Raw genomic sequence first — 57671 nt, 5'->3', positions numbered from 1 at the left:
TTTAGTTGTTCTGGATTATTAAAATCAATATTTTTATCTGAACTATCCCAACCTAGGCTTTTCCAAACCAAACCTATTGCTTGATATACGCAACTTTTAAATATTGCTTGTTCTGGTTTTGGCATAGCTGGCGGAATAGTTAAAATAATAGATCTTAAATTACGTGGCGTTTTAGCATGCTCGAGTTTATTACGCTGAGCAACACTATTCATTTGCATTAATGCATGCATTAATACTTCACATAACATAAAAGTCATCAAAGAACTGCGTGAGTATTTTGGGTGGAAAACTGGCATTTTACGGTCATACTCTTCTTCAATATCATTACTTAAAATATGTAATGCTTCACCGTATTCATTAATTAAGCTTGAAAAAGGTTCAGCTGTAGCAAATGGTTCATGATCACTTTTTACATAATGAGAATTAAAACGCCAACCTTGCTCATATTTATCTTGATCCCATAAATAGCGTTTAGGGCTTGAAAGACCCGTTGCACCTTCATTACCCTCTCGCCGACTTGCAAGCCGACTTGCCTCTTGGCCTACACGGACAATACTTGGCCATCGGAATGTATCTCGTCGACCGCTTTGTAATGAAAAATGTTCTTTACCGAAAAAAGTTTGGGCAAATTCTACTCGGCTTTCAAACGGTTCATTGTAAATATGCTCTGGTTGGGTTAAGTCTCGAATTTCAAGCTCATAACGATGATTTAAACTATCTTTATCTTGGGCATGATCTTCAATTAAAATGCCACAAGTGCGTGAATTACCCACATCTAAAATCATATCAACAGGAATTGATTTAACAACATCATCTTTATTGTTTGACACAATTTTAATTGTTGGCAATTGCAAGGAGTCGGCAAGTAAGTGGATGATATTTAGGTAATGCGCATAATAAGATTTATTTTTAATCTCTTTATTAATATCATCTTTATGTATCTTTAAACGTTCAGGTTGTGGCGCGAGTTCTTGAAAGAGATCAATTAACCAACTGGTTATCCATTTGAGTTCTAAATACCATGAAACGTGATCTGAGCGATGTGCTAAACTAAATACTGCACCAGTCATCACATCGTTTTCGGTTGGCGCAAGATAAGCAACATCTTGTAAGTTAGCAAATACTTTTGTATCAAAAGCAAAAGTGATTCGATGTGTATTACCATCAGGATCTTCACCTTCAGGAATACTAACGATTCGAACTCGGCTCCAGTTATGTGGCCCTTTATCAAAACGATTTGAAGGTATTGAACGTAACATAGGAACTGGTAACCAAATGCCATCGTATAGTTTTAAGGACTGTTCAACACTAATTTCCTGTGTTGGATTAACAGCAAATGTGGGATTATCTGGTGTAAAAAATTGACCACTTTCCACATCTTCAACCAACCTAATTAGCGCACCACTCTCAGAGGGATCAATAAAGCACCCATTAACTTTACTGCGCCATTCATTATCTTTCCAATCGATTTTAAGTGCAAAGTCAAGAAACTGAATACCGCTATTCATAATAAGTGTCACTTCTTGACCATAATTGCGTAATTCTGGAAGCATATACAACCTTTATTGTTTTTTCATTGTTATTGGGAATGAAGTCCCATTATTATAAATTCCCTGACAATTAGCATTATTATTTTTGTCTGGTGTACATTGAATCTTTGGTAATTGATATTTGGTATTGTCACTACAAACAGCCTCAGTGTTACCCGTTATATCTAAATTGGCATTTTTAATGTTTGTACCCACATTACCTGTACATTTGACACCATCACTACGTGTTACAGTGACTTCGCCATTCCCATCATTAAAGTTATAACTTAATTGTAATGGTTTACCAGTGGCTTTATCTTGAATACCACCATTTACAGACCATTGACCATTTAAGAATTTTGTCGATCCTTGTTTAATTGCATCAGCTGGCATAGCTAAATGATTAGTTTGATCAACAGCTGAATTAGAATCTGATTTATTATCTTTATCCGATGGCGAAGATGTCTGCTCAGCACTATCTTTATCTTGTTTATCTTGTTTATCTTGCTCGCTTTGATCATTTTGGATATTTGCATCATCTTTTTTATCAGGATCTAAAGGGGTAGATTTGTCATCTTTATCATCCGTTCTTGCCGCATCTTGCTCGCTTTTATTATCTTTAGCATCAGGATCTGGAATATTATTACTATCATTTCCATTGTCTGTAGGTAAAGAATGATCAACTGAATCACCAGCCACGTTGCTATTGGTAGGAATATTATTTGCATTGTCTAAAATCGTACCATTTGGTATAGCGTTATTGGTGACACCTAATCGATTATCAACGACAACATTTTTTGGCTCTGGATCTTTTCTATCTTGTTTTTCATCTTTTTCTGGTTGGCTAATATTGCTATTATCTAAAGATACATTCGGGTTAATCGATATTTGAGGTTTTAGCCAACAGCCGCGTAATAAAAACAATGCTAACAAAAGTAACAATAAAGGTAATAACCCTAACAACCATACCCACCAACGTTTCCACCATGGTCTATTATTAATTTGTGGAGTAACTACTTCTGTGATTGTTGGCGTTACTTTTTTTGCAGGCTCTAAACAATAGAATGGAGAATTTACTTGAGGCGTTTGTGGATAAACAAACCCCCAAAAAGTAATCACTGGTTTACCATTAACAATATAAACAAATTGATTACTAGGAAAGCGTATTGCCATCAAGTTAGGTTCTAGACTTTGTGAATTGTGTTTTGGATCATAAATAAGGCGGCTGAACAATAGCTGATCGCCTTTAATATTTGGGTTACTAGCTAGTTGCTCACCTAGAGCCACAACTTTTCGCTCAAATTCCTTTAAAAGCTTAAGGGCGGATTCTTGTTCGGATTCACTAGCCGATGTCCAAGGGACTATATCATATTGCCCATCTGGTTGATTTGAATCAAAAGGAATATACCAATCAATAATATTACCTTGGTCATTGCGTTGAGGAATGGCTAAATAATCGGCAAATTGTTTGCCTAATTTAACTCTAAACGTTTCCCGAATTTGAGCTGCGACTAAATAAGCAGCTTTTCCATCATGCCCAAGCATTTTGAAATCTTTAATATCACCACTTCGAAGTAATGTATTTGCCATATATTTCTTTTCATTCCTTTATATCATTTTTATTTCTTATAATTTCTTTTTAAAATTATGACAAGTTTAACAGAAAACGCCATTATTGTAATTGATATCATCATGGATATTCTGAATTTTAAACATATCTTTTAATAGATTATGTCATAAATGGCAGAATTAATACAGATTATAAAAAATTAAATAATCAACTGAATTATAATAACTTTAATCATAATTGCGATACGATTGATGAGCTTAACTTTTATACTAAAACATATACTTTCCTGAAAGTTTTTTACAAAATTATTTTAAGAACTCATCATCTGTTAATACTCGTAATGGTTGCATATCGCTTTCACCTTTTATAACTAACGAAGGATCGGAGCGTAAGCAAGTCCCACCATAATGTCCACCAACAGTAAAAGTACATAACTGTAGATAACGATCTTCGACTTTCGGTAAGCACCATAGTTCTTGATAAATATTTTCTTGTTTAGCAAATCGACCTACTGTTTTATCAAGGATCTGTTCTTGATTATTCACTAATTGAATATCACTACCACGGCGTCCAGCTATTGGTTTTATTGCATAACCTTTTTTAATTAGGCTTTCATTGAGTTCAAATGTAGACTCTAATAGGTAACGATGATTAGGAAATAAAGACCATAATACGGGTAAAATAGCTTTATTACTTGGAATAACCGTCCACAGTGGTTCGAAAACAGAGACTTCCGGTCGCAAAAGCACATCGAGCAATCTAACTGAATTTTCAGGATGCCATGTACGAATTGGTAAACCTGCAATTTGTGCCTCGCTTTCTTCTCGAAGTTGCTCTAATACCGTTTCCCAAGCCCATGTTTTCCAGACACAAGTTACTTGGCGATCTTCATCATCAACAAGTCGACCACGTTTATCCCATCTTAGTCCAGTAAGCCCTCGTAAAATTTTGCTATTAAATCCCGCTTGAGTAAGTGCTGTTTGCATAAATAATGCATGATAATTTTCTTCACTATCATTATCTTGCATAATATGAACAAAAGATTGAGCATCACTATGCTTCCAACAGTTAGCTAAAGAATTAAGCAAACCACTACTAGGATTGGTTCCTATATTCAGTCCAGCTTGAATAGCCCATTTTTGCAAAATATGACCTGCCTCAGTATGGCAAGAAGCAGAATCAGCATTATATTCATAGACTTTAAAGCCTCGTTCATCCATACAAAAATCTAACCGCCCAGTAATCATTTGGTAACGGCGCTGCTGCCATGAAAGTCTTAATCTTGGCCATAATATTTCTGGGATATTAAAATTAAGTAATAAATTATCGTCCTTTAATACTTTATCTGTGGCATGCAAATACATTAAATGTAATTCATTGGTTGCGCGAATAAGCTCTTGTTCGGCACTTTCAGAAATAGTGAAATAGCGATAGTGATCATCATGACTAATAGCATGACCTGTCGCTGAAACATACGCACTTTCTAATGGATCTGATTCATTTAACCAATTTTTATCAAATTGACCTTGGTTTTCAATATGCGCGCTATGAATTTCAAGTAACGGTTTAGGAATTTTAGGTTGCGGTAAACTATATTCAGTCTTGTCAGTTTGAATCATCCACCCTAAGATTTTCGTATCATCAAACGAGTCATGTAGTTGGTAACCGTCACTGGTCACTGTCATTTTAAGTTCACGAGTCCATTGCTGCCCAATTGGTAAACGCTTATGTATGACATTTTGTTCTGCTATCCGTACTTTATCTTTAAATACTTCAGTAATGATAGCCACATGACCTGTACGGTCAAAAAAACCACCATCATCCCAAACAAGTAACGCACCAGCCTCGGGCTTTTTTTTGCTTCCGTTTGCAAAAGCTTGCAAAGGTAAAATCGCTTCATTAACAACTTTCCTTAGAAAACGTAGTGAAAAAATTTCATGCGCCATACCAACATCTGTAAAAACAATACCATAGTTTAAAAATAAAAATCGCCTTGCAAATTCAACGCATTGCCATTTATATCCCATATATTCATAACCAGAATAGCTACGAAAAGATGCATCATTAGGGTATTGTTTTTGATCTAAAGTTTCATAATCAGATGAATAAATGGCAACGCCACCTGGCGCATACCCTAATAATGTACCAAAAGGTTCTTTATTATTGAACTTAGATGACATGTTATTTTAGCCTTATTAGTAAATAGCAAGATACGTTAATTACACTATGTTATAATTTTCTATCATAGATCAAAATATATACTTTAAAAAGCAATGTTTATTATTCGTTACTTGAAGAATAGTAAACTGCCTATATATAGTGTTTATTCTTGGTAGTCGTAACGATACATCGAACCAAATAAACGAGAAAAATAAAATTATGCAAAAAACTAAATTAAATGAGTTATTAGAGTTCCCATGCTCTTTTACCTATAAAGTAATGGGAGAAGCAAAACCAGAGCTTGTAGACAAAGTGGTATCAGTGATTCAACGCCATGCTCCTGGCGATTATACGCCATCAATCAAACCTAGTAGTAAAGGTAATTATCATTCTGTATCAATTACCATTAATGCAACGCATATCGATCAGGTCGAAAATCTTTATAAAGAATTAGGTGAAATCGATATTGTAAGAATGGTTTTATAGTGTTTTACTTTTTGCTAAAAATTGAAAGTTTTATCGGTATAGATAAGGCTTTCTGCTATACAATAAAAAATTCAATAAAATCAATGCCCTACCTGAATGATTTTTAGTGAATATTCATCTTTATTACAACAAAAGAATTAATTAGAAAATATTATAGAATCAATGTATTTTATTAAGATATTCAAATTAGTATTGTATAAGCAGTAACATAAATTCATTCAAGATGATAAAGCGCAAGATAGTGTTAACTGCCTTGCGCTTTTAATAAAAAACAAATTATCCTAAAATTTTCACTAATTCTTTTGTTACTTCAGTTACAGCTTGCGTTCCATCAATACGGAAATATTGTGTCCGCCCTTCTTTGGCTTCATGCTGATAATAACTAATTAGTGGTTTAGTCAAATCGTGATATTCAACAAGGCGTTTACGAACGATTTCTTCGTTATCATCTTTGCGAATAGTAAGTGGTTCACCAGTCACATCATCAACATTTTCAACCTTTGGTGGATTATGGCGAATGTGATAAACACGACCTGAAGGAGCATGAATTCGGCGCCCACTCATACGATCAATAATCACTGCGTCTGGTACATCAAATTCAAGCACATAGTCAACATTTATGCCAGCTGTTTTCATTGCATCTGCTTGTGGAACCGTGCGAGGGAAGCCATCTAGCAAAAAGCCATTAGCACAATCGCTTTGTGCAATACGTTCTTTAACTAATGCAATAACGAGTTCATCGGTAACTAGCTTACCGGCATCCATTAACTCCTTAGCTTGTAAACCAAGTGGACTACCAGCTTTTACTGCTGCTCGCAACATATCACCAGTTGAAATTTGAGGAATACCATATTTTTGCATAATAAATTGTGCTTGTGTTCCCTTTCCAGCTCCTGGTGCTCCTAATAAAATAATTCTCATAAAATAACCTCTTATAGCTTTAATATAAATAAAGCTTCTATTCTGGTAGATAATGAAATATCACCTTACTGCTGGATATTAAACCATCAGTTGGGCAAATATAGTTAACCGCTCCACAACCTTTGATCATTTGAGCTTTTTGCAAACAAGTTGGGCAAATATACTGTTCAAGATAATGTTGCTTACAATGAGGACAATTAAAATTCTGTGGCGAAACAACACTCATTTTATGATGACACTTTGGACAAAGGCCTTCTTTCCCTGAATCATTCATTAATTTTCCTGACATAAATTAGTTTCGCCCTCTTACATGCTTCATTAATCGACGACGTTTACGTTGCTGTGATGCAGTTAAAGTATTTTTTCTACCTTCGAATGGGTTAGCCCCTTCTTTAAACTGAATTCGAATTGGTGATCCCATGATTTTTAGTGATCGTCTAAAATAGTTCATCAAATAACGTTTATAAGAATCTGGTAGATCTTCTACTTGGTTACCATGAATCACAACAATTGGTGGATTATAACCACCAGCATGTGCATATTTCAGTTTAACACGTCGTCCTCGAACTAAAGGCGGCTGATGGTCATCTTGTGCCATTTGCATAATCTTGGTTAATAATGCGGTATTAACACGACGTGTTGCACAATCATATGCTTCTTGAATCGAATCAAATAAGTTACCAACACCACTACCATGCAACGCAGAAATAAAGTGCACACGAGCAAAATCAATAAAATCTAATCTATCATCTAATGTCGTTTTAACTTGCTCTTTGATATCTTGTGATAAACCATCCCATTTATTAACGGCTATTACAAGTGAGCGCCCACTATTAATAATAAAACCAAGTAATGATAAGTCTTGATCGGATACACCTTCTCTGGCATCAATAACTAAAATAACAACATTAGCATCTTCAATTGCTTGTAACGTTTTAATAACTGAAAATTTTTCAACTGTTTCAGTAACTTTTCCTCGTTTACGTACACCAGCCGTATCAATCAAGATATATTCACGTTCATCTCGATTCATTGGTATATAGATACTGTCTCGAGTTGTCCCTGGCATATCATATACAACAACTCGCTCTTCACCTAAAATTCGATTAGTTAGTGTTGACTTACCAACATTTGGTCGGCCAACAATAGCAACTTTGATAGGTTGATTGATTAATGATTCTGTTTCATCAACAAAATCATCACATAATTCAGTTAGATTATCTAATTGTTGATTATCATCCGAGTTATTATCTTCGTTATTATCGAACTGGAAAATAGGATCTAATACAGTTTCAATTAATGAACTTACGCCACGACCATGACTAGCTGCAATTGGGTGAATTTCTCCCAATCCTAAACCATAAAAATCAGAAATCGCAGTATCGGCATCAATACCATCAATTTTATTGGCTACTAAAAAAGTAGCTTTATCGCGAGAACGGAGATGTTTTGCAATAGCATGATCAGCTGGCATTGCACCAGCTCTAGCATCAACCAAGAAAAGAACAATATCAGCTTCTTCTATTGCTTGCAGGGATTGTTCAGCCATAAAGCTTTCAACCCCATCTTCTGTTCCATCAATACCACCAGTATCAATCAAGATATATTCATGGCCCTTGATCTCAGCTCTTCCATATTTACGATCACGAGTTAATCCAGGAAAGTCAGCCACTAAGGCATCTCGAGTTCGTGTTAACCGATTAAATAGAGTCGACTTTCCAACATTTGGACGACCAACAAGCGCTACAACAGGTACCATGTTTCTTCTCTAGATTACTTTAATTCTTTGTAAAGGCGTAAATATCACCATTTTTAGCTTGGACAATTAACTTATTGCTTACAACTAATGGTTTAGATATTAATCCGCTACTACTCACTTGTGTTTTAGCAACAAGTTCACCGTTTTCAGCATTTAACCAATATAGGTAACCTTCAAAATCACCAAACACGACATAATTCTGGTAGATGACAGGATCAGTTAACAAACGATGAGTAAAGTTTGACTGAGTCCAAAGTTCTCCGCCACCACTCTTAGCGATGGCCCGAACATTGTCATCCTGATCAATAACAAACAATCTATCGGTATCAACAGCAAAGCTATGAATAGATCCAAGTACTTTACGCCAAACAGTTTGACCATTACTTAAATCAAGCGCAACAACACTACCATTATAACCAACAGAATAGACTAAATTACCTTCAACTACCGGAGTAGAATCAACATCATTTAATTTTGCTATTTCTGTAGAGCCTGATGGCTGTGAAATGCGCTGTTGCCAAATTAATTGGCCATCATTAATATAGTAAGCATTTACTCGACCATTATCATCACCAACGATTGCTGCACCATGAGCGATAGTGGGTGTAGAGTTACCTCTTATTGATAATGTTGGAACTTCGAAGGAAACATCCCACAAATAATCACCAGTGTCACGATTAATACCTTGAAGAACACCATTAGCAGTATGAATTATTAATTTGTTATCAGAAGATACCGGGCGGGCAAGTACTTCCCCTTTCACTGCTTTTTCCCAAACAACTCTACCATTGAGACGATCTAACGCATAGACAATGGCACGTTCACTACCTACATAGACATATTTATCATCAGCACTTACACCACCTGAAAATAGTGCAGTTTTACTACTGAAAAGTGTACTTTTAGATAAATTGACATCCCATATAGTATTACCACTTGATAAATCAATTGCCTTAACTTGTCCACTACGACTCGCTACATAGATAGCATTATCATAATTAATCGGACCTAATAATGAATAAATATGAGTATTACCAGCAGTACTATTTTTCCATACTTGTTGAATAGAAAATTGATTATCTACTTTCGGTGACGGTGCAATTTGTACAATCTCATCTTCTTTACCGAATAAAGAACACCCAGCTAGTGAAAAAACAAAAACACCAACAAAAAGATATTTTGATAACTTCATTGTATAGACCCTTATAGCAGGATAAATTAATTTTTACTTTCTTCAGATGCAGCTTGCTTCGCTTTAGCTTCTTGCTCTGCTTTTTCTTTGGCTGCTTGAGCCTCTTTTTCTGCCTTTTCTTTAGTAGCTAAAACTTCTTGTTCAACTTCTTGTTTTGCTTTTAAATATTCAGCTTGGTTCAACTTCATTTTAATACTTTCTTCTAAATCTTTAGTTGGTGAAGAAGTCAAAGCAACATTATAAGCACTCACTGCGTCAGCATAACGAGTCATTTTAACAAGCACATCACCTCGGAGATCATTAATTACGGCACCCCAACTTTCATTAGTTACATTACCTAAAGATGTTAGGCTTTCTTGATATTGACCTTGTTGATACTGTAAGCGTGCTATACGAATATTGGTAATCGCTTTAACAGGCTCAGAATCCGCTTTCTTTAATGCATCAACTAACAAGGCTTGTGCCTCAGGATAATCTTTTAATACCTCAACATAAAATTTTGCTGCACGCAAATTAGCAAACACGCTATAAATAGTATCGTTGTTTTTAGCAAAAGATACTAATTCATTAACAGAATCTGGTTTATTATCATCTAATTGAGCAATTAATTGTTCATACTTATCTGATGATGCTATCGCCTTTTCAACTTTATATGATTGCCAATAACGCCAGCCATAAAAGGCCAATAATCCAATCACAATAATGGCAACCATAATTTTCCATGTTTTAGCAAAAAAACCTTTTATCTCTTCAATTTGTTCTTCACTGGATAACTGATGACTCACGTTTTTCTCCTATTTCCTTTACTTAATAGACAAACAAGTTTGGACAATATCTGCTTGTGCCACTTCAACTTGTTCGCCTGTTTGTAAATTTTTAATCATTACTGTCTGATTAGCTAATTCATTTTCACCAATAATAACTGCTATCTTAGCACCTAATTTATCTGCTTTGGTAAATTGTTTCTTAAAATTACTGCTACCATAATTTGTCATGATTCGCCAATCAGGTAGACCATCACGCAATTGCTCTGCAACACTTTGAGCAACTGAAATGGTTTTTTCATCACCAGAGGTGATCATATAAATATCAATCGAATTATCACCATTAAATGATGGATTAACCGCTTGAACTAATAATACTAAACGTTCAACTCCCATTGCAAAACCAACTGCTGGTGTTGGTTTTCCTCCAAGTTGGCCTACAAGACCATCATATCGTCCACCACCGCAAACGGTTCCCTGTGCCCCTAGGCTGTTAGTTACCCATTCAAAAACTGTTCGATTATAGTAATCCAAACCGCGTACTAATCTTTGATTAATATTATATTCTATCCCAGCACTATCCAATAGTCGGCATAAGTTTTCGAAGTGAATTTTGGACTCCTCATCTAAATAATCAAACAATTTTGGAGCTTGATTCAGCAGCTCTTGAACAACTGGATTTTTTGAATCAAGTATGCGCAACGGATTAGTATACATTCTACGTAAACAATCTTCATCCAATTTATCTTTATATTGTTCAAGAAAAGTAACTAATGCATTTCGATAGTTGACCCTAGCCTCAAGCGAACCAATTGAATTAAGTTCAAGAGAAGTATGCTGTTCGATACCAAGTGCTCTCCAAAAACGAGCCGTTAATAAAATCAGCTCGGCGTCAATATTGGGCCCTTCAAGTCCAAAGACTTCAACACCAAATTGATGAAATTGACGATAACGCCCTTTTTGTGGTTTTTCGTAACGAAATGCCGGTCCTAAATACCAAAGGCGTTGTTCTTGATTATAAAAAAGTCCGTGCTCAATTCCTGCACGAACACAACCTGCAGTAATTTCTGGGCGTAAAGTAATGCTTTCATCATTTCGATCATTGAAAGTATACATCTCTTTTTCAACAATATCGGTGATTTCTCCGACCGCTCGCTTAAATAGTGCGGTATCTTCAACAATAGGCGTTCTAATTTCGTTGTAGCCATAACTGTTTAGTACACCTTTAACGATTTTTTCAATCTGTTGCCAACTTGCACTATCTGTTGGGAGTAAATCGTTCATCCCTCGTATAGATTGGATCTTTTTCTCTGTCATTTATTTATTCACTATCTAATAAAATTATAATTCAGTTGCTGCAATTCTGTTTTTCAATATTAATGCTTTAGCACGAATTCTAGCTTCTAACTCATCAATCATTTGTTCATTATCAATACGACCAATACGTACACCATCTTCATAAAAACCACTTTTGTTATGACCGCCAGCAACTCCCATAGTTGAAGCTAATGCCTCCCCAGGACCGTTAACCACACAACCAATAATTGATACATCCATCGGTGTAATAATATCTTCTAATCGCTGTTCTAATGTATTGACTGTATTAATCACATCAAACTCTTGGCGAGAACAGGTTGGACAGGCAATAAAATTAATGCCACGAGACCGTATACGCAGCGATTTTAAAATATCAAATCCAACTTTCACTTCTTCTGTAGGATCAGCAGCTAAGGAAACTCGAAGTGTATCGCCAATGCCTTCTGATAGCAATAATCCCAATCCAATGGCCGATTTAATAGCACCACTTCGAACACCACCTGCTTCAGTTATACCTAGATGCAATGGTTGCTTTATTTGCTTAGCTAACAATCGATAAGCATCAACTGCAGTAAACACATCAGATGCTTTTACACTAACTTTAAACTGATCGAAATTAAGTCTGTTAAGTATATCGACATGGCGCATCGCTGATTCAACTATCGCTTTTGGAGTAGGTTCACCATATTTTTCTTGAATATCTTTTTCAAGAGAACCAGAATTAACGCCGATTCGTATCGGGATATTTTTATCTTTAGCACAATCAACAACAGCTCGAATTCTTGATTCATTACCTATGTTGCCAGGATTGATTCTTAAGCAATCAACGCCATATTCAGCAACTTTTAATGCAATACGATAATCAAAATGAATATCAGCAATGAGTGGAACTTTTGCCTGCTGCTTAATAAATTTAAAAGCTTCAGCTGCATCCATTGTAGGTATAGAAACACGCACAATATCTACACCAACACGTTCAAGTGCTTGAATTTGGGCTACTGTTTTTTCTACATCTGTGGTTCGAGTATTTGTCATTGATTGAACTGCAATCGGAGCTCCACTACCAATAGGAACATTGCCGACATAAATTCGGGTAGATTCTCGTCTAACAATTGGTGAATCTTGATGACTCATACATACTTAACCATTTTACAAAATAACTAGTAATGATCTTAACAAGATTTAAGACAAATGTCTGTATGAGAATAAGAAAATTTGCTAACTATTAACACGAGTAGCTGAGGCTGGAGAAATATAATGACTTACTTCAATAAGATTACTTTTATTATCTTTATTGGCATAATATAAAATTACACCAAGCGCACAAAGCATTATAAATATTCCCCAAAAAATAAAAGGAGCTTTTCTAGTTCTTTTTGTTTTAAATGCTTGCGTTTGAACTTTCTTTTGTTGAGACTTAGATTGTTTAGTTAATTCATCGAAATACGGTTGATAGTGTTCTGATGATAAGCCAACAATTTCGGCATAAGAACGAATATAACCTTTTACAAAAACAAGTGGGACGTGAGGTAATTGGTCATTTTCGATATCAACAATTACTGTCTTTCGCACATGAATTTTATTGGCAATATCATCTTGAGTTAAACCCATTTGTTCTCGTAAATCAACGAGCATCACTCCTAATGAAATATTATCCATCATACCCTCATTTAATACTAATCGTTAGCTAATTTAATCTTTACAAACAGTTACATATTTTTACAATTAATCAATTTTATTTGCATTAAACCATTGTGCTGGTTTTTCAATTTCATTTTGAGCTGCAACTAATTGTAATTCATATTCATCTTGTTTTAAGGTTTCAAGCATAACCGCATACACGGCCGAAGTAGTATGTTCTAAAGCTTCAACCAATGATTTCCCAAGTAAAACATTAGCTAAAAAAAGTCCACTTGTCATATCACCAACACCAACGGGTTGTCTTACACCAAAGTCAACTAGTGGTCGGTCAATATGCCATGCTTCTTCGCTAGTTACAAGCAACATTTCAAAGCGATCAATTTTATATCCAGCTCTGCTTAAATGTTTAACTAAAATCGCTTTAGGCCCTTTTTTACATAACTCTCGACAAGCTAAAATTGCTTCATCAACATTATTAATACGTTGTTTTCCATTAAGCTCTTCAAGTTCCAAAATATTGGGTGCCATCATATCAGCCATAGGCAATGCTGTATTGCATAAAAACTCAGAAACACCTGGTGCAACAAAACATCCTTTTTCAGGATGTCCCATTACAGGATCGCAAAAGTAAATAGCATTAGGATTAACAGCTTTTACTTTTTTAACTATTTCAATAATTGCATTACCTTGTTCAGGTGATCCCATATAACCACTTAATACTGCATCACACCGTTTCAATTCATCAATTTCATTAATTCCATCAGCAATTTCGGTTAAATGCGATGCAGACATTACCGTTCCAGTCCATTGTCGATATTGAGTATGATTAGAAAATTGTACGGTGTTTAAAGGCCAAACATTTACGCCTATTCGACGCATAGGAAATACAGCCGCACTATTCCCTGCATGACCAAATACAACATGTGACTGAATCGATAAAATATTTCTCATGAAATTAACTCCAAATTAACAAACAGTAATATTTTTTACCACGACGAAGTAAAGTATAACGATTATATAGTTTATCGCTATCAGTAAAATGATAATCAGTTGTAGTGTTACGTTCACCATTAACAGAAATAGCATTAGATTCAATCATCGTTCTAGCTTGTCCTCTTGATGGTGCAAATTCCGCATTAACAATTGCTTGTTGTAAATCAACATTTTCCTCAACAGCTAATGTTGGCATACCATCTTGAGCTAATTGTTCAAAGTCAGCTTCAGACAAGTCAGTTAATTTACCAGAGAATAGGCTTTCTGTAATACGTTTTGCTGCGATCAATCCTTCTTCACCATGAACTAAGCGTGTAACTTGCTCAGCAAGTACATATTGAGCTCGTGGTGCAACACCACTATTTTTATCTTCCTCTTCCAATGCATCAATTTCACTTAGAGGCATAAATGTGAAGAATTTTAAGAATCGATAAACATCAGCATCAGCAGTATTTATCCAGAATTGATAGAATTTATAAGGACTTGTCTTCTTAGGGTCTAGCCATACGGCACCACTTTCAGTTTTACCAAATTTGGTCCCATCGGATTTAGTGATTAACGGTACAGTCAAACCATAAACTTGTTTTTGATGTAAACGACGGGTTAAATCAATACCTGCAGTAATATTACCCCACTGATCAGACCCACCAATTTGTAAAACAACATCATGTGATTTATTCAAACAAGCAAAATCATAAGATTGTAACAAGCTATAAGAAAATTCAGTAAATGAAATACCCACCTCATCACGATCTATACGTTGTTTTACTGATTCTTTATTAATCATCGCATTAACTGAAAAATACTTACCAACATCACGTAAAAATGTCAGTACATTCATGCCACTAAACCAATCATAGTTATTAGCCACAATCGCTGAATTTTCACCACAATTAAAATCTAAAAATGGTGACACTTGTTGTTTGATCTTTTCACTCCACTCAATAACTGTTTCCTCAGTATTAAGTTTTCGTTCAACAGCTTTAAAACTTGGATCGCCAATTAATCCAGTTGCTCCCCCTACAAGCGCAACAGGTTTATGACCAGCTAACTGAAAACGTTTTAAACAAAGTAATGGAACTAAATGACCGAGATGCAAACTATCTGCTGTTGGATCAAAACCACAATAAAGCGCAATAGGATTTTGTTCAATTTGTTCTATTAGTGCTTTTTCATCAGTAAGCTGAGCAATCAGCCCACGTTCTTGTAGTTGTTTGATCACATTTTTTGTCATGATATTTTACCTATTAAATTTATTACAGTTATATTCTAGTTTAAATAAAATTTATTCTAATTTATTTTGTTGTGATAACGTTTATACGCTTGTTTAAAATGATCTGCTACTGTTTCGTTTGGTTTTTTATCAAAAAGACTAAAAATAATAATAGCTATAGAAGCAAATAAAAATCCAGGGATAAGCGAATACAAATTAAACCAATTAAAATTAATCCATAGCAACACAGTTATGGCACCGGTTATCATTCCAGCTAGCGCTCCATTACGTGTCATACGTGACCAAAAAACAGAAAATACGATTATAGGACCAAACGCCGCACCAAATCCAGCCCAAGCATGACTCACTAAATCAAGTACACTATTATTTGGATTAATAGCTAATAAAATAGCAATAACTGAAACTAATAGCACCATTATACGACCAACCCAAACCAGTTCCTTCTGTTTTGCTTTTGGTCTAAAAAACGCACGATAAAAATCTTCTGTTAGAGCACTTGAGCAAACTAATAACTGACAACTTAATGTACTCATGACTGCAGCTAAAATAGCTGCCAACAAAATACCAGCAATCCAAGGATTAAAAAGTAATTTCGACAATTCGATAAAAATACGTTCATGTTTACCATCGTTAATCAAGTAAGATAAATCTGGATTATGAGCAAAAAAGGCGATACCAAAAAAACCAACCGTGATTGCGCCAGCTAAACACAAAATCATCCATGTCATACTAATCCGTCGAGCGTTTTTCATTACTTCATGTGAATCAGCAGCCATAAATCTGGCTAAAATATGAGGTTGCCCAAAATATCCAAGCCCCCAACCTAATAATGAAATAATGGCAATAAAATCCATATGAGCAAATAAATTGGTATAATCTGAATTGAGCGATTCAATATATATCAATGCATCAGAAAGCCCACCAGCATTCACCATAACCATAATTGGCGTTAGAATAAGTGCAAACATCATTAAACTAGCTTGAATAGTATCAGTCCAGCTTACTGCTAAAAAACCACCGATAAACGTATAGGCAATTGTTGCACCTGCACCCGCTAACATCGCCCAGCCATAGCTCATACCAAATGTACTCTCGAATAACTTTGCGCCTGCAACTACACCAGAAGCACAATAAATGGTAAAAAATATTAGAATAATGACAGCTGAAATAATGCGTAGAAGTGAGCTTTTATCATCAAATCGACGAGCAAAATAATCGGGTAAAGTTAATGAATTATGATTGATTTCAGTAAAGACTCGTAATCGTCCTGCAATGAGTAGCCAATTTAAATAAGCACCAATAATCAATCCGATTGCAATCCAACTTTGTGAAATACCAAACAAAAAAACAGCACCAGGTAATCCCATTAATAGCCAACCACTCATATCTGATGCGCCAGCTGAAAGCGCAGTCACAACACTACCGATACGACGCCCACCTAAAATATAATCACCAAAATTTTGCGTTGAGCGAAACGCAAAAAAACCTATGGCAATCATGCCTAAAATATATACAGCAAAGGTGACAATCATTGGTAAGGGCATATCTTTAAAAAACCTTATTTGATAAAATTAAGAAATAGTACGCTAGCTTATCATAAAATGACTATGCTAAAAAGTCAGTGAGTATAAATGTGAATAGACAAATAATAAAAAACTAAACAACATTAAAAATAAAAATATCTTACAATTATTAATCAGTATGTTTCATCGTTCCCATCTATATTAAAAAAACTAAAGGCAACTTACAGATAAACAGTAAATAAAAGTATATAATATGCACCTTACTATTTTTTAATAAAATTATTTTGTGAAACAATCTACCCGAATTCAAATTCTAGAAAGATTAAAGGATCATATTAAAGATCCAACAACAGAACTAGTGTATGAAACACCTTTTGAACTATTAATCGCAGTAGTACTTTCTGCTCAAGCGACTGACGTTAGTGTAAACAAAGCCACAAAACCACTGTTTGCTATTGCAAATACGGCTGAACAAATTTTGGCTCTTGGTATTGAGAAATTAAAAAGCTACATCCGCACCATTGGCCTTTATAACAGTAAAGCAGATAACATTATAAAAACATGTCAAATTTTGGTAGATAAATATCAGGGTGAAGTCCCTGAAAGTTTTGATGCACTAATTGAATTACCGGGTGTTGGTCGTAAAACGGCAAATGTTGTGTTAAACACCGCTTTCGGTTGGCCTACCATTGCAGTTGATACACACATATTTAGAGTAAGCAACCGTACAGGTTTTGCACCAGGTAAAACGGTAGAGGTTGTTGAAGAAAAATTACTGAAAGTCGTACCTAAAGAATATAAAATAAATTGTCACCACTGGCTAATATTACATGGCCGTTATACCTGTATTGCTAGAAAGCCTAGATGTGGATCCTGTGTTATAGAAGATTTGTGCGAATTTAAAGAAAAAATTTACCCAGAGTAGAAATCAATGCCAAATAAATTTAATTTAGACCAAGATGATATAAACTTGTTTAAAAATAGTATTGGTAACATCACCAAAAAACTAAAACAAGATACTGTCGTTCATAAACCACAGAAACGTTCACAAAAAGCAATAGAAACCCAAAAACAGCAATATGAAAAAATTAATGCTGAATTTTATTTTTCTGATGATTATCAGCCGCTATTGCAAGAAGACCCAATTCGCTATAGCCGAGAAAATGCAGATCCCTACGAAGTAAAAAAATTGCGCCGTGGATTTTATGAACCAGAATTCTTTTTGGATCTACATGGGTTAACTCAACAAGAGGCTAAAAAAGAAATTGCCGCTCTTATCGCAGCATGTTTACATGAAAGAGCTCATTGTGCTTGTATCATGTATGGACATGGGAAAAACATCTTAAAAAAACAAACACCCATGTGGCTAGCTCAACATCCTCATGTTATCTGTTTTCATCAAGCGCCTAAAGAATTTGGTGGCAACGCAGCACTTCTCATTTTATTTGATATCGAGAACAAACTAATAAATAGTTAGCTTTTGAAAACTTAACTATCTAGATAATCATAAAAATAATTTTTTACTCTTCTTCCGTCAATTTTCATCTAAACCTTTGTGATGACATTAGCATGTAGATAAAAAACAAAAAATAAAATAACGTTAACTAAAGAATAATGTTTAAAAAATAGTTGTTAATAACATAAAACAAAAAAACCAGCTTAGCGATAACGTCAAGCTGGTAAACATTGGAAGCAATGTGAGCAATGTCATACTTTTTCAAAAGCCTCTAAAGCTCTAACAAAGTACGAATTAATGATAATGATTATCATTAACAAAATCAAGCATTTTTTTATTTTTCTAAGCTAAATAAAAATAAACGCTTTATTCACTAATTTCATAATAAGAGGATTGATATTTAACAATATAAAAAATAAGCAGAATATTCCTATTCTGCTTTTTATAAAAAATTATACGCAATGGCTAATTTAGGCGAAATAAAATAGAATATAATACTTATTATTTTTGATAAATAAATTCAACACCTTCTTCATCGCTTTCGTCCCAGTCATCAAAATCATCGTCATCATCAAAAGCCTCATCCATTGCTTGTTGATGGTAATCATCCCACATAAATTCCACTTTTTCAGGTGATGACTCTTCTTGTTCGGCTTCACGTGGATGCGCATTGATATATTCCATTAAGTCCCAACATAAGGCCTTTATACCTTCTTGATTAATGGCTGAAATAATATAATATTTATCTTGCCAATCAAGTGCCCTAGCTATTTCAGCTGCACGTTTAGCGCTCTCTTCAGGACCTAATACATCCATTTTATTAAATACCAACCAACGTGGTTTATTAGCTAATTTTTCACTATATTGTTGAACCTCTTTGATTATTACTTTAGCATTTTCTATCGGATCTGATTCATCTACTGGTGCCATATCGATCAAATGAACTAAAACACGACAACGTTCAAGATGTTTTAAGAAACGAATACCAAGTCCTGCACCGTCTGATGCCCCCTCTATTAAACCAGGAATATCAGCAACAACAAAACTTTGTTCATTATCCATTCTTACTACACCTAAACTAGGCACTAAGGTAGTAAATGGGTAATCTGCAACTTTCGGTTTAGCTGCTGAAACTGAGCGAATAAAAGTTGATTTACCAGCATTAGGCAAGCCCAACATCCCCACATCAGCAAGTAATAATAATTCTAATAATACATCGCGCTTTTCACCTGGAGTACCATCAGTTTTTTGTCTTGGCGCACGATTTACCGATGATTTAAAACGCGCATTTCCAAGCCCATGAAAACCGCCCTTGGCAACCAATACTTTTTGTTGGTGATGCGTTAAATCACCAATAATTTCACCTGTATATTTGTCGGTAATTCGTGTTCCCACAGGCACTTTAACGGTAATATCTCGACCACGCTTACCCGTACAATCAGAACCCTGTCCATTTTGGCCACGCTCAGCGCGGTAATTTTTTTCAAACTGAAAATCAACTAATGTATTTAAATTCTCATCAGCAATAAAAAAGACATCACCACCATCACCACCGTCGCCACCATCAGGACCACCTTTAGGTATATACTTTTCTCGGCGAAAACCGACACAACCATTTCCACCATCTCCAGCTTCAACACGGATTGATGCTTCATCAACAAATTTCATTATTCTTCCCCTTTATTGCGGTTAATTAGCCAGCCTTTCCTTGGATGCCAAATATAATGCCCAATGGTCGCAAACATAGCACCCGCAACAACAGATACTGCACCAATATAACCTAAAATATTTAAATATTGCATAGCAAACTTTTCAGGCCAAATTAAAGCAAACAAATCTGAAAAGATGAGCGAAAATAATGGCGTTAAAGTTGTTATTGCACTCACTTGTGCTGCTTGCCAGCGCTCCATAGCCATCACTAACGCACCATAAGCAATAATAGTATTTAAACCACAAAATATGATAGCAAACAGTTGAGTTGCATCAGCATTTATAATTTTACTTGACGACGTAAAAGGCAACAAAAAAACAGTACAAATAAGGTAAATTAACCAAAGTAACTGTTCTGCACGTAATTTCTGTAATAGTACTTTTTGAGCAAGCGCATAGCAAGCCCATGATACCGAAGCCAGTAAACCAAACCACACACCAATACCATACGAAGACATATTAGAAAACAGATCTACAATATTTTTATTAAAAAATAACGCAAGCCCAACTAATAATACTAAAATACCAATAATTTGAGTCGGCCTGAGTCGCTCTCTAAAAATAAAAGCACTTGAAATCATAAAAATCACAATGCCAGTTTGCCCGACAACCTGAGCGGTTGTAGCTGAAAGATACTGAACTGCACTAGCAAACAGTGCAAAATTACCCAACAACCCAAAACCTGCAATCATCAATAAAACAAAACGACGATGTTTTCTGAACATCATTAAATTAGGAAATTGCTTTTTGTAAGCCAACCAAATAGTAATACCAAGAGCTGAAATAGCCAATCTCGACCAAGCTAATGTCAATGGATCAACAACCACTAGCGCATATTTCATTGCAATTGGCACAATGCCCCACATCACTGCGGTTAACATGGCAAGTGCAAAACCTAATTTAACATTTTGCTGCTTTATCATATCACCATCAATTTTATATTAACTTCAAGAAATGAAAAAAGCCCCACAATAATTGTGAGGCTTCTAAAACTTTTTGAACCGTTTATGAATTAGCTGTTAGCAACTACACTAACATAACGACGATTCTTAGGTCCTTTAACTTCAAACTTTACTTGTCCATCAATTAAAGCAAATAGGGTATGATCACGACCACAACCTACATTAGTGCCTGGGTGGAATTGAGTTCCACGTTGACGAACTAAAATGTTACCAGCAAGAACTTCTTGACTACCATAACGTTTAACACCTAAACGTTTACTTTGGGAATCACGACCATTACGTGATGAACCACCAGCCTTCTTATGTGCCATTGTTCGATACTCCTATTAAGCGATTGCAGTGATCTTCACATCAGTGAACCACTGACGGTGACCTTGTTGTTTACGATAGTGTTTACGACGACGGAATTTAACAATTTTCACTTTATCGCCACGACCGTGTTCAACAATTTCTGCTTTAATTGTTGCACCTTCAACAAACGGAGCACCAACTTTGATGTCTTCACCATTTGCTACCATTAAAACTTTATCGAAAACAACTTCTGCACCTGTTTCGACTTCAATTTTTTCCAAGCGAACGACTTGTCCTTCGCTAACTCGGTGTTGTTTACCACCACTTTGGAAAACTGCGTACATACTTAACTCCGCAATAAAAAGCAGACGATTACTTGATTAAACATATATGTCTGCGTGATTAATCTTATAGGGCGTGAATTTTACGCAAATTTTATTCTTGTTGCAAGCGCTGTTTAACAAAAGATCGCAAAAAGTTACAAAAAAGATCAGATAGATACTATTTTCAAGCTACAATAACCATAAATTACTATTTAGCTAAAATAAAATTACAAAATAATATTGAGTGTTTATATGTCGAAAATAAAAATTCGCCCCACCGAATCAATTATTAATCGTTTAACACTATTACTGTTCTGTTTAGGTGCTATTGCTTTAATCGCTTTATCGTTTTCAATCCAGGTAGCCAATGATACAAAAGGTGGGGCATATATGGTTAATCAATTAGGCTTACTAAGAATGAAGAACTACCAAATACTAACAATGGTTCCACTCAATAAGAAAGATTATGATAATTTAAATATTTTTATTAATATTTCTTCATCACAAAAACATTTAACGCTTTTAAAACGCTACAATTTAATTAATGAATTTAATCAGTTAGAAACTGATTGGAATACTCGACTTATTACTAAAATACAGCAAGCACAAAAAATCGATGAAATAAGAATTGATATTGAAAGCTATGTTGCTCGTATCAACCATTTGGTAGATAAGATTGATCAAAAAACCGAAAACAAAATTTATTATATTTCTCAAGTACAACAATTATTTATTGTTATTATCGTAATTTTTTTAGCTGTTCAAATTTATTACTTACGTTACTACCTTCTTGCACCATGGCAAAAATTAGTTAGTATGGCTGAAGCAATTTCTAGCCACAATTTTAAATCGCGTTTTAATATTAAAAGCAGAAAGAATGAATTTGATCTTTTAGGGCTAGCTTTTAACAAAATGTCCGAGCAAATTGAATCACAATATTTATTGTTAGAAAAACAAGTTGCAGAAAAAACAGCTAAATTACAACAAACCAATAAAATTGTTTCATTTCAATATCAAACAATTAAGCAACTACATACTTCAGAGCCATTGTGTGAACGTTTTCTAAAAATACTACACAAATTAGAAGATTTAGTACCATTAACTCAATTTAAAATCCGTTTTTATGAATCAAATGATCCTGAGCATTATCAACAAATCAGTTACGATAATGAGCAAAAATTACCTTATTGCCAAAATTCTAAATGCAAAGCTTGTTTAAGCTCATCAAAATCTTATCAAAAAAATAACTTTCAACGCCATTGGCACCTTCAAGAAAACGGGGAAAAATATGGGATATTATTTGCTTTGCAGCCAAAAAATATCATATTAACCAATGAACAAGAAAACTTAATTGTGGGAGTTATCGAGCAAATGACTACTGCAATGAAGCTCGATAGACAAATTGAACAACAAAAACAATATTTATTAATAAAAGAACGCTCAGCAATGGCCAGAGAGCTGCATGATTCCATTGCTCAATCTCTATCTTGTTTAAAAATACACCTCAGCTGCTTACAAATGCAATCAGATTTAACATCACAAAGCAGTATTGATTTATTGGCAACAATGCGTAAAGAAGTCAATATAACCTACTCTCAACTAAGAGAACTAATTACCTCTTTTCGCTTACGCCTTAACCAAACGGGTTTTTATGCAAATTTAATGGAATTAATTGAGGAATTTAATCAAAAATTACAATTCAATATTCAGTTTGAATATTTATTGCCGCTGAATATTATCAATAGTAAATATGCATTTCATTTATTACAAATTATTCGTGAAGGACTAAATAACATATATAAACATGCTAAAGCCACACAGGTTATTGTCAGTTTAAAAATTGATGATCATCAAATTATTTCCGTCTGTATTGAGGATAATGGCATTGGTTTACAAAACAATATTAAACAGGATAATAGTTATGGTCTAATCATTATGCGTGATAGAGTTGAAATACTAAATGGTAATTTAACAATAAACAGTCCTCCCCACAAAGGGACACAAATTATGATAGCATTTAAGGTTAATAAAACCATTTCATTCAAAGCAATAGAAGAGTAAAAATGGAACAAATAAATTGCTCAATACTTCTTATTGATGATCATCCAATGTTAAGAAATGGCGTAAAACAGCTGATAAATACAGTCAACCATTTTGACATTGTGGGAGAAACTGGCTCTGGAATAGAAGGCGTTAAATTAGCCGAAGAGCTTGATCCTGATATTATTCTACTTGATATCAATATGCAAGATGTTAATGGATTAGAAATATTACGCTACTTGCGTGAAAAAAAAATATCGAGTCGCATTATTATGTTTACAGTATCAGATGCAAAAGAAGATATAATCACCGCACTAAAAACAGGTGCTGATGGCTATTTATTAAAAGATATGGAGCCTGAAGATTTTCTAAAATCACTACAAGAAATCTCGATTGGAAAGCTAATTATGGATAATGCTATTTCACATATTATCCTCAATTATATGCGTAATAACGAACAACTAACTACAAAACAGATGCATGATGTCAGTTTATTGACACCAAGAGAAAATGAAATTTTTAATTTATTAGTACAAGGACTACCAAATAAGCTAATTGCAAAAGATTTAGGTATCGTTGAAAGCACAGTCAAAGTACATATCAAAAGTATATTCAAAAAACTTAATTTTAAATCAAGAATGGAAATGACAGTATGGTATTTACAAAGTAAGGAATAAACGTATACATTGAAAAATAAAATATATCTTGTTCAGCGATGCACCAGATAAAATCATTTATTCAACAGAATAACAAACATCACAAAACGGAGTATAGCATTTAAAAAATATAGAAAACTACCATGATCTATTATAGAATTAGATTAAAAAACAGCCACTATTTATAATAATAAAAATACCAAATCTAAACTAGGAATATTTGAAATGCCAATATTGATAAATGCTTATTCTACAGTCACTCATCCACCAGCCATTAATTTTCCCTGCGAGCGTCTATACCATCGCGGATTGGATGATTCTGAGTTGACGAAACACCTTGATGGTTTTATCGGTTATGTCATGCAAGCAGGAGATGGGCAGATGAATTCACGCCGTTATGCTTTGTATCGCCATATCCAACGAGTTAAACATCAATTTACCTTTGAGATTGAAGAAGATAATTTCAATGAATTTACCACTTGGGGCTGGCAGGCGAATGCAATTATATTTATGCCTGATGGAACTATTCGGAATCCTGACGGAGATGTATTACAAGATCCTGATGGTAACATTGATTTAGATGTAATCGTCCCTTATCCACTAGAAGCATTAAAGCGAAAAACAAAAACTGAACAGTATTTAGCCAAATTGGGGTTGCATACACCTACACATTTACCACCGGTTATTGCCGAATCGGAAGTAATACTTAGAACACCTGACGAAGTAGCTAAACGAGCCTTAGCAATAATGTTAACAGGTATTCAGGCTGAAAGTTTTAGAGAAAATGATCCAATTAATCCGATGGAATTTAAAGAACGTTGTCCAATGGGGTTTGAGGCTTTATCAAATAATGAGCGTGACTTTATTTATAGCGGGCAGCCGACAGAGCAAGATGTGATAGATATGTCTTGGAAATACGAAGCATTATTACCTTTACAATGGGCTATCAATTGGCAATCTGAGCTCCCTTTTGCTGATACTATCTGCGATGTTTCATCGTTAGTTGACCAAGGAATGCAACATAGTGGACAAGATTTTTCAACCGTGGCCTTAAGACCAGTTAGTGAATTGTTGGATGCTTTAGATTTACACTACCGCTTACATTGGATAACCACAGATTTTCGAATGAAAGATAAGCAACCTCCCGCATCGATTATAAGTGATGTTATTCAAGAGCGTCATTATGCTTTAAATTGGTTAACCAATTTTGAAAATGCTGATTGGGATGATGTCGATACACCAACCTAATATTTTCATCTTCTCATTTGTTGACATCATATTTAATATGGTGTCAAAGTTCTAAATATTAACCATAATATCAAAGCTAATAAATAGTTTAAACTTTCGTTTTCTATCTTTTTAAATCGCTAAATATTTGCTGATTATGTCACATCACCATAAAAAGAATTAACACGATCCTTACCAAAATATTATACATAGCCCTCTCTATCATTTTTTTATTTTGATAATATTGTTGTTCATATTGTTCTAGCAATACCTAGTTCTTGGCTGAACAACCACGCATACAATAATAATAGATTTCAATATATTTAAATAGTGCTTTATTGGCTAGCATCCTCGGTCACTGCGAACGAGCATATTTTTAAGAAAGTAGCGCCGAAACAAAGCTTGCTTTAATGTATTACAGACTAAATGACGGTCTAGGTAACGACTCGTTTGCCTAGCTTTTCGATATTATGAAAGTTAATATTCCCCCATAAAATCGTTCAGGTAGAGTATTGATTTTATTAAAGTTTTTTAAATTTAATGTTTTTGTAAAATCAAATACTTATAGTTTGCTTTATGTTTTTATTACGATGTTTTTTGGATTATTTACCACTCTTACAAATTGCTGACAACTGCAGCAGGATAGCAAAGAGACCATTTTATCCCAGCTAAAGCCAAAAATTGCTAAGAAAATCGCTCTATCTTCTTAGCTCATACATTGCTACTAAAACTATTTAAAGCAAAAGCTCAAAACGTCCGAAACTATACCGAATAAAAACAACCATTAAAGTTTACTTTTTTTAATAGATTGTCTGCTATTGAGAATATAATTCCCCCCAGCAGTCAAGGACTAAATCCGAAAGGCTAATTAGCAGCACAAAGTCCATTCCTACTAGCTCTCCCACCGAGCACATCACCGTCGTCCGAGTCAACACCGAATAAGTAATTATTTCCAGTATCACTTGTCCAGTAGTTGCGACTAGCAAAATCTGCGTTGGTATAACGGCTCATATCTCCCCACTCAGTAAAAAAGCCTACGCCAATTCGACGCTGGTAATGATTACCAGATGATGATGGGATGGCACCGACAGAACCTTGACACCAGTGACCTGACCACTTACCGGAACAAACCGCATTAGTTAAATCCCTTACCTGTGGAAAACGATAACCTAAATGGCTACACCAAGAAGCTTGTTTAGAAGCGTCAGTCGCTCGAAATCCACGATTAACGAACCATTGCTTCAACACAAACCCATACTTGACAACCACACTACCTTGACTATCTCTACCCACTAACTCGAATGTTTGAGGCAAGGTTGGCTTGCTAATTGGACTTGGGGAATCTGAGCTTTTTTGGTTATCACTTGCCCTAGGACCCGTTAGCGTAACGCGCATTACCTCTACTGAATGATTGGATATCCAATTATCGCCTGCATTTGGTAACGTCCTTGTCACAGTAGCTGTTATTCCCCCATGTGTAACAGAAGCCCAAGTCAACTGGCGACCTCCCCCTATGTCTAAATCAAAGTACAAGCCATCTGCACCTGTTGTCGGAAAATTTTGTTCATAAGTTGCTGGATTAGTTGATTGGACTAGAAATCCTTTAGTTGGATTCCAAATATTAGCTGGACCAGCGTAATCACCTTCACCATAGGTTAGATTTGGTCTTACATGACAGATTTTAGGAGGTAAATTTGGGCTGATGTAGTACTCCACCGATTGACGGTGGAAATAATTTGTATCTGGTACACCGTACTGTGTTTTTAAAGCCCCCTCTGTACTACTTAATATCACCTTATAAGGTGCTTTACAAATATCTAAAATATCATTACGACTAACAGCATTACCATTTTTATCGGAAAAATAAGCAGATAGATTTCCTTTTGCGGTTACGCCATTTATTCCCTGACCATCACCATCATCATCGCCCCAATAATGATAAGTGTTCACTATATCATTTAAACTGACTGAATCAACTGATGAGGGAATCAACATGTGAATATCACTTAAAGTACTTCCTTTAGGTAAAGTTATTGGATTTGTTACGCTTGATGTATTGGTTGATGGAGTAACTATTGTTCCATCCAATAGAGTGATATTCAATAAATCATCGGTTGTGATCGCTTTAGTTTTACCACCATCAAATGTTAAATATGGTGCACTACCTTCTATAACATTACTAGTATGCGCAGTTAATGCCTGCAAATTAGGCGAATACGGCAATAACAACAATGGCACTAATACCAACGTTTTTTTTGTAGATAATTGTATGGATAATTTCGATGCTAAAAATGAAGTAAGTGTAAAAACTCGTCTAACGTGGTTATTTAATAAATTTAAGACATAGGTTTGCCAGTGCTGGTGTCTGGTGTCTGGTGTTGATAAGTATACTGCATAACATCCCTTTTGTAAAGTAATATATTGTTTTATTTTATTTTTTTAACGATCTATAATCTATAAAATATAGCTGAATTAATTCTAATTTTTAAAATTATAATGTTTAAAAAAAATTTGGCTACATTTTTAACTAAAAATTTTGTAAAGATTTATTAAGATACTTGATTTTTTTTGGATGTGCTGAGTTTCGATCGTTTTTATCTTGTAATAAAACACACTCGGCTCAATAAAACAGAGTATTATAAAAAAATGAAAAATAGAAGAATTAAATTCCATTAACTCTTTTCCTTCATCAGGATGTGCTGTCACCTAAGCGAAATTAGCACGCCAAATAATAATATTTGGTAAATTATTGATATAAATGTTATTTCTTTCACGAAAAACTAAAATTTAAACACAGATTTTTATCTGTACTATTTCAATCAATTACGCCATAATGTTATAAAAATAACAGTGCTTGGCTATATTTGTTATTTTTATAACATCCCTATTTATTTACAGACTAACAATATTTAATTAAACATTATTACAAAGACATTTTAAGGATCTCGTTATGAGTTATGCAAAGTATATCGATCATACTTTACTTGCAATGAACGCAACAAAAGACCAAATCACTAAACTCTGTGAAGAAGCTAAACAATATCATTTTTATTCAGTTTGTGTAAATTCAGGCTATGTTCCTTTAGTGGCTAGTTTACTAAAAGGTAGCGATGTAAAAGTGTGTTCAGTCGTTGGCTTTCCTTTAGGTGCAATGCTAACTAGCGCTAAAGCCTTTGAAACCGAAATGGCGGTTAAAGCAGGTGCGCAAGAAATCGATATGGTCATCAATGTGGGTTGGTTAAAAAGCAATGATTGGGATGCGGTTAAACAAGATATTGAGGCGGTATTTAATGCTTGTGGCGCTGTGCCATTAAAAGTGATTTTAGAAACTTGTTTATTAACTAAAGACGAAATTGTTAAAGTTTGTGAAATTTGTAAGCAAATCGGTGTTGCTTTTGTTAAAACCTCGACTGGGTTTAGTGTATCTGGCGCAACGGTTGAGGATGTTAAGTTGATGCGTGATACCGTTGGCAATGAGATGGGCGTTAAGGCATCGGGTGGTATTCGTGATCGTCAAACGGCTGAAAAAATGGTTCAAGCGGGGGCTTCGCGTTTAGGGGCTAGTGCTGGTATTGCGATTGTTTCTGGTGATGTAACTTCGACCAGTGATTATTAATCAATGATATCAATTAATAAGCTACTTATGTAGCTTGTTATTATTGATTTATAGGATCAGCATGGAAACACAATCACAAAAAAGAGTGAATGATCTTATTCAACTTTTAAAAAAAACAGATAAGATTCATTTAAAAGAAGCCGCTAAGTTGTTGGCTGTTTCAGAAATGACCATTCGCCGAGATTTGAGCAATGTTGGTTGTTCCCTAAGTGTTTTAGGTGGCTATGTTGTTAGTGATGCTCGTCATCAAATTACCCCGTATTTTTTGTCAGACCAACAAGATAAACAGGTTTATGAAAAACAATATATTGCCAATATAGCTAGTAAATACATTGTAGAAAACGATACCGTCTTTTTTGATTGCGGTACGACTATTCCTTTTATTATTGATGCCATTGATGATGAAATAACTTTTACTGCTATCTGTTATTCATTAAACGCATTTTTAGCATTACAAAATAAATCTAATTGTAAGACAATTTTATGTGGTGGTCATTATCAGGCTAATAATGCGATTTTTAGCGCTATTGGACAGCATAGTGAATTAAATTCGATTTGCCCAAATAAAGCATTTATTTCGGCCGCAGGGATTGATATTAAGCAAGGCGTAACTTGTTATCATTTTGATGAAGTTGATATGAAATTGCAGGCGATAAAAAAATCAGGTCAAAATATTTTGATTGCCGATCATACTAAATTTAATCAAGTTAAACCGGCTTTTATTGGTGAGTTAACTCTGTTTAATCAAATTATTACAGATAAAGTGCCAACCAAGCAATTTATTAATTTTTTAGCTAACCATAATATAGATTTAATGTATTAATATGAAAAATATCACAATTTTAGGTTCGACAGGTTCAATTGGTTGCAGTACGCTAGCGGTTATTGCTCAAAATCCACATCTATTTAAAGCTTATGCTTTAGTAGGAGGTAATAATGTTGCCAAAATGACTGAGCAATGTCTGGCTTTTAAGCCTAAATACGTTGCCATGGCAACAGCGCAAGCTGAGACGGCATTAAGAGCAAATCTTGCCAATCTAAAATTGGATATTGATGTGTTAAGTGGTGAACAAGCCATTTGCGACTTAGCGCAGTTGCCCGAGGTCGATCAAGTGATGGCGGCTATTGTGGGGGCGGCAGGATTAAAACCAACGCTTGCTGCGATTAAGAAAGGTAAGCGTATTTTGTTGGCCAATAAAGAATCGCTAGTAACCTGTGGGCATTTATTTATGCAAGCGGTTAAAGAGTATGGCGCTGAGTTGTTGCCGGTAGATAGCGAACATAACGCTATTTTTCAAAGTTTACCAACGGCGGTACAGCATGATTTAGGTTTTGCTAACCTTGCTGAGCATGGTATTACTAAAATCGTGTTAACAGGTTCTGGCGGACCATTTCGCGATTGGGATTTAGCTAAACTGGTACATGTCACCCCCGAGCAAGCGGTTGCTCACCCTAATTGGTCGATGGGTAAAAAAATATCTGTCGATTCAGCAACGATGATGAATAAAGGGCTGGAATATATTGAAGCTCGTTGGTTATTTAATGCCAGTGCCAACGAAATGGAAATTATTATTCATCCGCAATCAATTATCCATTCAATGGTACGTTATCAAGATGGTAGTGTGGTGGCTGAACTTGGTGTGCCTGATATGTGCACGCCAATTGCTTATGCCATGTCTTACCCCGATCGTGTGCCTTCAAGCGTACCACCTTTAGATTTTACGCAAATTTCGTCGTTAACCTTTAAACAACCTGACTTTGGTCGTTATCCATGTTTAAAATTGGCAATAGATGCCTTTAATCAAGGGCAAGCGGCTACCACAGCGCTCAATGCCGCCAATGAAGTTGCGGTTGAAGCATTTTTGCAACATAAAATTGGTTTTATGGATATTGCTAAAAATGTATCAAAAGTATTAGATCAATTGGCTTTCCCTGAGCCATCGACGATTGATGATGTTTTTATGATAGATCAATGGGCAAGATCACAATGTAGTCGGTGTTAAATGCTATTTGATTTTATAAACAGTAATTTAACTAAATAGTTGAGTTATTAAATAGTTAAATTACTGAGTAGTTAAGTTATTGAGTGGTAAAGGGCAGTCAATCATAATTATATTTTGAAACTATTGTATTCAATCTTGCTGCCCTATTAGTAAGTTTTTACTATTTTTATTATGCCATTTGTTTTGCTGTTAATGTTGGATTATCGCTAATAAATGATTGTAAAAATGTACTATCAGGTAGTGCAGTTAATGCGCCTTTTTTGGTTGTAGCTAAGGCTCCACAAGCACTGGCAATGGTCATCATGCTTTCTAACATCAGTTTATCCTCAGGCATGCCTGAGGATGCAATACTGCTGAGTAATCCTGCGACAAAAGCATCACCTGCACCAGTTGTATCAACACTATTTACATGGTACGAATCAAACGAAAATGTTTTTCCTTGCCATAATACAATGCTGCCATCTTTACCTTTGGTAATTAATTTTAATGGTGCTTCATAGTGTTGTTGTAGTTTATTTAATGCTTCACTCCAATCATTGCTTTGAGTTAACCAAAATAGTTCTTCGTCTGATAGTTTGAGGATATCAGCATCATGACAAAATTGAGTAATAGTGGTGCGCATTTCGTCTTTATTGGCCCACATCTGTTCGCGCAAGTTAACATCAAAGCTGATTAGGCCATTTTTAGCGGTAAGCTGTTCAATCGCAGTTTTAAGTGTTTGACGGCAGGTGTGGCCAACTAGCGCCAAAGAGCAAAAGTGTAAAATATCTTGGTTAAAATTAGGAATTGCTTGCTGAGATAAAAATTGATCAGCTGAAGGGGAAACCAAAAAAGTAAAACTACGTTCACCGTTTTTTCCTAAATCAACAACCACAGTACTTGTTCGATGATGTTCATCTTTTTCAAGGCTTTGGCAATCAACGTTATATTGGCGGAATGTGGTTTCCATAAAATCACCAAAAGGGTCATTACCAACACGACCAATAAACGCTGAAGGCAGCCCTAATTTTGCAATACCAATTGCAACATTTGCAGGTGCGCCACCAGCACATGCTTTATAATTCATATCACCAAATGGCAATAAATCAATAACGGCATCCCCAAGGGACCAAACTTTAGTATTATTCATTTTTTAACTCGATTATAGTTAGTTACTGCGGTAATCTAGTATAGAGACAGATTACTTGAGTTTTTTGAAATATGTCATCTTTTTACTTTTTAGTAAAGTCATTAATAGTTAATCTGTTGTTGAATTTATAATAGTCATTTTTTAAAAGTCCGCCATAGACTAAATCATTTGACAAAAAATTCATTGTTAACGTTAAAAATATGTGACTATCATCACATATTTTATCGCTAATTTCATTAACAGTTAACGTTAACAATTAAATTAAGATACTATTAAATAAAGGTATCTAATATTGGATAAAAAAGGGGTTTTTATGTCTACTGCTATTGATAAAGCCAATCTAGCTGTTAAAAATTTAGAAAAAGTAATGAATAAACAATATTATCCACATTTTCATTTAGCTCCACCAGCTGGTTGGATGAATGATCCTAACGGTTTGATTTACTTTAAAGGTCAATATCATGCCTTTTATCAGCATCATCCTTATGATGAAAATTGGGGACCAATGCATTGGGGACATGTTGTTAGTGATGATTTAGTCACATGGCGAAGGTTGCCAATAGCTATTGCTCCCGATCAAGAATTTGATAAGTCAGGCTGTTTTTCTGGATCGGCCGTAGATAATAATGGTGAGTTATGCTTAATTTATACTGGTCATATTTGGTTGAGTGGCCAAGGTTATGATGAACAGATTCGACAAAGCCAATGTCTTGCAACTAGTAAAGATGGCATTCATTTTGAAAAGCAAGGCACAGTACTTACCCCTCAAGACGGAGTGATGCACTTTCGCGATCCTAAAGTGTGGCAACAAGATGGTAAATGGTGGATGGTTGTTGGTCAGCGAACGCCAAATAATGTTGGTCAAGTTTTACTATTTAGATCTGATGATTTAAATGAATGGCAATTGGATCATGTTGTAGTGAGTGATATCGATCCTGATGTTTATATGCTTGAATGCCCTGACTTTTTTCCACTTGGTGATAAATGGGTTTTGATGTTTTCACCACAAGGGTTGAAAGCAAAAGGTTATCAGTATCGTAATCAATTCCAATCAGGCTATATAGTAGGTAATTGGCAACCTGGGCAGCAATTTTCAATAGTTAAACCTTTTCAAGAAATGGATTTTGGACACGATTTTTATGCACCGCAATCATTTCTTGCCGCTGATGGACGTCGTATTATTTTTGCTTGGATGGATATGTGGCAGTCAGCCATGCCAAGCAAAAAAGATAAATGGGCAGGCGCATTTACACTTCCTCGTGAACTGATTTTAGATCAAGATAATAAAGTCAGAAATCGCCCAGTAAAAGAACTTGAAGCATTGCGCGAAAAGCCAAAATCATTTGGTGAAATAACGCTCAATAGTGAACTTAAAAATACCAATATTGAGTCAATTTGTTGTGAACTTTGTGTTGAGTTTGATCTAAAAGAAAGTGATGCTGAGCGTTTTGGTTTGCAACTTGCTGCCACTGAAAATGGTAAACAAGCAACATTACTATATGTTGATTTACAATCTAATCGTATTGTTCTTGATCGTAGTTTATCTGGTCTTGAATTAACTGGTTATCGTAGCGTACCATTACCAGAAAGCCAAAAATTAACTTTACATGTGTATGTTGATGCTTCATCTATAGAAGTATTTGTTAATGGTGATTTATATAGCCTTTCAAGCCGTATCTATCCAAAATTACCAGCGGAGCGAGTAGTTAATTTATTTGCTGAAAATGGTAGCACCAAAATAACCAAATTAGATAGCTGGCAGTTAAAATCTATTTATGCGTAATTGATGATTGAATTGATCGCCATTGGGCGGTCAATTTATTTAAGTAAGTTATAATGAATTCCTTTCTAAATAAGGTGATGCTACCTGTATTATCTGTTTTTGGTTTTTGTTATTAATTATATGTAAAGCTGCTTGTTCTCCAATCTCATAATGAGGCAATTGCACTGTTGTCAGTGGTGGATAAAATAGTTCACCAGTACCTACCATGTTATCGTAACCTAATACAGCTACATCAGAAGGAATATGAAGTCCTTGACCGAGTAAATATTGATAAGCAACAAAAGCTATTCGATCATTACCACAAATTAATACATCAAAATCAGGTTTTTTATTACAATGTTGTTTCAGTATATCAACCGTCATCATATATTCTTGTGCAAGGTCATCTGATAAAGTTGAGGTATGGTAACTAGTAATCTTATTTAAATTGTAACCCGCATCTAACCACGCTTGCTCAACGGCTTTACGTCGAGTTTTTCCTGCTAATGTGGTTTCTGATAAATAGATGCATAATGGTTTTTTATAGCCTTTCTTTATTACATGTTGCATGGCTTGATATTGACCCAAATAGTCATTTGGAATATAGCAAGCTAGTTGTTTTGAATCACTTATACAGTTGGCTAATACAACATTTTTATCTAATAACTTTTCAGGAAGTTCAACTTTTCTTAATCCCATTGTGGTATAGATAATACCGTTAGGGCGATATGATAGCAGGGTGTTTATTGCATGATCGGGATCTTTATCATCAAATAAATTAACGATAAAGGTATTCCAGCCATGATCTTGTGCGGTCTTTTCTATGGCTTGTAGTAATTCTACCGAAAATGGCGTCATTGCTGTTTCTAATGCCAAAACACCAATTGCACTTGGTCCTGAATTATCACCACGAATCTTCCTTGCCGATAAGTCAGGTACGTAATTAAGGTGCTCAATAGCTTGTTTAACGCGTTTGTAAGTTTCTTTATTTAATTTTTCAGGGTTATTTATTGCGCGTGAAACCGTCATCAATGAAACAGATGCTAGCTTTGCAACATCCTTAAGTGAAGCCATAGTTAAATCCTTTTGTTTAACAAGATAAAAATGATTATCAGCCATTACTATGCATGATGATACCACAAATAGAAATGATAAAAAGTGTGAGGTAAGTAACATTTATGACAATTGGTTCTATCTATTTAGTATCAAATATGACAATAATGTTAACGTTAAACTTCATCGATTTTCAACAATATAAGAGTAATAAACATGAATATGATAAAAAATAGAAACTATTGGTTCTCGTCTGGTTACCTTATTACTTTTTATGCTGCGTGGTCGCTGTGGTGGTCTTTTTACGCAATTTGGCTAAAAAGTAAAATTGACTTATCAGGTGAGCAGTTAGGTATTGTTTATGCGGCTAATTCTGCCGCAGCCATGTTTTTCATGATTTTCTATGGCATTATCCAAGATAAATTACAAATAGGTAAAGCCGTAGTGACCTTCCAAAGTATTATCATGGTTCTTATTGGCCCTTTTTTAATTTATGTGTATGAGCCTTTATTAAAAAATGATTTTATTTGGGGTGTTTGTATCGGTGCACCAGTTTTAAGTGCTAGCTTTATTTCGGGCAGTGCTTTGATTGACTCTTTTATTGAACGTATTAGTCGATTATTTGGCTTTGAATTTGGTCCTGCTCGTTTTTGGGGATCATTTGGTTATGCTGCTGCAACGTTTGTTGCCGGTATTTTATTTGGTATTGATCCTCATATTAACTTTTGGATGGCGTCGGGTGTTGCGGTTATCTTTTTCACCATTAATATAGTATTTAAGCCAAAACAATATCAAGCATCACCAACTGAAAATAACGATACTGCTTTAGTAGAAAAAACAACGACTATACCAACAATGGGCGAAATCTTATCGCTGTTTGGTTTGCAAAAATTTTGGTTGTTTGTGTTGTTTGTTATTGGTACTTATAGTTTTTATACTATCTATGATCAGCAGTTATTTCCTAATTTTTATACTGGTTTTTTTGAAAAACCAGAAGATGGCTATCAAGTTTACGGTTATTTAAATTCCTTCCAAGTCTTTTTAGAAGCAACTTGTATGATTATTGCTCCTTATTTTATTAACAAAATTGGAGCTAAAAAATCGCTATTAGTTGCTGCACTAGTTATGATTTGCCGAATTGCATTATCTGCAACGTTAGATAATATTTATCTGATATCATTCGTTAAGTTATTTCATGCAATTGAAATTCCATTATTTATTTTGGCGATGTTTAAATATATTGTAGGTAATTTTGATGCTCGGTTATCTGCTACACTTTATTTAGTTGGTTTTAATATTTCATCGAATCTTGGCGTTATTGTGTTGTCATGGTTTGTGGGTAAATTATTTGATAATACAGGATATGCGACAACATTTTATGTGCTTGCTGGGGTTGTTTTGATTACTTCAATAATAGCTATATTTACTTTAAGTGACGAAAAAAAAGCAAAACAACAATGATTTTAAATTAGCTCTAATAATTATAAAAATGGGGACATATTGTTTCCATTTTTCTTTTTATTGATGTTAAATCAATACAATCCTTGCTTCTAAGGAAAGTTTGCGAAACAATATTAGCAATTTTAGATAATATGTATAGGGACTTGTAGTGAACGATGTAAAAGTAGTTGTTAAACCCGAGATGTTATGGAAAACCATTCGACAAGAAGCCTCTGAGTTAGTTGAAAGCGAGCCGATGTTAGCTAGTTATTTCCATGCAACTTTACTCAATCATGAAGATCTGGGGAGTGCTTTAAGCTATATTTTAGCTAATAAGCTTGTTTCTCAGGTTATGCCCGCTATTGAAATTCGTGAAATTGCCCGTCAGGCTTATCAAGCGGACCAAAATATTATTCAGTCAGCTATATGCGATATCATGGCTGTTTATATTCGCGATCCAGCCACTAATTACTATTCAACACCACTTCTTTATTACAAAGGATTTTTATCCTTGCAAGCTTATCGAATTGCACATTGGCTTTGGAAGCAAAAACGTAAATCATTGGCTATTTTTTTACAAAGCCAAATTGCGATTGTATTTGGTGTTGATATTCACCCTGCGGCAAAAATTGGCTGTGGAGTAATGTTTGATCACGCAACAGGTATTGTGATTGGAGAAACAGTGGTAATTGAAAATGATGTTTCTATTTTACAATCGGTTACATTAGGCGGAACGGGTAAAGAAAATGGTGATCGCCATCCAAAAATTCGTGAAGGGGTGATGATTGGAGCTCATTCAACGATTTTAGGTAATATTGAAATAGGCAAAGGTGCTAAAATTGGAGCTGGCTCTGTTGTGTTAGATCCCGTACCTCAGCATACAACCGTTGCAGGTGTACCAGCCAAAGTGGTGGGTTGCCCTGATTGCGAAAAACCAGCATTAAATATGGATCAAGATATTTAATTGTTATTAGATAATAAAAAACTCCGTTGATAAACACAGACGGAGTTTTTTAATAATTGATTGGCTACTTATTGTTAAGATTTACATCCATTGTTGGGTATGGAATATTAATATTATTTTCAGTTAATCCATTTTTGATATTTTCAAGCAGCTCACCTTTTACCGCGCCATAATTTTCGTTTAATGTCCAAACTAACACATTAAAATTCATCGAGGACGCATCTAAAACATCTAATCGAATGGTAGGCTCTTTGGATGTTAATATATTATTAGTTTTATCAACTGCTTGCTTTAACACTTGATAGACTTTTTGAATATCTGAATCATAACCAACATTAACCACCAAATCTAAACGTCTTTCTGGTAAACGAGTATAGTTGATAATATTAGCACTTACTACTTGGCTGTTAGGAATTATAACTAGTTCGTTGGTTGGTGTAACAATAGATGTTGAGAAAATTTGTATAGAATCAATAATACCTTGCTGACTATTGATTATTACCGTTTCACCAACTTTAAATGGGCGAAAAATAATTAAAATCACTCCAGCCGCAAAGTTAGATAGTGAACCTTGTAACGCTAAACCAACAGCTAAGCCAGCCGCACCAATCACTGCAACAATAGATGCTGTTTGTACTCCTAATTGACCTAAAACAGCAACCAATGTCATTACAATAGTCGCATAGTATGCTAATGCACTGACAAATTTAACAACAGTTGGATCAACGTGTCGATTTGATAATATTCTTTTTAATTGGTTGCTAATAAATCTAGCGATAGTTCTACCAATCACAAAAATAACAATGGCAAAGCAAAAATGAGCAATATAGCTAAATACAACCCCATCATATTTTTCAATGAATGAAAGGGTATAATTTAAGAAACCTTCAAAATTCATATTATTATCCTCAGTAATGGGTAATAGAAATTTTTTTTAAAGTATTTTAATTCACAATTGGCTAAACAAGTTGTTTGATTAATAAAGACCAACGTGTATCAAAATTAGTTGTTGGTAGATATTTAAAACCTGAACGAGAATAACGTGCCATCATTCCCTCGCAAAAAGCTAATAATTGGCTAGATAAAATGCGTTCATCAGTTATGAAGGCAACACCTTCACGAATTTTTCGCTCGCGTAAAACTTGTTTAATTTGAGTTTCAATTCGTTCAAATAGCTGGCTAATACGTTCTTGTAACTGATCTTGCTCAAACATTAATGCGTGCCCAGTCATAATTCTGGTTAATCCTGGGTTCTTTTCAGAAAACCCTAATATCAAAGCAAGAATAAGTTGTAACCGAGTAAATGTATTTGGCTCTTCATGCATGATCACATTTATACGGGATAACAAGATATCTTCAATATAGACAATTAAACTTTCAAACATTTTTGTTTTACTCGGAAAATGTCGATATAAAGCTGCTTCAGAAACACCTACTGTTGCAGCTAATTTAGCCGTAGTTATTCTTTGAGTACCTTCATTAGATTCAAGCATTTTTGCCAATGCTTGTAAGATATCTTCTTTGCGATTTCTATTTTTGCTACTCACGATCATTTTTTACCCGAATGTCCAAAACCACCTTCGCCTCGTGCTGATTCAACAAATTCATCAACAATGTTAAATTCGGCTTGTACAACCGGAACAATGATTAGTTGAGCAATTCGATCGCCTGCTTCAATCACAAAAGGAGTTTGGCTTCGATTCCAAACAGGCACAAATAATTGACCTTGATAATCCGAATCAATCAAACCCACCAAATTACCAAGTACAATACCATTTTTTGAACCAAGCCCTGAACGCGGTAACACTAATGCCGCTAAACTAGGATCAGCAATATGCATTGATAAACCAGTCGGGGTTAGGATAGTTTCTCCTGGTTTTATTTCGGTTGTTTTATCAAACATTGCTCTTAAATCAATGCCTGCAGATCCTTCAGTTGCATAAGTAGGCAAAGGAAATTCGTTACCTAAACGTTTGTCTAATACTTTTATATCAATTTTTCTTTTCATCATGACTCGCTTTATATCGTGTTATAACAGTTTGAAGTAACTGTGTTGCTAATTGGTTTTTACTGCTTAATGGTAACGTTTGCTCACCATTTTGCCAATACAGTGTTAATGCATTTTGATCGGAATTAAAGCCAATGGTTTTATCAGAAACATCATTAGCACAAATTAAATCTAAGTTTTTTGCGGTTAATTTTTTTAGTGCATAAACTTTAACATCATTAGTTTCAGCGGAAAATCCTACCACAAAAGGGCGATGTGTTTTTAGCGCTGCGACACTTGCTACAATATCGGGATTTTTAACTAATTCAATCACAAGCTCATCGTTATCGCCCGTTTTTTTAATTTTTTGTGTCGCAATTGTTTTAGCATGATAGTCGGCAACAGCGGCACAAGAAATAAAAATATTTGATTTTTTAGCGTAATTCATTGCTTCATCGTACATCTGTTTAGCGCTTTTAACGTCAATTCGGTTGACATTATTCGGCGTATGTAAATGAACCGGTCCACTAATTAATGTGACATTGGCACCCATTTGAGCAGCGGCGTTTGCAATTGCAAATCCCATTTTTCCTGAACTGTAATTACTAATATAACGAACTGGATCGATTTCTTCGATTGTTGGTCCTGCCGTAATGGTAATTGATATATCTGAAAGCACTGAGGTTGATTTAAAATAGTGGGTTATTTCTTCAACAATAGTGAGCGGCTCAAGCATACGTCCTGGTCCAACATCACCGCAGGCTTGAAAACCACTGTCTGGACCTAAAATTAAGGTATTTCTTGACGCTAATACAGATAAATTATGTTGAGTTGCGGCGGCTTTATACATTTGTTGATTCATCGCCGGAGCAATGGCAATTGGCGAAGATGTTGCTAAACAAATTGTTGATAACAAATCATCGGCAATACCATTTGCCATTTTAGCAATAATATTGGCGGTTGCAGGCGCAATTAATACTAAATCAGCCCATTTGGCAAGTTCAATATGACTCATAGAAAGCTCGGCCGATGGATCAAAGAGATCGCTAGAAACCTGATTGCCAGAAACAGCTTGAAGCGTCATTTTAGTGACAAAATGGCTAGCAGAATCAGTCAAAACAACACGCACTTGTGCGCCACATTTTTTTAAATGACGAACCAGATCAGGGCATTTATAAGCAGCAATGCCGCCAGTAATTCCTAATAAGATACGTTTACCTGTTAGACTCATAAGCCAGCTTCCTTCCTACCAAAATGAAAGCGTTATATTACCACAATTAAGTTAGATAATAAGTAGCTCTTTCGCATTGGCTAATGTTGCGTCTGTAATTTTATCGCCGCCTAATAATCTCGCTAACTCGTTTAATCGCCCATTTTCGTTTAATTTTTGCATATCTGTAGTGGTTTTTTTACCATTAGTTTGTTTACTAACAAAATAGTGTTGATTAGCTTGTCCTGCAACTTGTGGTAAATGAGTAACGGTAATTACTTGAGTTGATTGTCCAAGCTGCCTTAATAGTTGCCCCACTTTTGCGGCGGTTGGACCGCTGATCCCAACATCGATTTCATCAAAGATTAGAGCTGGCGTATCCATTTTTTGCGCAGTTAAAACTTGAATTGCCAAAGCAATACGCGACAACTCACCGCCTGAAGCCACTTTAGCCAGAGGTTGGGGGCTTTGTCCTACATTAGTACTAACTAAAAAAATGACTTGATCAGCACCATCTTCATTTAATCGATTTTCATCAAAAGCAACATCAATACTAAATTGACCATTGGGCATAGATAATTCATGCATAATAGTGGTTACTTTTTTAGCTAATGTTTTGCTTATTGTTAACCTTTTTTGATGCAATTTTGTAGCAATTTCAACGGCGATTTGATGGTATTTAGTAATATCATTTTTAAGTTGTTCACTTTGTTCATCTTGCTGATTAATTTGTTTAAATTCAGCTAACAAAGTTTGATGTAAATCTGGCAATTCTTCGGGCAAGACATGATGTTTACGCGCCAAAGCAATCTGTTTAGATAACCGCTGTTCTAGTTGCATGACTCGAGCAGGATCAAGTTCTAAACGTTCACTATAATGACGAAGCTCATCACTTGCTTCTTTAATTTGAATAGATGCCTCTTCCAACATGTTATAAACATTATTTAACGTAGGATCGAGCGAGGTTAGTTCTTGAACACTATTTTTCACACTGCTTAGTAAATTACTGACGTTATAGTCGTCTGCCTCGTCTAACAACATGACAGATTGCTGGCTTAGATTAATTAACTGTTCGCTATTAGATAACCGTTTGTACTCTTCATCAATTTGTTGAAACTCCCCTTCAATGGGCGAAAATTCATTAAGTTCTTTTAATTGATATTGCAAAAGCTGCATATGCGCATCACGCTCTTGCCTTGTTGTTTCGTATTGTTGGTAAGCCCGAGTTGCCTCTTTCCATTGCCTATAGGCTTGATGCATTTGAGCAAGTAGTGTTGATTCATTCATATAATGATTTAACAACAACTGCTGATAATCACTGCGTAACAGGCGTTGATGCTCATGTTGCCCATGAACTTGAATCAACATTTGCCCCAAATCTTTTAATTGCGAAATAGGAACAGCTCGACCATTAATAAACGCTTTAGAACGCCCATCTTGATTAATTACTCGTCGCAAAATGCACTCATTGCCCTCATCAAGTTGGTTTTCGCGTAACCAATTAAAAGCCGCTGGCGTATCATCAAGCACAAAACAAGCCGAAATATCAACACGATCAGCCCCATGCCGAATAGATGAAGCATCAGAACGATTTCCTAAACATAATCCCAATGCATCAATAGCAATCGACTTCCCTGCTCCTGTTTCCCCCGTAATAGCGGTCATCCCAGTAGTAAAGTCGACAAGAAGTTGATCTACAATAGCAAAATTATTAATAGTTAGTTGAGTTATCATAATAAATTAATACATAAGGCTAGTTATAATATTGGCAGTATAGCAGTAAAAACACTGTAAATAAATACAGTTTTTTTTGTTTTTTGAGATGTTATTTGTGAGAGTGTTCACAATCCGTATACATATGTTGTTCTAATTGTGTTAGCTCATATAAAAACCAATCAAAATTGGTGTATAACTTCTTCGCAATGAAACCATTTTTATCATTTCCCCCATTAACTGCCTCACAGCCATAATAATTCTCAGCTCTTGGACTAATAATAAAGAGCGTTTTATATTGAATAAATAAAATATTGACCGTTAATTGATGTTGTAATAGATTAAAAAGATTGTTTTTTACTCACTTTTCTTTAGTTGTTAATTAAAAATTATGCCTATAAGGTAAATCTATAGAAATAAGCATTATTGAATATTTTGTTAGAAATAATTATATCTTTGCTCAAAAAAATAATTTGATGTTACATAAGGATCAAAAATAGTGAAAATTTTAAAAATAAAACGAATCGAGAATTTTGGAATTTTTCGAAATTTTGAATGGGATAATGAATTAGCTTATCTACAAGATAATAAAACAGAAATATATAATTTTAAAAAGATTAATATTTTTTATGGTAGAAATTATTCTGGGAAAACTAGTCTTTCTAAAATAATTAGATCATTAGAAACTAAAAACATCTCTAGCAAATATGAAAATCCTGAGTTTGAAATTTGCTTAGAAAATAATAAAACCATTAAACAATCTGAGCTTGATTCCTTTTCTTATCCAATTTATGTTTATAACTCTGATTTTGTTAAGGAAAACTTAAAGTTTATTTATGATGATTCACAATATATTGAATCATTTTCAGTTACTTTAGGCGACGAAAACCAAAAAGTTTTGAATCGTATTCAAGAATTAAACGATAAGCTTGGCACAGATAAACAAGATGCTGAAACTGGTATATATTTATCCATTAAAAAAAAACAAAAAGATTTGAATAAGGCAACGGATGTTTGTTCCGATAAGCAAAAAGAACTCGATAAATTACTTTCAGATAGAGCTACAAAAAGTGAAGATTCTATAAGAAAACAACCTGAAAAATATGGTGATCAAAATTATACTATTACAAAACTAAAAGGAAAAGATATACCTAAGGTTTTAAAATCAACTTATAAATCATTAGATAAAAACCAAAAATATTCATATGAAAAACTTATTTTACAAGTAGAAAAAGAAACTCCTAATAAGATCCCTTCGTTTGTAATCAATTACCAAACGATAATTAAATCAGTTAAAGAGATACTTAACACTCAAATTGGAAAATCGAGAAAAATAGAGGAATTGGTTAATAATGGTCATCTCAATAAATGGGTTGAAGAGGGTATGCATTACCATGAAAAAAGAAATATGTGCGCTTTTTGCTCAAATAGTATTTCTACCAAGCGTTTAGAGGCTCTACGTAATCACTTTGATGAAGAGTCAACAAAATTGAAAAAACGTATTATAAAAGGTATCGAATATTTAGAAAAAGAAAAAGCTTCTATGACTGTTAATATTGATGTAAATGCTTTTTATGAAAATTTTCATCCTGAGTTAAATGAATTAAAAACAGAACTTTCAAGACTTTTACAAAACCAAATCCAATCATCAGATATTCTTATATCTTACTTAACGAAAAAGCAAGAACAATTATTTAGTGTGTTGGAATTTTCACCCCCAGCGGATTATTCTGAGGCAATAACAAAAAAACTAGAACAGATTGAAAACATTAGACAAAAGCATATTGAATTAACAGCCAATTTAAATCATCAAAAAAAAGTAGCGAAAGATCATCTACGCTTAAATAATGTTTATAATTTTTTAAAAGATATCAATTATAGCGATAAATTAGCTGAGATAGAAAAGCTTAAGACTGCTATTCCACCATTAGAAAGTGAATTGCAATCATACATAAAAGAAAAGGATCGTATTCTCAACGAAATTAAGTTAGAAGAAAATAAACTGAAATCTGAACAAGAGGCTTGTAATCGTATTAATAAAATACTACAACATGATTTTGGTCATAACGCTTTGAGTCTAGAAGCAAAAGAACTAGATGATCCTCAAAATAAAATTATCAAATTTGAAATTAAACGAAATGGTATTAAAGCACATAATTTAAGTGAAGGAGAGTGTAGTCTTATTGCCTTTTGTTATTTTTTAACAAAAATCCAAGATGATCTTGAGCAAGATAAAAACCCAATTATTTGGATAGATGATCCAATCTGTAGTTTAGATAGTAACCATATCTTCTTTATTTTTTCTTTAATTCAGAAAAGAATTTGTAAAAATAAAAAATATAAGCAATTATTTATTTCAACTCATAGCTTAGAATTTTTAAAGTATTTAACAAATCTTGATAAAGAAAATAGAAATAAAAAATGTAGTTACTATTTAATTGAACGAAATGATCGTATTTCGACAATAAGACGTATGCCTTTGTACTTGAGAGAATTTGTAACAGAATTTAATTTTTTATTTGGAAAAATCTATAAATGTGCAACCGTGAAAAATATTGATGATAGTAATTATGATTTATTTTATAACTTCGGTAATTATGCTCGTAAATTTTTAGAAATTTATACTTTTTACAAATTTCCATCTCCATCTTATGGAACAACCCAAGTACTGAAAAGTTTTTGGGGTGATGATCTTTATGTATTTATGACCGATAGAGTGCATAACGAATATTCCCATCTGTATGGCGTTTTAGAAAGAGGTGGGATTATTATAGATCAACCTGAAATGCAAAAATCAGCCATCGCAATAATAAAAAAAGTTCAAGAAGATATAAACCAATATAATGCATTGTTAGAAAGTATTGATATTGAGATACCAGACGATTCTTTGTATCCAAAAGAAGTAGAAGTATAAAAGTGATTATAATTTAAGCGCCTATTTTATAGGCACTTAAAATTAGTACTTCTATAAATTTAAGACTATTCAGCTTCCTCTGCTTTATTCCATAATTACTAAAAAACTAACTTAAAAAATTACGCTATAGAAAAAATACTGGGGTAATCAGTTTTATGAGAATAAGCTAATATCGTTTTATAACTCAATAACACATGTATATATCATCTTTACCTTCAATATAGCATTGCTATGCTCAATTATTTATTCACTGTATAGTATAGAAATACCTCTTGTAAACCACCCTCTTCAAATCGGTACAAAATGCCCCATAAATAATCACCACCACTCCTCACAATAACTTTTACACCTCCCCCAACTTATTCTTCTTTTATCCCAAATTACACAGGAGTATAATTTATACACCTATTATTATAATTATGGAAAACCCAGTATGTTTGGAAATAAAACAAATCGTCAAGTCATTATTTGGACAACAATCATTGGTGGTTTTATTAGTGCTTTAGTTAAGTGGGGATCCGAGGTTAATATGCCTCCTCGTGTCCCGGGTGAAATTTCGCCTCCAGCGGCACATATTGATGCATGGCTTGGTTGGTTAGGGATTGATTCTCATTCACTTGATTATATTTATCAAACAGCAACTGTTTCTGGTGCGGTAACGCTTTATCACTGGTTATTCAGTTTTGCTTTTGCCTTTGTTTATGTGGCTGGTGCATATTATTGCAACAAAATCCGACTATGGTATGGCGCAGTTTATGGCACGATTATTACTATCTCTATGCATGGTTTTTTAATTCCATTACTTGGCTTTCGTCATCCTGCTTATGATGCCGAAGGTACTGTTGGTTGGTTATGGAATTTAAATGGCTATGAACTTTGGAGCGAAATTTTGGGTCATATCTATTGGGGCGTTTCAATTGAAATTTGTATGATTGCCGTTCTTGCTCATTTTTCAAGACCTATTCGTGGCGAGTGGCGTCAATAATTTAAGCTAAATCACTTAATACTAAATCCTACTATTTAGCTATAGTGGGATTTTTTATTTTATCAGTTATAGTTAAAAACTATATTAACCAATAAAAAACTAGAATTATTCAATATCTGTTTTTTTTGTTATCTTCTTTATCACTAAAAAAAGTCGATAAAAAGGAAATAAAAATGAATACTGCTGTTATTGGATATCCTCGAGTTGGTAAGCTTCGTGAACTTAAATTTGCAACAGAAGCCTATTTTAAAGGTAATAAAACACAAGCTGAATTATTAAACGAAGCTAAAGCGCTACGAGCTGAGCATTTAAAACAACAAGCGGCTCAAAAAATTGCCTTTATTTCATCTAATGATTTTTCATTCTATGATGCGGTGTTAGATACAGCGTGTTTACTTAATGTTATTCCAAAACGTTACCAAGATTTAGGTTTACCTGAACTTGACCGTTATTTTGCGATGGCACGTGGTTATCAGGGTGAAAAAGGCGATGTGCGAGCACTCGCTATGAAAAAATGGTTTAACACCAATTACCACTATTTAGTACCTGAAATTGAAGATTCAGTACAAATTAAGTTAACAGGCACTAAACCTTTTGACGAATATCAAGAAGCTAAAGCGTTAGGTGTACAAACCAAGCCGGTTGTGATTGGTGCATTAACCTTTTTTAAATTAGCGCAGTATTTAAGTAAAAAACAGCTTGTTGATTTTAAAGCCGATATTATTAAAGCTTATCAAGACATCATCCAAAAATTCACAACACTTGGTGCTGAGTGGATCCAAATTGATGAACCTATTTTAGTCACTGACCTAAATAAAGACGATATCGCTTTATTTACCGAACTTTATCAAGCGATTTTATCGGTAAAAGGACAAACTAAGATTGTTTTACAAACTTATTTTGGTGATGTACGTGATTGTTATAAAGAACTTGTCGCTTTACCTTTTGATGGTATTGGTCTTGATTTTGTTGAAGGTAAACAATCATTAGCTTTACTTGAAAACAATGGTTTCCCTGCCGATAAAGTGTTATTTGCTGGTGTGGTAAATGGAAAAAATATCTGGAAAAACAATTACCAAAAAACCTTAGCATTACTTGGTAAAATCAAACAAAAAGCCGCAAATATTGTAATCAATACTTCTTGCTCATTACTGCATGTACCTTATACATTGCAAAATGAGACCAAATTAACTATTCAACAACGTGCTTATTTTGCTTTTGCACAAGAAAAGCTACAAGAACTTGCTGAACTTGGTCAATTATTTAAGGATGCAAATCCTGAAAATAATGCTGCTTATAAAGCTAACCAAACATTATTTACTCGTGAGCGCGAAGGTGCAAACCAAGCGGTACGCCAAAAAGTGGCCGCATTAAAAGATTCGGACTTTACTCGTTTACCTGAATTTTCAGTGCGTGAAGCAGCGCAGAAAAAGGCCTTTAATTTGCCACTATTACCAACAACCACTATTGGATCATTCCCACAAACACCTGATGTACGTTTAAATCGTGCTAAATTCAAAAAAGGTGAAATTTGCCTGAACGAATATACTGAGTTTAATCAACAAAAAATTGCGCAGTGTATTAAATTACAAGAAGAAATTGGCATTGATGTGTTAGTACATGGTGAATTTGAACGTAATGACATGGTCGAATATTTTGGTGAAAGCTTAAATGGCTTTGTGTTTACTGAAAAAGCATGGGTGCAATCTTATGGTACTCGTTGCGTTAAGCCACCAATTGTTTGGGGTGATATTTCACGCTCAAAACCGATTACTGTTGCATATTCAAAATATGCACAAAGCCTGACAGACAAACCAGTTAAAGGTATGTTAACAGGACCTGTGACTATTCTAAATTGGTCGTTCCCACGAGAAGATATTTCTCAAAAAGAATCGGTATTCCAAATAGCATTAGCAATTGGTGATGAAGTATTAGATCTTGAAGCAGCGGGTATTAAGATCATTCAAATTGACGAAGCGGCATTAAAAGAAAAATTACCACTACGTAAAGCAGATTGGAACAGTGAATACCTTGATTGGGCGATCCCTGCGTTTAGATTGGTACATAGCAAAGTGCAAGCAGATACGCAAATCCACACCCATATGTGTTATAGCGAATTTGCTGACATTATTAAAGATATTGATGCAATGGACGCTGATGTTATTTCGTTCGAGGCTTCTCGCTCTAATTTGCAGTTGATTGACGTACTTAATGCAAACAACTTCAAAACTGAAGTAGGACCAGGGGTTTATGACATCCATTCACCACGTGTACCACCAGTAGCCGAAATCAAAGCAACGATTGAAAAGTTACTAGCGAAGATTGATAACCAAAAATTGTGGATCAACCCAGATTGCGGTTTAAAAACTCGTGGCGAAAAAGAAGTGGTTGAAAGCTTACAACATTTAGTACAAGCCACTTTAGAAGTAAGAAAAACACTGAACTAAGTACTATTTTTACAAAGTCGTTGAGTTTTTTATTAACAAATCAGGCTTTGTTCATAGCCTTACGTTTCCGCCGCCTATTTGGGCGGCGGAAGTGTCAATAAAGGAAATGAGTGACATAACCAATGGATGAAACAAATGAAAACAAATCTACTATTTAATAAAAAAACCGTATTCTCCTTTGAGGTTTTTCCCCCTAAAAAAACCTCACCACTAGAAACAATTTATAGTACATTGCGTGAACTTGGTTATTTTAAACCTGATTTTATCAGTGTCACTTATGGTGCAGGTGGTAGCTTAAATGGTCAAACCACCATTGATATTGCCCACTCAGTCAAACACACTTATGGCATTGAAAGCGTCGCTCACTTGCCAGGGATCAATTTTGATAAAGCTGAAATGCAAAAAATCCTACATGATCTTAAATGTGCAGGAATTGATAATGTGCTCGCTTTGCGTGGTGACATCAGCCCGAATGTGCAACCTAAAGATGACTTTCGCTTTGCCAGCGAACTGGTGACATTCATTAAAGAAAACGGTGATTTTAACGTGATTGGTGCATGCTATCCCGAAGGACACCTTGAAGCAGCAACACTAAAACAAGATCTGATCCACCTAAAAGAAAAGGTCAATGCAGGTACCGATCAACTTATTTCACAGCTATTTTTTGATAATGACTATTTTTATACATTTTTAGATAAAGCTCGCGATATTGGCATTAATGTTCCAATAGAAGCAGGCATCATGCCAGTGACCAATAAAAACCAAATTGAGCGCATGGTATCGATGTGTGGGGTAAATTTACCGAAAAAATTCAAACAAATGATGGAAAAATATGAACATCATCCAGAAGCATTTCGTGATGCCGGTATTGCTTACGCAATCGATCAGATTGTTGATTTGGTTTCGCAAGATGTCGATGGCATTCACTTATACACCATGAACAATAGCTACATAGCAAGACGCATTAGCGAAGCAGTATCTACATTGCTAGCGGTGCCAAAATCGGAATAGTGATGGTATAAAAATAGTAATGGTATAAAGATAAAGTGTGATGTTTGGAGTACTGTGGAGTTGTTACGGACTAGCTAAAATTGGTTGCGGGGGCTGGATTTGAACCAACGACCTTCGGGTTATGAGCCCGACGAGCTACCAAGCTGCTCCACCCCGCGTCAAAGAAGTGGCTATATTATAGCAATAAAATAATAAAGCAATACCTATTTAGCTTAAACGCCACATTTTTAAACATTCTTGAGTTAATCTAGATTATTTTCTTACATAAACACAAATTCACTTGAAAGTTTTTAACAAAAATTTTAGTCTCTTCCAAAACCAAAGACAGCAAAATCCAACTGCGCTGAAAATAGCAATAATTTTATAACCATAGGATTTTAATAAAAAAATCAAGATAAAAACTTAAATAAAATCAATACTCTACCTGAACAATTTTGATAAGTAACACACTGATTTTTTTACATCAGTATTTCAGTACACTCAGATAAATAAACAAAAGCCATTAACATTAATATAATGATTAACAAATATCGAGGAGTGATCAACATAATGCTACTATTTGATTATCTAAAATCTACAGATATTGAATTAATCAATACTAAATTAAAAAAAGTTGCTATGACAAACTTAAAACATATTCTTAATGATCACTACACAGAATTAGAACTTAATACTAAACAAGAGACCCAAACACTTACTTTTCATGAAAGCTTAAGTGTGATTTTAACGGGAGATTATAATGAACCCGTTTTTCAAATGTGTTTAAAAATTTATAAAGATGAAATGTATCTTGGTTATTATCACTATTTAACAACATTAGACCTTACCTTTGTTGATGAATTCTTTGTTATCAGATAACCAATAAAAGCACGTTGTTTTGCATTTTATATTGAAATGCTTAAATATAGAAAAACGCCGAGTTGTTTGCACTTCATAGGTTAAAATAATCCTCTAAAAACGCATAAGGCGTTTTTCCAAAAATTGCTTTATGCGATTTAACGGTATTATAAAAATTAATAAAGCGTTCAAGTTTTTGTTTTCTACCTTTTGAATCGCTAAATATTTGCTGATTATGCCACATCGCAATTCAAAGTTCGTGTTACTCTTTCGACTTTCCATTTGTTTGTGGGTAGGCTGCTTTGGTGAATTTTTGATTAATAAGGTAGTTATGACTCATTTTTATTTTCTCACTTTTTAAGATGTTCACCACTGCTGTTTATTTTCCCATACTACTTTATTCAAAAATAAGCACATAAAAATTATAGAAGCATTGATTTATTTAATTTGTATAGATAGAATCATATTTTTAATATATCCAAAATAAATAATAACTTATAATGAAAAAATTAACTTTATTGAGCTGTTGTCTTTTCTTACTACTACCACCAAAAGCGCAAGCTGTCGTTGTAAATGATGTTACAGGTATGACACCAGTACAAGCATCTGCGATTATGCAACCAGAATCGACTCAACAGGTCTCTGAACTAGTTAAAAATACCTCTGGTCCAATTAGTATAGCTGGTGGCAAATACAGCATGGGGGGACAAACAGCAATAAACAATGGAATTCAAATAGATACACAAAAACTCAACCATGTGATTGATTTCACCCCTGAGAAGAAACTTTTAACCATTGAAACAGGCGCAACTTGGCGTCAAGTACAGGAATTGATTGATCCCTACAATTTATCGGTAAAAATCATGCAAAGCTATGCCAATTTTAGTATTGGTGGTTCGCTTAGTGTAAATGTGCATGGGCGTTATATTGGAGAAGGCCCTATGATTTTATCTGTTGAGAAGTTCAAAATTGTCCTAGCTGATGGCGCTATTGTCGAAGCCAGTCCAAAAGAAAATCAAGATATATTTTATGGCGCTATCGGCGGTTATGGTGGATTAGGCGTAATTACAGAAGTCACTTTGCGACTTGTTGATAATGTTAAAGTAAAACGCATTAGCGATGTTATGCCAATTGCCAAGTATTACCCATATTTTATGCAACAGATTCGTTCTGACAAAAGTGCCATATTCCATAACTCGGTAATTTACCCACCTGATTTTGAAGAAGTTCGTGCTGTCACTTTTAAAGAAACACAAGAACCATTGACTATTTTGGACAGATTACGCCCAATCGACCAATATTCGTTTGAACAGGAACAAAAAATAAAAATTGTCGCCTCATCAAATTTAGGCAAGCATTTACGTAAATTGTATGATGATATAGATTATACAAAACAACCAGTAATGTGGCGTAATTATGAAGCCAGTTATGATGTGTCGAATTTACAGCCAATTAAAAGCAAAAATAAAAGTTTTGCTCTGCAGGAGTATTTTATCCCCATAGAACGGTTTGAGGATTTTTATCCTGAATTAATTGCTATCCTAAAAAAACATCAGGCCAATGTGATTAATATTTCGATTCGTCATGCAAATCCTGATAACGGTTCATTACTAGCATGGGCTAAAACCGAAGTGTTTGCTTTTGTTATTTATTATCAACAAGATACTGATGAACAAAGCAAAAAGAAAGTAGGAATCTGGACACGAGAATTAATCGATGCAGTATTAGCAAAGGGTGGAAGTTATTATTTACCGTATCAATTACATGCAACTGGTGAACAATTTCAGCGCGCATACCCACAAGCAGATCGCTTTTTTAAACTTAAAGCACAATTAGACCCAGAAAATAAATTCAATAACATGCTATTAGATCGATACCACCCTAAAATAATTCAGTAAACAAAATAAGGCATATTTATCTTGTTTATTATTACTATTTAACAATATTGGACGTACTTTTTTTGATAATTTTTATACTCAAACACCATGTTACCTGAAACTTTTTAACAAGAATGTACGCTTATTTGTAGAATGAATTAAGTTAATTTGTCTTCTAATCAATATAAAGGAGGCTTAGAGCCTCCTTAATTCAAAACAAAAATCTTATATTATTGGTTTTCTGATTTTGCCTTCCAACGTTTAAGTAAAAGTGCATTGGTTACAACGCTAACACTACTTAACGCCATAGCGGCACCAGCTATCATTGGATTTAAAAATCCCAATGCCGCTAGCGGAATACCGATTAAATTATAGAAAAATGCCCAAAATAGATTTTGTTTAATTTTATTATAGGTTCGGCGCGAAATATCGATCGCATCAGCAATCAAAAATAGATTACCACGCATTAGAGTAATACTTGCTGCATGCATAGCCACATCGGTGCCTGTGCCCATAGCAATACCAATATCGGCAGCCGCCAAGGCTGGAGCATCATTAATACCATCTCCTACCATTGCCACTGTTTTATTGCCAGTTATATCTTCACTTTTTTGTAGTTGATAAATATAGTTTGCTTTATCTTGCGGTAATACTTCAGCAATAACCTTATCTAAACTTAACTGCTGCCCCACATAATTAGCCGCTTTCTGATTATCGCCAGTTAACATAACGGTTTTTACATTTAACTGATGTAATGCTTGAATAGCTTTTTCGGCCTCCTCCTTTATTACATCGGCAAAACCCAAGAGCGCTAATATCACCACATTACCTTCTGATTGCTGTTTCGCTAAAAATGAAATGGTATAACCTTTACTCGATAACTGATTAATTTTATCGTCCATACCAACAAAATAGGCATTTAATGATTTCATCCAACGCAAACTACCTAAATAATATTCGGTGTTATCAACGGTTGCCATCACTCCTGAACCAGCTACCGAAGTAATATTTTGAGCATAATGATACTCTTTAGCTTTACTTAAAATAGCTTTGGCAAGTGGATGCTCACTACCTGCTTGTAATGACGCTGCGAGCGATAAAATTTGATCGGGCGTCTCACTACCCATAACATCCATTTCAACTAATTCTGGTTTACCAATGGTTAATGTGCCTGTTTTATCAAATGCAACCATATTAATATTATGCAGTGTTTCTAATGCCTCGGCATCTTTAATTAAAATACCATGACGAGCAGCCACTCCTGTACCAACCATAATTGCTGTTGGTGTTGCCAAGCCTAATGCACAAGGGCAAGCAATCACTAACACAGCCACCGCATGGAGTAATGCTTGTTGCCAATCATGCGATATCACACCCCAAGCCAATAACGTAACAAGTGCAATCAATAAAATCACTGGCACAAAAATAGCGCTGATGCGATCAACAACTCGTTGGATTGGTGCTTTCTTAGCCTGAGCAGATTCAACCATTTCAATAATTTTAGATAAAGTAGAATCCGCTTGAATCGCTGTAGTTTTAACGATAAGTAACCCTTCGCCATTAATTGTACCGCCAGTAACAACATCATTAACAGTTTTATTTACAGGAAAACTCTCACCTGTTAGCATTGATTCATCACTACTAGATGCACCTTCAATCACAACGCCATCAACTGGAATACGCTCTCCAGGCTTAATAATAACAATATCATCCACTTTAACTTGGTTAATGGGTAAACTTATTTCTTGATTATCACGCCTTACTAAAGCAACATCAGGGCGTAGCGCAGACAGAGCCTCAATTGCTTGTGTGGTTTGATGTTTAGCTCTTGATTCTAACCACTTACCAAGCAAAATTAAGGTAATAATAATAACTGATGATTCAAAATAAAGGTGCTCATCATTGCCCATGATAAGCTGATAAACTGATAACCCATATGCCGCACTAGTACCAATGGCCACTAATAAATCCATATTACCCGACAACGCTTTAGCCGCATTAAAACCGCTTCGATAAAATTTAGCACCAAGTCCAAATTGCACAATAGATGCAATAACCAGTTGTAACCAAGCTGGCATCATCAAATGAAATCCAAAAGGTTCTAATAACATAGGTAACACAAAAGGAATGGCTAAAATAACAGAAATCACAATCGGTAAAATAGATGCTTGTTTGTTAACTTTATTTGCACCTGATTGTTGATCTGAAATTTTAATAGCGCGATAGCCCGCTTTATCAACCGCAGACATTAATGCTTCAAGTTTAACATGAGTATCTGCATTAATTGTTGCTTTCTCAGTTGCCAGATTAACACTGACATCAATCACACCATCAACTTTTTTAATTGCTTTTTCTACACGACTAACACAAGAGGCACAACTCATTCCTTCAATATTAAGATGATATTGTATTGTCTTCATAAAATGCAGCCTTAATTTTTATACGATTATTGATTAGTATATACTCAAAATTGATAACAATGCAGAAAAATACTAGACAGATCGCAAGAGTTTAACTTGCGATCAAAATAAGAGGAAATAAAAAAGATAACGTTAGTTACGTAATTTTTCGGGCCACTCGTTTTGAGTAGAAACTAATAAATCCTTAACAATTCTAGGATTACCCGCAACAACATTGCCCGAAACCATATAATTATTGCCACCTGCAAAATCGGTAATAACGCCGCCTGCTTCACGCAAAATCAACTCACCACCAGCAATATCCCATGGTTTTAAGCCAATTTCAAAAAAGCCATCTAAACGACCTGCGGCAACATAGGCAAGATCTAAAGCGGCAGAACCAGTACGACGAAAATCGCCACATCTAACAAATAATTTTTGTAATACGCCAAAATAACTATCGCTATATTGTTTAGCTTTAAACGGAAAAGCCATTGCTAGCACGCTACCGTCTAAATCTTTCGCATTACTCACTCGAATACGATAACCATTAAGTTGAGCGCCTTTACCACGAGCAGCAGTAAACAGCTCATTACTCATTGGATTATAAACAACAGCAATTTCGGTTTTACCTTTAACCCGAGCTGCGATAGACACTGCAAAATGAGGGATATTTTTAATAAAATTGGTCGTACCATCAATTGGGTCAATTATCCACTGAGTATCGGCATCATTACCTTTAGCTAAGCCGCTTTCTTCGGCAATGATAGTATGGTCAGGATAAGCTTTTTTAATTGTTTCAATAATCAAAGCTTCAGCCGCACGATCGGCATTAGTGGCAAAATCATTAGCGCCTTTGGTTTCGATTTCGATTGAACTAGGGTTTTCATAAGCCTTGATGGCTACATTACCTGCTTTACGAGCAGCACGAATAGCAATATTCAGCATCGGATGCATAAATTTATTCCAATTGATGATGTTAAAGAACGAATTATATTAGTATGCCATTTGTCATACTAAAAACTGTTATATAGTATAAAGGTTTTGTGGCCTTATTGCCAGTGTGTGTGGAGTGTTTTTCGGTAAAAAAACAGTTAAGAAAACTTTAATAAAATCATCATCTTTTCTGACTGATTTTTAGTGAAAAATAATTTCTTTTTGTTTTGGTGAATAAAATAGATTGGTGCGGTGGTTTCAGCGTCGGTGGCGGTAGGGGCGGCGCAGTTTTGTGGCTTTGCCACAACTGCGCAACCCTAAGGGGTTTGCCCTAACTTGCGCCAGAGCTTTATTCTTTTTTATATTGTTCTTTCAGACACCATAACCACCTTCTGCGCCATAAGGATTAATTAACCACCACTTAAGCAAAGACCATAGTTACCGCCGAAGTTATCAATGCGCCTATAGACGTAGCCTTTGTTCGAGCTAACAGCGTACATCATACTTTCACCTGATCGGCTGCCACTTAACCAGTAGCTGTTGTCGATGAAACCCGCATCAGCGTAGTTGCTCATGCTGCCCCACTCCGTGAAAAATCCAGCGCCTATTCGACGTTGGTATTCCCCATGTCCTGACGATGGCTTGGCGCCATCGTTCAATATGACATTTTTTCTTTTAAAACATCTGAAAAAATGATCTCCTCTTACACCACACTTCGCATTGGTTAAATCACTTGCCCTCGGCATGTGATAACCCAAACCACTACACCATGCGGACTGTTCATTATAATATTCAAGTACAACCCGATTGACGAACCACTTCCTCAACTCAAATCCATATTTTACTAACTCATAACCATCTTTATCTCTACCCACTAACTCAAACGTCTGCGGTAACCTTGGCCTAACTATTCGGCCAGGTCTGAACCTTTGATTTCTTGCCTCTGGACCTGTTAGCCTAACACGTGCTACAACTTGTCCCCTATCTTCATAAGGAATCCAGCCATCATTAGGTACAACATTTATCACGCTTGCAGTAATTCCCTCATGCCTGACAGGTGCCCATGTCAATTCTCTTACATCTATTCCTGTAATGAGTAAATCAAAATATAAATTATCCGCACCTGTAGTTGGGAAATTGAGGTTATATGATCCTGGATTGGTTGATTGAACTAAAAAGCCCTTCTTAGGATTCCATATGTTAGCAGGGCCTGCGTATTTTCCCTTACCCTGATATAGATTCGGCCTTACATAACGAATAACTGGCATAACTGGCTCCGCTGGTAATGGTTCGGATAGTAATATTATTGCATCACTACGATTACCCGCTCGATACTTTTTGCCATTCGCCTGTACATTCCATGACGATGACAATAATAACAGTGCTAATACTAGCAAAGCTGTTTTAGGTGATTTGAGCGGTAATTTCGATAATTCGTTGAGAGATAATTTGGAAGGTATAAATAAGTTTCGTGAAAAAACTCGCCGAATAAGATTATTTGATAAACTTAAGACATAGGTTTGCCAGTGCTGGTGTCTGGTGTCTGGTGTCTAAAATGATAATGCATTATGGTTCACCTGTCAAGTAATTATTTGTTTTATTTATATTTTTATAATTATTTGCTTGTTTAATAA

The 57671-nt window shown here is 34.8% G+C and carries 48 protein-coding genes and 1 tRNA gene (1 of these 49 running past the window's edge); 18 read left to right on the top strand and 31 right to left on the bottom strand.

The window, feature by feature from the left end:
• The 3 genes from GYW75_RS06690 to gss all read right to left on the bottom strand — a co-directional run.
• Nucleotides 1–1553, bottom strand: partial view of a virulence factor SrfB gene (locus GYW75_RS06690; protein WP_065609325.1) — the 5' portion only. It extends 1474 nt beyond the left edge of the window; the window shows 1553 of its 3027 coding nt (coding positions 1–1553); it begins with the start codon at nucleotides 1551–1553; its stop codon lies off the left edge, out of view.
• 9 nt (nucleotides 1554–1562) lie between these two features.
• Nucleotides 1563–3119, bottom strand: a complete 1557-nt coding sequence (locus GYW75_RS06685) for an SrfA family protein (RefSeq protein WP_174798838.1) — start codon at nucleotides 3117–3119, stop codon at nucleotides 1563–1565.
• Between the two features lie 285 nt (nucleotides 3120–3404).
• Entirely contained in the window at nucleotides 3405–5279 is a 1875-nt protein-coding gene (gene gss / locus GYW75_RS06680; protein WP_174798837.1) for a bifunctional glutathionylspermidine amidase/synthase, read from the bottom strand.
• A gap of 199 nt (nucleotides 5280–5478) precedes the next feature.
• Here gss and ybeD point away from each other — a divergent pair, with 199 nt between their 5' ends.
• Nucleotides 5479–5745: a DUF493 family protein YbeD gene (gene ybeD, locus GYW75_RS06675; protein WP_034913328.1), complete on the top strand. Its 267-nt coding sequence runs from the start codon at nucleotides 5479–5481 to the stop codon at nucleotides 5743–5745.
• Nucleotides 5746–6021: 276 nt separating this feature from the next.
• Here the strand turns inward: ybeD and adk are convergent, their stop codons facing one another.
• The 11 genes from adk to putP all read right to left on the bottom strand — a co-directional run bounded on the left by adk (nucleotide 6022) and on the right by putP (nucleotide 17110).
• Nucleotides 6022–6666: an adenylate kinase gene (gene adk / locus GYW75_RS06670; protein WP_034913307.1), complete on the bottom strand. Its 645-nt coding sequence runs from the start codon at nucleotides 6664–6666 to the stop codon at nucleotides 6022–6024.
• 37 nt (nucleotides 6667–6703) lie between these two features.
• Complete coding sequence (locus tag GYW75_RS06665; RefSeq protein WP_081296711.1) at nucleotides 6704–6955, bottom strand: YfgJ family double zinc ribbon protein; 252 nt, start codon at nucleotides 6953–6955, stop codon at nucleotides 6704–6706.
• A gap of 3 nt (nucleotides 6956–6958) precedes the next feature.
• Nucleotides 6959–8425: a ribosome biogenesis GTPase Der gene (gene der / locus GYW75_RS06660; protein ID WP_174798836.1), complete on the bottom strand. Its 1467-nt coding sequence runs from the start codon at nucleotides 8423–8425 to the stop codon at nucleotides 6959–6961.
• A gap of 19 nt (nucleotides 8426–8444) precedes the next feature.
• Nucleotides 8445–9617, bottom strand: a complete 1173-nt coding sequence (gene bamB / locus GYW75_RS06655; protein ID WP_065590195.1) for an outer membrane protein assembly factor BamB — start codon at nucleotides 9615–9617, stop codon at nucleotides 8445–8447.
• A 26-nt stretch (nucleotides 9618–9643) separates the two neighbouring features.
• Nucleotides 9644–10402 (bottom strand): YfgM family protein, encoded by a 759-nt coding sequence (locus GYW75_RS06650; protein WP_065590196.1) that lies wholly within the window; start codon nucleotides 10400–10402, stop codon nucleotides 9644–9646.
• An 18-nt stretch (nucleotides 10403–10420) separates the two neighbouring features.
• Nucleotides 10421–11698: a histidine--tRNA ligase gene (hisS, locus tag GYW75_RS06645; RefSeq protein ID WP_085164578.1), complete on the bottom strand. Its 1278-nt coding sequence runs from the start codon at nucleotides 11696–11698 to the stop codon at nucleotides 10421–10423.
• A gap of 24 nt (nucleotides 11699–11722) precedes the next feature.
• Entirely contained in the window at nucleotides 11723–12832 is a 1110-nt protein-coding gene (gene ispG / locus GYW75_RS06640; protein ID WP_174798835.1) for a flavodoxin-dependent (E)-4-hydroxy-3-methylbut-2-enyl-diphosphate synthase, read from the bottom strand.
• Between the two features lie 84 nt (nucleotides 12833–12916).
• A complete protein-coding gene (locus GYW75_RS06635) occupies nucleotides 12917–13360 on the bottom strand; it encodes a helix-turn-helix domain-containing protein (RefSeq protein WP_174798834.1) in 444 nt (147 codons plus the stop codon).
• Between the two features lie 63 nt (nucleotides 13361–13423).
• Nucleotides 13424–14290, bottom strand: coding sequence for a pyridoxal kinase PdxY (gene pdxY, locus GYW75_RS06630; protein ID WP_174798833.1), 867 nt, complete (start codon nucleotides 14288–14290; stop codon nucleotides 13424–13426).
• Nucleotides 14291–14294: 4 nt separating this feature from the next.
• The gene (tyrS, locus tag GYW75_RS06625; RefSeq protein WP_194240441.1) at nucleotides 14295–15566 is read right to left on the bottom strand and encodes a tyrosine--tRNA ligase; all 1272 of its coding nucleotides are present in this window, start codon (nucleotides 15564–15566) and stop codon (nucleotides 14295–14297) included.
• Nucleotides 15567–15622: 56 nt separating this feature from the next.
• Nucleotides 15623–17110 carry a sodium/proline symporter PutP gene (gene putP / locus GYW75_RS06620; RefSeq protein ID WP_174798832.1) on the bottom strand — a complete coding sequence of 496 codons (1488 nt, stop codon included), beginning with the start codon at nucleotides 17108–17110 and terminating at the stop codon, nucleotides 15623–15625.
• A 265-nt stretch (nucleotides 17111–17375) separates the two neighbouring features.
• Here putP and nth point away from each other — a divergent pair, with 265 nt between their 5' ends.
• Both nth and smrB read left to right on the top strand, forming a co-directional pair.
• On the top strand, nucleotides 17376–18014 hold the full coding sequence (gene nth, locus GYW75_RS06615) for an endonuclease III (protein WP_065561076.1): 639 nt from the start codon (nucleotides 17376–17378) through the stop codon (nucleotides 18012–18014).
• Nucleotides 18015–18020: 6 nt separating this feature from the next.
• Nucleotides 18021–18566, top strand: coding sequence for an endonuclease SmrB (gene smrB / locus GYW75_RS06610; RefSeq protein ID WP_065590202.1), 546 nt, complete (start codon nucleotides 18021–18023; stop codon nucleotides 18564–18566).
• Between the two features lie 480 nt (nucleotides 18567–19046).
• Here the strand turns inward: smrB and cgtA are convergent, their stop codons facing one another.
• The 4 genes from cgtA to rplU form a co-directional block, all read right to left on the bottom strand.
• Nucleotides 19047–20213, bottom strand: a complete 1167-nt coding sequence (gene cgtA, locus GYW75_RS06605; RefSeq protein WP_065590203.1) for an Obg family GTPase CgtA — start codon at nucleotides 20211–20213, stop codon at nucleotides 19047–19049.
• Nucleotides 20213–21178 (bottom strand): DMT family transporter, encoded by a 966-nt coding sequence (locus GYW75_RS06600; protein ID WP_065590204.1) that lies wholly within the window; start codon nucleotides 21176–21178, stop codon nucleotides 20213–20215. Before GYW75_RS06600 ends, cgtA begins: the two co-directional genes overlap by 1 nt.
• Nucleotides 21179–21267: 89 nt before the next feature.
• Nucleotides 21268–21528, bottom strand: a complete 261-nt coding sequence (gene rpmA / locus GYW75_RS06595) for a 50S ribosomal protein L27 (RefSeq protein WP_034915250.1) — start codon at nucleotides 21526–21528, stop codon at nucleotides 21268–21270.
• A 15-nt stretch (nucleotides 21529–21543) separates the two neighbouring features.
• Nucleotides 21544–21852 (bottom strand): 50S ribosomal protein L21, encoded by a 309-nt coding sequence (gene rplU, locus GYW75_RS06590; protein ID WP_025314436.1) that lies wholly within the window; start codon nucleotides 21850–21852, stop codon nucleotides 21544–21546.
• Between the two features lie 231 nt (nucleotides 21853–22083).
• Between rplU and narX the strand changes: the two genes are divergently transcribed.
• The 3 genes from narX to GYW75_RS06575 all read left to right on the top strand — a co-directional run bounded on the left by narX (nucleotide 22084) and on the right by GYW75_RS06575 (nucleotide 25775).
• A complete protein-coding gene (narX, locus tag GYW75_RS06585) occupies nucleotides 22084–23892 on the top strand; it encodes a nitrate/nitrite two-component system sensor histidine kinase NarX (protein ID WP_065590205.1) in 1809 nt (602 codons plus the stop codon).
• A gap of 2 nt (nucleotides 23893–23894) precedes the next feature.
• Nucleotides 23895–24548 carry a two-component system response regulator NarL gene (gene narL, locus GYW75_RS06580; protein WP_065590206.1) on the top strand — a complete coding sequence of 218 codons (654 nt, stop codon included), beginning with the start codon at nucleotides 23895–23897 and terminating at the stop codon, nucleotides 24546–24548.
• Nucleotides 24549–24752: 204 nt separating this feature from the next.
• Complete coding sequence (locus tag GYW75_RS06575) at nucleotides 24753–25775, top strand: DUF4272 domain-containing protein (RefSeq protein ID WP_065590207.1); 1023 nt, start codon at nucleotides 24753–24755, stop codon at nucleotides 25773–25775.
• An 843-nt stretch (nucleotides 25776–26618) separates the two neighbouring features.
• Here the strand turns inward: GYW75_RS06575 and GYW75_RS06570 are convergent.
• Nucleotides 26619–28001, bottom strand: a complete 1383-nt coding sequence (locus GYW75_RS06570; RefSeq protein ID WP_238786422.1) for a hypothetical protein — start codon at nucleotides 27999–28001, stop codon at nucleotides 26619–26621.
• A gap of 703 nt (nucleotides 28002–28704) precedes the next feature.
• Between GYW75_RS06570 and deoC the strand changes: the two genes are divergently transcribed.
• The 3 genes from deoC to ispC all read left to right on the top strand — a co-directional run bounded on the left by deoC (nucleotide 28705) and on the right by ispC (nucleotide 31373).
• Nucleotides 28705–29370, top strand: a complete 666-nt coding sequence (gene deoC, locus GYW75_RS06565; protein ID WP_065639686.1) for a deoxyribose-phosphate aldolase — start codon at nucleotides 28705–28707, stop codon at nucleotides 29368–29370.
• A gap of 61 nt (nucleotides 29371–29431) precedes the next feature.
• A complete protein-coding gene (gene deoR, locus GYW75_RS06560) occupies nucleotides 29432–30193 on the top strand; it encodes a DNA-binding transcriptional repressor DeoR (protein WP_174798830.1) in 762 nt (253 codons plus the stop codon).
• 1 nt (nucleotide 30194) lies between these two features.
• The gene (gene ispC, locus GYW75_RS06555) at nucleotides 30195–31373 is read left to right on the top strand and encodes a 1-deoxy-D-xylulose-5-phosphate reductoisomerase (protein ID WP_174798829.1); all 1179 of its coding nucleotides are present in this window, start codon (nucleotides 30195–30197) and stop codon (nucleotides 31371–31373) included.
• 169 nt (nucleotides 31374–31542) lie between these two features.
• On the opposite strand, the gene GYW75_RS06550 is transcribed toward ispC, so the two are convergent.
• Nucleotides 31543–32502 (bottom strand): aminoimidazole riboside kinase, encoded by a 960-nt coding sequence (locus GYW75_RS06550; protein WP_085164610.1) that lies wholly within the window; start codon nucleotides 32500–32502, stop codon nucleotides 31543–31545.
• Between the two features lie 313 nt (nucleotides 32503–32815).
• Between GYW75_RS06550 and GYW75_RS06545 the strand changes: the two genes are divergently transcribed.
• On the top strand, nucleotides 32816–34285 hold the full coding sequence (locus GYW75_RS06545; RefSeq protein ID WP_174798828.1) for a glycoside hydrolase family 32 protein: 1470 nt from the start codon (nucleotides 32816–32818) through the stop codon (nucleotides 34283–34285).
• 48 nt (nucleotides 34286–34333) lie between these two features.
• On the opposite strand, the gene GYW75_RS06540 is transcribed toward GYW75_RS06545, so the two are convergent.
• Nucleotides 34334–35338 carry a LacI family DNA-binding transcriptional regulator gene (locus GYW75_RS06540; protein ID WP_174798827.1) on the bottom strand — a complete coding sequence of 335 codons (1005 nt, stop codon included), beginning with the start codon at nucleotides 35336–35338 and terminating at the stop codon, nucleotides 34334–34336.
• A 201-nt stretch (nucleotides 35339–35539) separates the two neighbouring features.
• On the opposite strand from GYW75_RS06540, the gene GYW75_RS06535 reads away from it, so the two are divergent.
• Entirely contained in the window at nucleotides 35540–36778 is a 1239-nt protein-coding gene (locus GYW75_RS06535; RefSeq protein ID WP_174798887.1) for an oligosaccharide MFS transporter, read from the top strand.
• Between the two features lie 181 nt (nucleotides 36779–36959).
• Nucleotides 36960–37721, top strand: coding sequence for a serine O-acetyltransferase (cysE, locus tag GYW75_RS06530; RefSeq protein WP_174798886.1), 762 nt, complete (start codon nucleotides 36960–36962; stop codon nucleotides 37719–37721).
• A gap of 64 nt (nucleotides 37722–37785) precedes the next feature.
• On the opposite strand, the gene GYW75_RS06525 is transcribed toward cysE, so the two are convergent.
• The 5 genes from GYW75_RS06525 to recN all read right to left on the bottom strand — a co-directional run bounded on the left by GYW75_RS06525 (nucleotide 37786) and on the right by recN (nucleotide 42652).
• Entirely contained in the window at nucleotides 37786–38619 is an 834-nt protein-coding gene (locus GYW75_RS06525) for a mechanosensitive ion channel domain-containing protein (protein WP_085164619.1), read from the bottom strand.
• A gap of 61 nt (nucleotides 38620–38680) precedes the next feature.
• Nucleotides 38681–39274, bottom strand: a complete 594-nt coding sequence (gene slmA, locus GYW75_RS06520) for a nucleoid occlusion factor SlmA (protein ID WP_034909580.1) — start codon at nucleotides 39272–39274, stop codon at nucleotides 38681–38683.
• Entirely contained in the window at nucleotides 39271–39729 is a 459-nt protein-coding gene (dut, locus tag GYW75_RS06515; RefSeq protein ID WP_034909576.1) for a dUTP diphosphatase, read from the bottom strand. The genes slmA and dut overlap by 4 nt, the downstream gene beginning before the upstream one ends.
• Complete coding sequence (coaBC, locus tag GYW75_RS06510; protein WP_174798826.1) at nucleotides 39713–40939, bottom strand: bifunctional phosphopantothenoylcysteine decarboxylase/phosphopantothenate--cysteine ligase CoaBC; 1227 nt, start codon at nucleotides 40937–40939, stop codon at nucleotides 39713–39715. The genes dut and coaBC overlap by 17 nt, the downstream gene beginning before the upstream one ends.
• A gap of 51 nt (nucleotides 40940–40990) precedes the next feature.
• Nucleotides 40991–42652 carry a DNA repair protein RecN gene (gene recN / locus GYW75_RS06505; RefSeq protein WP_174798825.1) on the bottom strand — a complete coding sequence of 554 codons (1662 nt, stop codon included), beginning with the start codon at nucleotides 42650–42652 and terminating at the stop codon, nucleotides 40991–40993.
• A gap of 478 nt (nucleotides 42653–43130) precedes the next feature.
• Here recN and GYW75_RS06500 point away from each other — a divergent pair, with 478 nt between their 5' ends.
• The 4 genes from GYW75_RS06500 (at nucleotide 43131) to metF (ending at nucleotide 49988) form a co-directional block, all read left to right on the top strand.
• Nucleotides 43131–45545, top strand: a complete 2415-nt coding sequence (locus GYW75_RS06500; RefSeq protein ID WP_202983936.1) for an AAA family ATPase — start codon at nucleotides 43131–43133, stop codon at nucleotides 45543–45545.
• A gap of 433 nt (nucleotides 45546–45978) precedes the next feature.
• A complete protein-coding gene (locus GYW75_RS06495) occupies nucleotides 45979–46530 on the top strand; it encodes a YagU family protein (protein ID WP_065561279.1) in 552 nt (183 codons plus the stop codon).
• A gap of 173 nt (nucleotides 46531–46703) precedes the next feature.
• Nucleotides 46704–48977 (top strand): 5-methyltetrahydropteroyltriglutamate--homocysteine S-methyltransferase, encoded by a 2274-nt coding sequence (gene metE, locus GYW75_RS06490; protein ID WP_085164627.1) that lies wholly within the window; start codon nucleotides 46704–46706, stop codon nucleotides 48975–48977.
• A gap of 135 nt (nucleotides 48978–49112) precedes the next feature.
• Nucleotides 49113–49988: a methylenetetrahydrofolate reductase [NAD(P)H] gene (metF, locus tag GYW75_RS06485; protein ID WP_085164636.1), complete on the top strand. Its 876-nt coding sequence runs from the start codon at nucleotides 49113–49115 to the stop codon at nucleotides 49986–49988.
• Nucleotides 49989–50069: 81 nt separating this feature from the next.
• On the opposite strand, the gene GYW75_RS06480 is transcribed toward metF, so the two are convergent.
• A tRNA-Met gene (locus GYW75_RS06480) sits at nucleotides 50070–50146 on the bottom strand.
• Nucleotides 50147–50537: 391 nt separating this feature from the next.
• Here GYW75_RS06480 and GYW75_RS06475 point away from each other — a divergent pair.
• Complete coding sequence (locus tag GYW75_RS06475) at nucleotides 50538–50846, top strand: hypothetical protein (protein WP_065590221.1); 309 nt, start codon at nucleotides 50538–50540, stop codon at nucleotides 50844–50846.
• 479 nt (nucleotides 50847–51325) lie between these two features.
• Nucleotides 51326–52723, top strand: a complete 1398-nt coding sequence (locus tag GYW75_RS06470) for an FAD-binding oxidoreductase (protein WP_174798824.1) — start codon at nucleotides 51326–51328, stop codon at nucleotides 52721–52723.
• A 209-nt stretch (nucleotides 52724–52932) separates the two neighbouring features.
• Here the strand turns inward: GYW75_RS06470 and GYW75_RS06465 are convergent, their stop codons facing one another.
• From GYW75_RS06465 to GYW75_RS06450, 4 genes are all read right to left on the bottom strand, one after another.
• Nucleotides 52933–55122: a heavy metal translocating P-type ATPase gene (locus GYW75_RS06465; RefSeq protein WP_174798823.1), complete on the bottom strand. Its 2190-nt coding sequence runs from the start codon at nucleotides 55120–55122 to the stop codon at nucleotides 52933–52935.
• A 132-nt stretch (nucleotides 55123–55254) separates the two neighbouring features.
• Nucleotides 55255–56058 carry an inositol-1-monophosphatase gene (gene suhB, locus GYW75_RS06460; RefSeq protein WP_034909524.1) on the bottom strand — a complete coding sequence of 268 codons (804 nt, stop codon included), beginning with the start codon at nucleotides 56056–56058 and terminating at the stop codon, nucleotides 55255–55257.
• Nucleotides 56059–56195: 137 nt separating this feature from the next.
• Complete coding sequence (locus tag GYW75_RS06455; RefSeq protein ID WP_167370059.1) at nucleotides 56196–56342, bottom strand: hypothetical protein; 147 nt, start codon at nucleotides 56340–56342, stop codon at nucleotides 56196–56198.
• Nucleotides 56343–56447: 105 nt separating this feature from the next.
• Nucleotides 56448–57434 (bottom strand): hypothetical protein, encoded by a 987-nt coding sequence (locus GYW75_RS06450; protein WP_238786421.1) that lies wholly within the window; start codon nucleotides 57432–57434, stop codon nucleotides 56448–56450.
• Nucleotides 57435–57671 lie beyond the last annotated feature (237 nt).

Origin of the sequence: Gilliamella sp. ESL0232 (assembly GCF_013346885.1) — a bacterium.
GTDB lineage: Bacteria > Pseudomonadota > Gammaproteobacteria > Enterobacterales > Orbaceae > Gilliamella > Gilliamella bombi.
The sequence above is the reverse complement of the archived record's forward strand: the minus strand, read 5'-3'. Positions and strand labels throughout refer to the sequence as shown.

What these genes read in the sequence shown, in the direction of transcription:
- GYW75_RS06685 (WP_174798838.1), bottom strand. Translation starts at nt 3,119, where the DNA reads ATGGCAAATACATTACTTCGAAGTGGTGATATTAAAGATTTCAAAATG.
- gss (WP_174798837.1), bottom strand. Translation starts at nt 5,279, where the DNA reads ATGTCATCTAAGTTCAATAATAAAGAACCTTTTGGTACATTATTAGGG.
- ybeD (WP_034913328.1), top strand. Translation starts at nt 5,479, where the DNA reads ATGCAAAAAACTAAATTAAATGAGTTATTAGAGTTCCCATGCTCTTTT.
- adk (WP_034913307.1), bottom strand. Translation starts at nt 6,666, where the DNA reads ATGAGAATTATTTTATTAGGAGCACCAGGAGCTGGAAAGGGAACACAA.
- GYW75_RS06665 (WP_081296711.1), bottom strand. Translation starts at nt 6,955, where the DNA reads ATGTCAGGAAAATTAATGAATGATTCAGGGAAAGAAGGCCTTTGTCCA.
- der (WP_174798836.1), bottom strand. Translation starts at nt 8,425, where the DNA reads ATGGTACCTGTTGTAGCGCTTGTTGGTCGTCCAAATGTTGGAAAGTCG.
- bamB (WP_065590195.1), bottom strand. Translation starts at nt 9,617, where the DNA reads ATGAAGTTATCAAAATATCTTTTTGTTGGTGTTTTTGTTTTTTCACTA.
- hisS (WP_085164578.1), bottom strand. Translation starts at nt 11,698, where the DNA reads ATGACAGAGAAAAAGATCCAATCTATACGAGGGATGAACGATTTACTC.
- ispG (WP_174798835.1), bottom strand. Translation starts at nt 12,832, where the DNA reads ATGAGTCATCAAGATTCACCAATTGTTAGACGAGAATCTACCCGAATT.
- GYW75_RS06635 (WP_174798834.1), bottom strand. Translation starts at nt 13,360, where the DNA reads ATGATGGATAATATTTCATTAGGAGTGATGCTCGTTGATTTACGAGAA.
- pdxY (WP_174798833.1), bottom strand. Translation starts at nt 14,290, where the DNA reads ATGAGAAATATTTTATCGATTCAGTCACATGTTGTATTTGGTCATGCA.
- tyrS (WP_194240441.1), bottom strand. Translation starts at nt 15,566, where the DNA reads ATGACAAAAAATGTGATCAAACAACTACAAGAACGTGGGCTGATTGCT.
- putP (WP_174798832.1), bottom strand. Translation starts at nt 17,110, where the DNA reads ATGCCCTTACCAATGATTGTCACCTTTGCTGTATATATTTTAGGCATG.
- smrB (WP_065590202.1), top strand. Translation starts at nt 18,021, where the DNA reads ATGCCAAATAAATTTAATTTAGACCAAGATGATATAAACTTGTTTAAA.
- cgtA (WP_065590203.1), bottom strand. Translation starts at nt 20,213, where the DNA reads ATGAAATTTGTTGATGAAGCATCAATCCGTGTTGAAGCTGGAGATGGT.
- GYW75_RS06600 (WP_065590204.1), bottom strand. Translation starts at nt 21,178, where the DNA reads ATGATAAAGCAGCAAAATGTTAAATTAGGTTTTGCACTTGCCATGTTA.
- rpmA (WP_034915250.1), bottom strand. Translation starts at nt 21,528, where the DNA reads ATGGCACATAAGAAGGCTGGTGGTTCATCACGTAATGGTCGTGATTCC.
- rplU (WP_025314436.1), bottom strand. Translation starts at nt 21,852, where the DNA reads ATGTACGCAGTTTTCCAAAGTGGTGGTAAACAACACCGAGTTAGCGAA.
- narX (WP_065590205.1), top strand. Translation starts at nt 22,084, where the DNA reads ATGTCGAAAATAAAAATTCGCCCCACCGAATCAATTATTAATCGTTTA.
- narL (WP_065590206.1), top strand. Translation starts at nt 23,895, where the DNA reads ATGGAACAAATAAATTGCTCAATACTTCTTATTGATGATCATCCAATG.
- GYW75_RS06575 (WP_065590207.1), top strand. Translation starts at nt 24,753, where the DNA reads ATGCCAATATTGATAAATGCTTATTCTACAGTCACTCATCCACCAGCC.
- deoC (WP_065639686.1), top strand. Translation starts at nt 28,705, where the DNA reads ATGAGTTATGCAAAGTATATCGATCATACTTTACTTGCAATGAACGCA.
- deoR (WP_174798830.1), top strand. Translation starts at nt 29,432, where the DNA reads ATGGAAACACAATCACAAAAAAGAGTGAATGATCTTATTCAACTTTTA.
- ispC (WP_174798829.1), top strand. Translation starts at nt 30,195, where the DNA reads ATGAAAAATATCACAATTTTAGGTTCGACAGGTTCAATTGGTTGCAGT.
- GYW75_RS06550 (WP_085164610.1), bottom strand. Translation starts at nt 32,502, where the DNA reads ATGAATAATACTAAAGTTTGGTCCCTTGGGGATGCCGTTATTGATTTA.
- GYW75_RS06545 (WP_174798828.1), top strand. Translation starts at nt 32,816, where the DNA reads ATGTCTACTGCTATTGATAAAGCCAATCTAGCTGTTAAAAATTTAGAA.
- GYW75_RS06540 (WP_174798827.1), bottom strand. Translation starts at nt 35,338, where the DNA reads ATGGCTTCACTTAAGGATGTTGCAAAGCTAGCATCTGTTTCATTGATG.
- GYW75_RS06535 (WP_174798887.1), top strand. Translation starts at nt 35,540, where the DNA reads ATGATAAAAAATAGAAACTATTGGTTCTCGTCTGGTTACCTTATTACT.
- cysE (WP_174798886.1), top strand. Translation starts at nt 36,960, where the DNA reads ATGTTATGGAAAACCATTCGACAAGAAGCCTCTGAGTTAGTTGAAAGC.
- GYW75_RS06525 (WP_085164619.1), bottom strand. Translation starts at nt 38,619, where the DNA reads ATGAATTTTGAAGGTTTCTTAAATTATACCCTTTCATTCATTGAAAAA.
- slmA (WP_034909580.1), bottom strand. Translation starts at nt 39,274, where the DNA reads ATGATCGTGAGTAGCAAAAATAGAAATCGCAAAGAAGATATCTTACAA.
- dut (WP_034909576.1), bottom strand. Translation starts at nt 39,729, where the DNA reads ATGAAAAGAAAAATTGATATAAAAGTATTAGACAAACGTTTAGGTAAC.
- coaBC (WP_174798826.1), bottom strand. Translation starts at nt 40,939, where the DNA reads ATGAGTCTAACAGGTAAACGTATCTTATTAGGAATTACTGGCGGCATT.
- recN (WP_174798825.1), bottom strand. Translation starts at nt 42,652, where the DNA reads ATGATAACTCAACTAACTATTAATAATTTTGCTATTGTAGATCAACTT.
- GYW75_RS06495 (WP_065561279.1), top strand. Translation starts at nt 45,979, where the DNA reads ATGTTTGGAAATAAAACAAATCGTCAAGTCATTATTTGGACAACAATC.
- metE (WP_085164627.1), top strand. Translation starts at nt 46,704, where the DNA reads ATGAATACTGCTGTTATTGGATATCCTCGAGTTGGTAAGCTTCGTGAA.
- metF (WP_085164636.1), top strand. Translation starts at nt 49,113, where the DNA reads ATGAAAACAAATCTACTATTTAATAAAAAAACCGTATTCTCCTTTGAG.
- GYW75_RS06475 (WP_065590221.1), top strand. Translation starts at nt 50,538, where the DNA reads ATGCTACTATTTGATTATCTAAAATCTACAGATATTGAATTAATCAAT.
- GYW75_RS06470 (WP_174798824.1), top strand. Translation starts at nt 51,326, where the DNA reads ATGAAAAAATTAACTTTATTGAGCTGTTGTCTTTTCTTACTACTACCA.
- GYW75_RS06465 (WP_174798823.1), bottom strand. Translation starts at nt 55,122, where the DNA reads ATGAAGACAATACAATATCATCTTAATATTGAAGGAATGAGTTGTGCC.
- suhB (WP_034909524.1), bottom strand. Translation starts at nt 56,058, where the DNA reads ATGCATCCGATGCTGAATATTGCTATTCGTGCTGCTCGTAAAGCAGGT.